The organism is Borrelia puertoricensis (assembly GCF_023035875.1).
Lineage (GTDB): Bacteria > Spirochaetota > Spirochaetia > Borreliales > Borreliaceae > Borrelia > Borrelia puertoricensis.
In genome coordinates this window covers 865069-922739 of sequence record NZ_CP075379.1, presented here as the reverse complement: position 1 = coordinate 922739, position 57671 = coordinate 865069, and the positions used below count along the sequence as shown (strand labels likewise).

Genomic DNA, 57671 nt, shown 5'->3' with positions numbered 1-57671 from the left:
CGTAGTTAATGATGCAACCTCACTAAACATTGAAAAAATAGCCTCGTTATTTAACACAAAAGTTTATAGAGTGGAAGTTGGTGAAGCTAACTTAACAGAAATGGCTGACCTTTTACGAAATAAAGGATTAATAGTAAAAATTTTGGGAGAAGGATCAAATGGGGGAAATATTACATACCCTTCAAAAGTAAGAGACCCACTAACAACTCTCTTTAGCATCATAAAATTGCTTAAAATCAAAAATCTTTACAAAATATGGTGTTCAATATCTAATAATTCATATAATGAACACTATACTCTTGAGGACATATTAAAGACAATCAATTTTTATAGCAATGTAGAAGTATCATCAGAAAAAGCCATGCTTAAAATAAAAGCAAAAAATCAAGAAATACTAAAAACCAACTATGAAAAATTATTAGAAAAAGAATTCAACAATAATACCGTATTACAAAAACTACCAATACATAATTATGAAATTATAAATTATGAGGGTATTAAACAAACTCTATCTAGAACAGGTGACTCATCAGGAGGGCTTAAAGTTTTATTTAAAAATAATAAACATGAAATAATTGCTAGTTTATGGTTCCGTGGCTCAAAAACGGAACCAATATTTAGAGTATTAAGTGAGGTCATATCTGAACATAATGATTTACTATATCCTCTCTTAGATTTTCATACAGATTTAATACACTCGGCTAACTCTTTAACCTAATTAACATACAGAAATTATGACACAAAATTCAAACAAATTGATTTCTTATGGTTAATTACGCGGTACAACTTACATACTTGGATTATTTTTTAAAATTTTCTCTACATTTCTTCTAACCCCATCCCACGTCTTTGATATACCCATCAAATTTTTAGCATTTTTTATAACTTCTACTGCAACTTTTCTAGTTTTACTTGTCCCTTCAAATATTATTTCATCAATATAACCCTTTTTAGCTTTAAAAAATTTTCTTCTCTCTCTAATTGGTATTAAAAATTGATTTAAAACCTCAAAAAGCCTCTCTTTAACTTCAACATCTCCAATTGTACCCTTCCTATACCTAGTTTTAAACTCATAAAGCTCATCAATATTACTATTAAAAAGATCATGATAAATAAAAACAGGATTACCATCAACTTCTCCTGGTATATCTGCTCTCACTCTTTTTGGATCTGTAAACATAGACATAACTTTCTTACGCAATAATTCCTCATCATCACTTAAAAATATCGCATTACCAAAACTTTTACTCATCTTAACCTTGCCATAAATTCCCACAAGAGCCTGAGAATCTGTAAAGACAGCTTCAGGGATTGGAAAAAAATCTCCATAAAGATAATTAAATTTCCTAGCAAGTTCTCTTGTAAGTTCAATATGAGCCTCATTATCACGTCCAACTGGAACTAAATTAGCCTTTGTCATCAAAATATCCGCACTCATAAGAACAGGATAACCCAAAAGTCCATAAGGAATCTCAGATAGTCCAGCAGCAATACTCATGTCCTTGATACTAGGAATCCTTTGCAAACGATTAACCATTACAATCATTGATAGTACTAAATTTAACTCTAAAAGCTCAGGTATAGCTGATTGCAAATAGATATTAACTTTTTCAGGATTAATCCCACACGCCAAATAATCCAAAACCATTTCTCTAACATTAACAGATATTTCATTAATGCTTTTTAAATCTGGTTTTGTAGTAAGAGTATGCAAATCCGCTATAATAATATAAGTCTCATATTCCTCCTGATACTTTAATCTATTAACAATAGACCCAACATAATGCCCTAAATGAAGAGAGCCTGTAGGTCTATCCCCTGTAAGCATAACTTTTCTCTGCAAACCTAACTCTCCTTATTATTATCAACACTTAAGATCTTTGAACCACTTAAAAACACAGAAAAAGGTTTTAAACACACTATATTATCTACTATTACTTTTATAATCACTGTAAAAGGATAGGCTATTAAAAGTCCCACAATACCCCAAAGCCATCCCCAAAAGAAAAGAAAACAAAGCAGTAAAAAAGGAGAAAGATCAAGCCTATGTCCTTGCATCTTAGGCTCAAGAATATTCCCAATCAACATTTGAACAAATGTATTATATATAAATATATAAAAAACCAAATTTAAATTAGGATAAAACTGTACTAAAGCAGCTATCACAATAAAAAAAACCGCCAAAATTGAACCTATACTTGGAATAAAATTAAAAACAAATGTAAGAACCCCCCATACACGAGGAAAATCTTGTCCAAACAACTTTAAACCTATAAACACTAAAAACCCTGTAAGACAACTAACAAAGAGCTTTATTCCCAGATACTTACTAATCTGATTATTTATTGTACTTAAAGCCTCAATAAATATACTCGAAACAGATTGTTTAAAAGCATTTTTAACCTTGATATCAAAAATGTGTATTTCTGATAGTAAAAAATATAACAATAAAAATAATACAACCAAACTACTTGCAAATCCAATAATCTCATTAGATATCCGAGTTAAAAAAGGATAAATATATTTAGAAAAATCTATATTGCTAATAATATCACTATCTAACTTATATTTTTCAAGAATATCTACCATAATAAAAATTAACTGCTTCTGATAATAAGGTAATTGATCAATTAATACAGTAACACTATAATAAACAAAACTAAAAACCAAATAAGAAAATGAAAAAAGAACAAAAAAAATTACAAAAACTATTAAAACTCTTGGGATCTTTAGTTTTTTAAGAAAAGTATAAATGGGATATACCAAAAACCCAAGAACCACCGCAATAGCTAAAGGTTTAAATATTGTTTGTGCTATTTTTAAAATAGCAATTAACATTACAATCAAAGCTACAACATAAAACACAGACTGTAATTTAACAAACTTTAATCTATCAGTTGATTTTAGCTCTAAAGACATCTCATTGCTCCTTCAATATATCTTAATTATTATGAAAAATATTTAAAAACAAAATCAATATTCACTCACGAATATTTGCCAAAATTTAAAATCAATTTATATATTTAAATGAATCTTTTCCATTATCCAATTATATAACTTAGTTCCCTTACTATAATTAGCTTCGGCTAAATCCCCTACTCTTTTCTCTTTAACTAGCCTCTTAGCATTCTCATCATTGCCATGATAAACCGTCAACGTATTTTTATAATGATTTAAGCTGTTATTCAAAATTTCAAAGGCTGGAATATCATTAAAACCATCTGCAATATAAAACATATTTTCAAAAGGAATCTCTCTTCTACCTTTAGGAATCCTCTTATTAATTTTATCATAAGATCCCTTATTTAGCTCGAAAATTACCCGGGTTTTTATTGTATGATCTACGAAATAACATACGCTACTTAAAACAACATTTTCTGAAAATTTATTATCTAAATTCTGATAAAAAGGCATAAGGTATGTGTCTATAAATTCACAAGCCCAAACCTTAGTAACATAAGGAGCAATACTACTTCCCAAAATCATCTGCCTAAAACCACTTGAAACAACATAAATATTTATCACAGTAGCTGACTTCTTTAAACTTCGATTTATTTCATCGATTTCTTTAAACAAAGAAAGAACTCCTTCAAAAAATCTCAATTTTGAGCCCAATTCAAATAATATTTTATTATTTAAACCTTTAAAAATACCTTCCCTGACATATGTTAAAAAATGTGACAAATATATCATTTCATTAGCAATGATATTACAATAATTTTTATTATAAGTAATAGATAAATTTTCAACTTCACTCCAAAATAAACTAGCATCAACATTATACTCATCAAAAAGTACCTGTTGCATATTACCATAAATTAAAGTGTCATCAAAATCAAATATCAAAGCTATAATCTTTTCTTTTCTACCCATAAACAAAAAATAAATTTAAATCAACATTAACTCGTATTATAATATATACTTATATATGGTAAGATAATACCATATATAAGTATATATTGAATAAAAATGATTATGATAGATATAAGTAGTATAAATCAAATAAAAGATATTACATCTAAAGTATTAGATATAAGTTTAATCAGCATTTTAGTTTATTATATCTATAAAAATGTCATTAATTCTTATTCTGTAAATTTACTCAAAGGAATGATCATCATTACATCTATTGGTATCAATCACAAAAAACTACTAAATAAAACATAGCAAATATATTGCCAATTTATTGTGTATAAGTTGAGATAATAAGATACGATACCTCCCAAGCTAATAAAAAAACAAATTTTTCTGTAGCATTGGGTTGCCAACCAGTCTACTTAGCAAATAAAAGGGATTGGGAATTATGCGGATCTATTAGCTTTTTTGAGTTTGTTGCAGAAAAATTTTTCATATTTTAGCTCGTATAAATACTTTAATGGGGGTATATAATAATCTTATTGTTTAATCTGATCTTGAACAAGAGTCAATTAAGAGATAAGATATTTTAAGAAAAGCCGAAAGAAATAATGATAGAGAAACTTGTCTACTGTTCTTAATTGTAGGTTATGTAAGAAATTATCTACTTAGAAATGATAAATGGACTACCCATTCTTCATTTTCAAGTTTCACATTAACTATTTAAAATCTTTGATCTAAGGTTTTGGATTACTCAAATCTACCTATTAGAGTCTTAGAATCTATAGCTAGAATACCAAATTCAGTTTCTCAGATACTCTACCTACAGTAAGCGCCTGCATTCTCTACTGTAGACTTAACATGCCAACAAAAATAGTTAGAGTCTCTTTGGTCTAAAATTTTAAGGTAAGGAATAGGGTTTCTCATTACCTCAACTAATACACTAATATTATCGCTCGATCAGTCCTTATCTCAAGTAAAACGTGTATACAGACTATTTTCATTTAAACCTAAGCACTGCTTACTTGCAAAATACGATAAGAATTATCAACAAACATAGTAAAATCATAATCATAAAGAAATAATATAAATATGTTCTTACATCTACTATCAGTAGACATCTTACCCAACCATATAATAGTATCTATTACATTCCCTAACTAGTTATCATCGTGCCTCCCACACCATTTATTCCTTCAATAACTTTATTCAATGATGTAATAATTGCCTCCCTATTTCCTTTAGATTTTACAAATCCAATACTTGCCTCTACTTTAGGCAACATAGACCCTGATGCAAAATGTCCTTCTCCTATATATCTCTCTAAATCAACAATATTTACCTTGTCAAGTAAAATTTCATCCTTTTTGCCAAAATTTAATGCTACCTGATCAACAGCAGTAACTATCAATAATTTATCTGCTCCAATATCTTGTCCTAACCTAGATGACGCAAAGTCCTTATCAATTACTCCACTTACTCCTTTAATAATTCCTATGTCATCTCTTATAACAGGAATACCACCTCCTCCACACGCAATCACTATAAATCCTTTATTCATTAATTCACTTATCTCTTCAATTTCTATAATCTCAATCGGCTTAGGCGATGCTACCACTCGCCTATAACCTCTTCCACTATCTTCTCTCAAAATATATCCCCTACTTGCAAGCTCTTCCGCTCTTATCTTATCATAAAATGGTCCAATAGGCTTGCTAGGCTTCTTAAAACACTCATCTTCTTTATCCACCAAGACTTGCGTAAGCACTACTACTACTCCCCGTCTAATTCCTCGCTTACACATCTCATTCCGCAGTGCCTGCTCAATATAATACCCTATCATCCCTTGACTCATACCAACACACACATCAAGCGGTGCCAATGGTGTCTCTTTACACATCTCATTCTCTAATAAAATCCTTCCTACTTGCGGGCCATTACCATGACTGATAATTACCTCATAACCATACTCTATTAAATCTACTATCTCACATACACTGCTCTCTATTCTTGCCAATTGATCACAAAATGTTCCTTCTCCACCCTCTAACGCATTCCCCCCAAGACTTATTACAATTCTTTTACTCATACATACTCCCTAATTTTTTACAAATATACATTTGCCATTATCACTAAAATACATATTACAAATTCAATCACAAATATTGGCATTACAAATTTAAACCAACTACCATAACTAATCTTTGCTATACCCAATACAGCCATTATAACTCCACTTGTTGGGGTTAATAAATTAACTAGACCTGATGCTGTTTGCATACCCAACACAACTGATGACCTTGGCATGTCTAAAAAATCAGCCAATGGCGCCATCATTGACATTGTTAAACTTGCATGTCCTGATGATGAAGGCACAATAAACCCTATACACATCTGTACAAGTTCGTTTAACACTATAAATAGACCTTTAGGTACCCCATATAAAAATTCTGATGCTGCATTTAATATAGTTCCCGTAATCATTCCCTCATCAGCTATTATCATCACTCCTCGAGCCATGCCTATAATAAGAGCTGCTGTCATCATATCTTTAGCTCCCTCTACAAACGTTTCCCACATCTTTAATTCGCTCATTTTACATATAAATGCTGATAAAATTGCTGTACCAAGATATAACATCGTCATCTCTTGCATCCACCAACCAAGCTCCAAAATACTATATATTAAAAATACAATCATCACCCCATATAATACCAATACTATCTTTCGTCTATTTGTAAATTCAGGCATGACATTTTCCTTATCACCCATCTTACTTTTAACAAATAGATTATAATGACCTTCCCTTTGTTCATACACAATAGACCTCTTAGGATCATTCTTTATCCTAATCGCATATAGCAACACATACACTATAGCTACAGACACAGAAACTATATACAAAATAATACGAAAATAAAAACCATCCTTTATTTCAATACCAGCTATTGCTGATGCTATACCTGTAGCAAATGGATTAATAGTAGATGCCATGGTTCCAACACCAGCTCCCAATCCAATAATTGCAACAGCTACAATATTATCATAGCCCAAAGCTATTACTAATGGAATCATAATAAGATAAAATGGAAGTGTCTCTTCATACATACCTGTTGTAGTCCCTCCTATGGAAAAAATAAACATCATAAATGGTATCAAAAGTTTATCCTTATTTCCCATTTTTTTAATTGCTGCAGCTATCCCTGCATCAACCGCACCGGTTCCTAAAATCACTCCATAAGCTCCACCAACAATCAAAACAAATACAATAACTTCAACAGCATGCTCCATGCCTTTAGCCATTGCTGTTAAAATAGTAAAAATACCATCCAAAAATCCCCGAGAAACTCTTTCTACTGTATGATAAGTCCCCGCCACAACAACTTCTTGTAATTTTCCATTAACTTCTCTTGTTTCCTCAGAAAATTTACCAGCAGGCACTATATAAGTTAATATAGTCATAAACACTATTAAAGAAAATACTATAGTAAAACTACTTGGCATTTTATTCTTCTTAACCATCTTATCTCTCCTAATAAATTTACATTTTCCTAATTTAAATTTATAACTAATTATCCCAAAGTTCCAACCATTACAGCCTTAATAGTATGCAATCTATTCTCAGCCTCATCAAACACAACAGATTGACCACTTTCAAAAACATCATGTGTAACCTCAATACCTTCAAGCCCATATTTATCAAATATTTCATTACCAATCACCGTATTTAAATCATGAAAAGCCGGTAAACAATGCATAAATATCGCATCTTCCTTTGCCAATTTCATAAGCTCACTATTAACTTGATATGGTCTTAACAATTTAATTCTTTCATTCCAATTAGTCTCACCCATAGACACCCAAACATCAGTATAAACAATATCAGCATCCTTCACTGCTTCCTCAAGAGAACTAGAAATAGTAATATTACCTCCACTCTCAGCAGCTATCAATCTTGTCTTGCTTACCAATTCTGGATCTGGAAAAAGTTCTCTTGGCGCAAATATTCTAAAATCCATTCCCATAATAGCACACCCTTCCATTAAAGAATTAGCAACATTATTTCTACCATCGCCACAAAAGACCATCTTCAAATTTTTCAAACATCCCTTATGTTCTTCGATAGTCATAAAATCAGCAAGTACTTGTGTTGGATGGGCAACATCTGTTAATCCATTATAAACCGGAACACTAGCATACTTAGCTAAATCCTCAACTGCTTTTTGAGAAAACCCTCTAAATTCAATAGCATCATACATTCTTCCTAATACTCTTGCGGTATCAGCTATTGACTCCTTTTTACCTATCTGACTACCGGTTGGCCCCAAATAAGTAACATGGGCTCCTTGATCATAAGCAGCAACCTCAAATGCACATCTTGTTCTTGTTGAGTCCTTCTCAAAAATTATAGCTATATTTTTTCCTTTAAGTTTTTGTTCTTCAAATCTTGCATACTTAGATTTCTTCAAACTATGAGACAAATCAAGTAAATATCTCAAATCTTTTTGAGTAAAATCTAAAAGTCTTAAAAAACTTCTCCTTCGTAAATCGTCTCGTAAATCATACATAAATATCTCCTCCTTTAAACTAAATATCTTCCCTTATTAAAGGCATAGACATACATCTAGGGCCTCCTCTTCCTCGTGAAAGCTCACTAGAAGGCATTTTATAAACTTTAATCCCAAATTCCTCAAGCAATTTATTAGTTACATGATTCCTAGAATAAACTATTACTTCTCCAGGTGCTATTGCTAAAGTGTTAGCACCATCATTCCACTGTTCCCTTGCTCCATGAATTAAATCCCCTCCAGCACACTTTATCATATTAACTTTACTTCCAAGATAGAAGCCTAAAATATCCTCCAATCTCGCCTTTTCACTCTTAACTTTAATACTGCCAGAACCCAAATCATAAGTCAAAGCATAAATGGTAAATTTCATATCCTCACTAGTAAAACTTGTAAAAGTAGTATGATCTATTTGAGTAAAAACCGTATCTAGATGCATATAAGCCCTACTTTGCGGGATTTGAAAAGCTAAAATAGTACTAAAAGATGTTTTTTGTTGAAAAAGTTTGCGGGCTACTTTTTCAACAGATTCAGATTCGGTTCTCTCAGAAATACCAATAGCCAAAACATCACGACTTAGAACTAACTCATCTCCACCTTCTAACGTAGTATCTTCATCTCTAGTATACCATATAGGAACATTGTCTCTATAAATAGGATGATATTTAAAAATATACTCTGCAAATATTGTTTCCCTACGTCTAGCCCTAGTTTGCATCCTATTTATTGTTACACCATGACCAATACTCGCAAAAGGATCTCTCGTAAAGAGTATATTAGGCATAGGATCAATAATTAAAGGATATTCACTGTTTACTAAAGAGTTTAGAGAATCAGATTTATAATTTTTAAGATCATCCCTTGTAACCCCAGCTATCATTTTTGAAATCATGTCATTAACAGACATATTATAAAAATAATTCTTCAAAGCTTGCGTCTTATTCTCAGTTCTGATCCCTGCTTCAAGAATAAATTGTGATATAAATTGCTCTTTGACACTATCACACTGAGAAATAGTTTCACTAATTAAATCCTCAATATAGACAACTTCAACTCCATTATTTCTTAAAATATCCGCAAAGGCATCGTGTTCTTGCCTTGCCACTTCAAGATAAGGAATATCATCAAACAATAACCTTTGCATTATTGAAGGAGTCAGATTTTCTAATTCTTCTCCTGGCCTATGTAGCAACACTTTCTTTAAACGACCTATTTCTGAGAATACATTTATTGGTTTTAAATACTGCATAACAAAAACCTCTATTTTTATAAAAAAGTTTAAAAATTTTTAATTTATTATACTTAATTAATATATTAAAACTTAAATGATAAAAAATCAACATAATTAAAACCTATAAAAAACAAACAAGTTTAATACCTAAATAAATATGATAAAATATTGATATGCAAAATCTTACATATATTATATATATATTCACTTTAATAAATCTCTACCTAATATGTTCGTGTTCTTTATTTAGCAAAAATGATCAAAAAAATTATGGTTCAAATACTATCCTGTTAACCCATAACTATCCACCTAATCATGCCCTCGTAACTAATATGACATATACTACATATCACATACCATCACATCTAATAAGTACATTATTAGAGCATACAAAATCTCCCAATTTATTAAAAACATTAGCAATAGATTTAAAAATAAGTCCCCAAAAAATAGAAGAAATACAAAACTATCTACTGGCCTATCAAAGACATCTAAATAATTCACAAGAATGGAAAAAATTTATTGAACAAAGCAATATAAATGGATATTTAATCATTAAAGTTGATACAAGCTTTAGAGAAAAATCTGACGAAATTAAACTAAACTCACTTAATAAAAAGTTTACAGAGCTAACAGAAGCACAAATGTATTTAGACAAGGAAATTTTAGCATCATTAGAACAAATATTTCACGAAAAAAATATGGGATATATACCCATTGAAAACACTAACTCTTTTTTCCCTCAAGACAGCATAACCAATTATGCTGTCAATAAAGATATAATAAATGGAATAGAATACATATCTCCTCACATAATAGCAAATCAACTATTAAAAATTAATGACAAACAATACTTCAAGAGATTCATGCTTCATTTACAAATTGAAAATAACAAAATAACAGAAATACTGCAAAAACAAACAATTGCTGATGAATACAACAATTCATATTATTCAACAAACTCACAACAAAAATTAAACTCAACAAATAATTATAACTTAATCCCTAATATCATAGATCCAGAAACAGGAATAGAAATAACACCGCAAAAACTAAGATCCATTTTATCAAATGGAGACATACTGCTAATAAAACCAAAAATAGATTGGACTGATTTTTTCTACTTTTGGCAACACACAGGAATATTTGACGCTGATAAGTATGACAATACAAAAAAAATTGTATTTAAAGGAGAAGACAGCTTCGATATAAAATCAGTAATCACAAGCAATCAAATCAAATTTGACACAGCATCTGTTCAAGGTTCAGGCTATGAAAAACTCACAACTTATATACAATCAAGGATACTAAAAATATTCTCACCCATAACAGATAAAAGAACTATCCAAAAAGCAATAAATTTTGCTAAAAACAGATATGTTGACAATAATTTTGGATATATGGTGCCCCTGTTATCTTCTAATATGTGGACTGACTCAATTAATCTTGAAGAGATCCACCATAAAACTTATTGCTCATTAGTAGTTGACAGAACATACAGAATAGCTGGTCTTGATGTCTCAAGAAATTATGAAGTATCTGGTATAGTAACTCCTGGGGAGATAAACGCAGCTGCTTACGATTTTTATATGTCATACACAATATCAGGAATATTTCCTAGTATGTTACCAAAAAGAGTTATCAAACCAACTCTTAGAGAAAAATTTATTGGATACAATAGAGAAATAAAAGATTTAATAGAAATAAAAAGTTCAAAAGAAAAAAGGTTTGGCAGATCTTGCAATATAATTAATTCTTGGTGCTTAGGGAGTTAATTCAACATGAAAAAATACTACGCATGCATATTAAACGACAAAAATGAAAAAATGATCTTTACATCTTGGGAAGAATGCAAAAACAAAATTATAGGACAAAAAAATAAAATAAAGAGCTTCAAAACAAAAGAAGAAGCAAAAAATTGGCTCTCAAGAGATGGAAAGAGCGATATCTACCCAGCAGGAATATACTTTGACTCTGGAACTGGAAGAGGCAAAGGAGTAGAAATTAGAGTTGTTAATGAAAAAAGAGTATCCATACTAAACAAAGTAATAGATCAAAGTCTAATTAATGATTATAATAATTACTACGTTAAAGATTTTGATGGAATTAGCAACAATTATGGCGAACTTTTAGGACTCTATATTGCACTCAAAATAGCATTACAAGAAAACACAAAGAACATATTTGGAGATAGCAAGCTAGTAATTGATTATTGGTCTAAAGGATTTTACAATAAAAACTTAAACAAAAATACCATCAAATTAATTCAAAATGTGACCAAATTAAGACATACTTTTGAAGAAAAAGGAGGAACAATACTATTAATATCAGGGGACAATAATATTGCGGATCTTGGCTTCCATAAAAAGTGAAATAATATTTATACAAAGCAAAACACATGCAAACACAAAATATTTTTAAAATATGCATAATCATACCGATCATAATCTCCTGTACTACAATAAGGTTAAAACAAGAATATAAACAAGTTTTAAGATAATAAAATCCAATGCCCAATATATCAGTGTAGAGACACTATTGAGGTATCAGACGAATATTTATATTGAGTGTACAAATACAAGTGAAGAAATCGTAAAAATAAACTGGCAACATACAAATTTAAACTCCAAAAACATTGTTACAACAAAAAATGATACTAAACTAATAAATAAACTCAAAATTTATAAAAATAAATACAAAGAACTATTAATTGGACCAAGAACTTCTCAATCATTTAAAATTTATTTATTAGGGAAACCTGAGCAAAACACTAAGATCTCAATCAATAACTCAAAAATACAAATCAATAACTCAAAAATACAAAAGCATATATTTAACAAAATCAAATATCCAGCTACTTTAAAATTGAGTATAACAAAAACTAACATTAATCCAAACCAAATCATTGATATTGTAATATCAAAAATCCCAAAAATGTAAAAAAGTTCAAACCTATAAAAATCATTATTTTAAATAGATAATCAGCTAATACTATTTATTTCTTAGATTTACGGTTAATTAAAAGTTCATACTTAGTACTTGCATTACTTTCCAACGATGATTTAACAGGTTCAAAGAAATTCCAAGAAATATAAATTGAAAAATTATTTCTCCAAATAGAAGAATACCTATCGCTATTATCCTTTAAAATATCTGGACTTAAACTATACTCTCCGACAAATTGCCAATCATAAAAATTAAATTTAAAGCTCGTACTAATTTTCTTGATTTTAAATAATGATTTCTTTCTATCCTGAATATTAAAGAAATTAAATGACTGAAACAGATCCGCAAACAAATTAACCGTTTCAAACTCAGCCTGTTCCATATATCCTCCAAAATATCTAAAAGTTTTAGTATTAATAGAACGAGTTGAAAGATTCAACTCAAAAAACTTGGTATACCTAAACTTAAAAGTAAACTCAAACCAAAATTCATTATCAACAAATTTTTGCAAATTCATTTTCCATCCAACATCTGTTCCCAGTCCAATTTTAAGTTTTTCATCAAAAAACTTAAAATCATATAAATCTTTTTTATACTGAAAACTTAAAGAATAGGGAATAAGATTAGTTGTAGACCCTACCTTTGCAAAATCGCCAATCAATTTATCATACTTATACTCAAAATCATTTTTCATAGCAAATTCAAATAGAAAATCATAAACATTAAACTTAAACGAAAGTTCAGATAACCCATTAATCAAAGGATCATAAGCAACAAGAAAGATAAGCTTTAAATAATCTAAATATCTTGGCTCTATCTTATAATATAAAGCAGGATGCATTTCTAAATTTTTATAAGGAGAAATGGGTTTTAAAGGTTTTAAATTAACAGAAGTATTTTTAAAAACAGACTTTTTCTCGTCTTTCTTAAATTTTTTATCATATTTAATTCCAATACCTACTTCTTGTAACAAATAAGGAAATTCCATAGCAAACTTGAGCTCAGAAGAAGCATATATACTTTCAAAAGTATTTTTCAGCACACCTGAAAGACTAGTAGTAAAAAATCTATAGTCATAAATCAAGCCAAAATTCAATTCTTGATGCAAAGTCTCAGGACTTTTTAAAAAAATGGTATTGTTCTTGCCATCCAACATCTTAGAATCTTTATCATATTTTTTATCAAATGAATAAAGAGTAATTTTGTTCTCAAACTTAATACTACTACGAGAAAAAGCAGGATACAGCATAAAAGGCAATAAATTTAAATTAACTTTATTAATAAGTGAATGTTCGCCCTTCTTATCTTTATCGACTAAATTATAATCTTTGTCTAAAGGATTATACTCAGTAGTACTAAGATACAAAACATCTTCAAAAGTAACAAGCCGATTATAAAAATCAGCATGAAATTTCAAATCTATTTTATTTTTAATCTCAAACAAATAGGTCTTCACATCATATTTAAACTCCTGGGGAGATTTAAATTTAGAATCATCAAAAAATATATTATTTTTAAAATAAGGATTCATTCCCAATCTTATATAAAAAGAATCTTGTTTACTCAGATTATCAGAAACAATTGGTTTGGGGGATAAATAAACATCTTTGGTTAAATCTTTTTTTTCCACAAGTTTCTTTGCATTACTTTTATCTTTGTCATCCTCAACATCATCTCCAACATTTTTGACCTTGGGTACCATAATTATTTCTTTACCCTTAGAATTAGAAAAAGAAGTCCAACCGTTATTATAAAGCTCTTTCTGAAAATTTAAATCGATATAAGGCAGATAAACTCTCTCTAAATAAAACCATTTCCTAGTTGGATCGTTAAAACTCTTAGGATTTTTACCAAAAATATTCTCATAACTTGCCAATTTAAAAGTAAATCCAAGATTATTTAATCTATAATCAATAAGGGTATTATCATAAAAAGTTCGATTATAAAAAGAAGATAAATTCCAATCGAATCCACTTATCATCTTTTCTGTCTCTGATGAATCTTTTAGAGGACTTAAAATGGAAAAAAATGTTGCGCTCTCTAATCTATCTTTAAAGTCAATCATCACATAAGGATCTGAATAATGCTCAAAAATCAATGAAAAAAGCGCATCACTGACTAAAAATTCAGACTTAGATTTAAGCAAATACCTAAAGGGAACCTCAAATCCAAATATGTCACCCTTATTTATATTATCAAAACTAAAAAGGGAGTAATTGATACTATTACCCGAAAAAGGACGATAGTCACCTGAGAAATTATGATCATATAGAGTTCTTGTCAAGCCTATACCAAAACTACCTTCAAAAGTTTTAAAAAGATCTAAAGTATCACCTAAATCAAAATCAATACCTGAATAAAACCCCAAATTAGAATAAATATCAAAAATCAATTTAACATGGTCTTGATTAACTTTAGAGACAATATCTTCTGCAAAGAAATAAGTTAAATAACCATTTCTAATATAAGATTTTTTATCTGAATTGTATACTGAATGAAAATCAAAATCTAAAAAAGAAACTTCATCAATATTAGCAGATTTTTTCCCCAGTAAATATACAGTATTAAAAAGAGTAAGACCTTTTCTTGAAGAATATCCTAAAGACGGATTAAAAAACAAACTATCACCTGGTTTAAAAAAAAATGGAATATAGAATATAGGTACTCTTCCTATATAAAACACAGCCTTTAAAACACCAAGATCCCCAGATGGCAAAATCCATATCTTAGAGGCCCGAATAGAATAATAAGGTTCTGGAACCTTACTAGTTGTAATAAAAGCCTCTTCTAATATGTTTGAATCATTATCCAATTTCCTTAAAACTTTGCCCCCAAATGAAACAATATGATCAATTAAATTTTTATTCATTTTCTTTTGAACAATTCCATTTTTGAGAAGAAAATTCTGAGAATCAAAATCAATAAATAATTCACCACCATAAAAATACAACTTCTCATCAGTACTTAAATCAAATTTATATTCAACATTTCCACTAGAAAAAAGCTTCTTGGAATTTTTATTAAAAATAATTTTATCACCCTTAATGTTATGCTTTTTATTATCTTTAATGTCTTCAATAATAAGATTTACTTTTCCTTTAAATATGATAGTTTCATCCCCAGTAATCTCATAAGTAAAATTTTCAAGATTATCTGTACTTTCAATGATTATTTTATATCTGCCTACATCTTTACTATCTTTTGAAAAAAGTTCAGGAGATATACCAAATTTTTCCAAAAGTAATGACTTTATCTTAGAAACATCCTTCTCCTCAATACCTTCTCTTAATGCCCATTTTTTCAAATCTTCATCACTAGAAAGTTCAAGTTCTTTCAAATTAGCTTTTTGCATTAAAGTTAGATTTTTCTTATCTTTTAAACTTTTCTTATCATTAACATCTTGAGCAAACAAGATAAAACAATTAAAAATACTTACCAAAAATAATATTACAAAAGATCTTTTAAAAACATTCCCGTATAGGAACTCTTGCATTTTGAAACCTCTTCAGGAGTTCCAGATACAACAATATTTCCTCCAGATACTCCACCCTCAGGACCTAAGTCTATTATATAATCTGCCTGTTTAATCACATCTAAATTATGTTCTATAAGGACTACAGTGTTTCCATTTTGAACAAGCAATTGCAATACCTCTAACAATTTCCTTATATCATCAAAATGCAAACCTGTTGTTGGTTCATCAATAATATAAAAAGTCTTTCCTGTACTCTTTTTGCCAAGCTCAAAAGCCAATTTAATCCGTTGAGCTTCTCCTCCTGAAAGGGTTGTTGATGCTTGACCTAATTTAATATATTCAAGCCCCACTTCTTTTAAAATCTCTAAATAATGATTAACCTTTGGAATATTTTCAAAAAAATTTTTAGCCTCAAGAACACTCATTTCTAAAACATCATAAATATTTTTTCCCTTATACCTAATCTCCAAAGTTTCCTCATTAAATTTTTTTCCCTTGCACAAATCACAAGGAACAAAAACATCAGGCAAAAAATGCATCTGAATATTTAAATATCCATCACCTTGACATTTTTCACAACGCCCACCCTTAACATTAAAAGAAAATCTACCAGCCTTAAACCCTCTTGCTCTAGACTCTGGAAGCTTTGCAAAAAGTTCCCTAATCTCTGTAAAAAACCCAACATAAGTTGCAGGATTTGATCTTGGTGTTTTACCTATTGGTTTTTGATTTACCTGAATAACTTTATCAATTTGCTCATACCCAATGACATCTTCAAAACCATCAAAACAACTTGTATTTGATTTTAACCTACTATCAAGAGCAGGATATAATATCTCATTAAGAAGGGTACTCTTTCCACTACCAGAAACCCCCGTTATTACAGTAAAAACTCCCAAAGGAATACGCACATTAATATTTTTTAAATTATTTTTACTAGCACTCAAAAGTACAATTTCAGCTTTTCCTACTTTACGTCTTATTTTTGGAACTTCTATTTTAAGTTGACCGCTTAAATACTTACCAGTCATACTATGGTCATTATTTAAAATATCAGATAAAGTTCCCTTAGCAACTATTTCTCCACCATAAATCCCAGCCCCAGGTCCAACATCAATAATATAATCAGCGGTACGCAAAGTCTGCTCATCATGCTCTACAACAATTACCGTATTACCAAGTTCTTTCAAATTAACAAGAGTACTTATTAATTTTTCATTATCCCTTTGATGCAATCCAATACTAGGCTCATCAAGTACATAAAGAACTCCAGCAAGAGCCGATCCTATTTGAGTAGCAAGTCTAATTCGTTGAGCTTCACCCCCTGAAAGAGTCCCAGACATCCTATCTAAATATAAATAAGAAAGTCCAACATCAATCAAAAATTTAAGCCTGCTTTTAATTTCTTTTAAAATCTCTCTAGAAATTTTAAGATTAAGCTCATCTAGCTCAATCTTATCAAAAAAAGAATAAGAATCTATAACAGAAAGATTACTAAGTTCTTGAATATCTTTGCCGCACAACTTAACAGACAACGCCCCAAGACTTAATCGCTTACCCTTGCAAGAATTGCAAGTTTTGCGAGACATCAAACCCTCATAAAATGATCTAGCACTCTCAGACTCAGTTGCAAGATAACGCCTCTTTAAAAGAGGAATAAGGCCCTCAAATTCCTTAGAATAATAAAAACCACCTTTGATTTCTTTACTCTCCATTTCTTTAGATTTATAGATAAAATCTATCTTTTCATTGGCACCATACAAAATCTTTTTAAGAATATCTTCAGAAATATCTTTTATAGGGGTATCTAAACTAAAACCATAATGCTTAGCAAGTCCCTTAAAAATTGATAAAGCCCAAGACGAACTGGGTTTAAAGGTAATAAATGCATCATCATTAAAAGAAAGCTTCATATTAGGACAAATCTTTTCAAAATCAAAATCAAGTGTAATTCCAAGACCCGAACATTCACTACAAGCCCCAAATGGACTATTAAACGAAAAAAGCCTTGGTTCTATGACAGGAAGAGAAAAACCACACAAAGGACAACTATTATGTTCTGTAAAGATTTTATCTATTTTTTCTAAATCATTTTCAATCTCAACACGTAAATACCCATTAGAAACCGATAAAGCAGTTTCAATAGATTCTGAAAGTCTAATTCTTACATTACTACTCAATTTTATCCTGTCTACTATAATTTCAACATTATGTTTCTTATTTTTATCTAAGTTCAAATTAACAGCATCTTCTATCAAATAATCTTGAGAATTTACTCTTACCCTACTAAACCCTTGATTTAATATCTTTTCAAGCTCTTTTTTATGAGCACCCTTTGCACCCATAACAACAGGCGCAAATAATATAACCTTAGACCCTTCAGCATAACTTAAAATAGTATTAATCATATTATCTAAAGATTGTTCCTCTATTAAACTTCCATCATTTGGACAATATGGCTTACCAATTTTAGCAAATAGCAATCTATAATAATCATAAATTTCAGTAATTGTACCAACAGTTGATCTTGGATTACTGCTTATTGTCCTCTGCTCAATTGAAATAGCAGGAGAGAGTCCACCTATATATTCAACATTGGGTTTTTTCATTACTCCCAAAAACTGCCTTGCATAAGATGACACAGACTCCATATATCTTCTCTGACCTTCTGCAAAAATTGTATCAAAAGCCAAAGAGGACTTACCAGAACCACTCTTCCCAGATATAACTACCAAACTATTCCTTGGAATATCAACATTAACATTTTTTAAATTATGCTCTCTTGCACCTTTGACAGTAATTTTTTCTCTCAAGATATAAACTCCTCGATTTCAAAATTTTCACCTCTTACTTAACAAGATCCCTTATTTTATCTCGCAAAAAGATAGCATCCTCAAATCTTTCATCACAAACTGCCTCTTCAAGTTTAAACTTAAGCTTAATGATAAGATCCTTTTTAGATAATTTGTCATCAGAAATAATTTTTTCAATGTCATAATCAACGGTTTCATTTTTTAATTCTTTTTCTAAAATATTTTGTACTTTTTTAATAATAGTTCTTGGAATAATATTATTTTTTTTATTGTATTCAATTTGAATATTTCGTCTTCTATTAGTTTCGTCAATAGCCTCTCTCATTGCACTACTTACGTGATCGTAGTACATTATAACACAACCATTTGAGTTTCTAGCAGCTCTACCAATCATTTGGATCAGAGAAGTAGTAGATCTTAAAAATCCTACTTTATCAGCATCCAGTATGATAACAAGAGAAACTTCGGGAATATCTAAACCTTCCCTTAATAAATTAATGCCCACAATAACATCAATTTCTGATTTTCTAAGAGATGTAATAATATCTACTCTCTCAATAGCATTAAACTCTGCATGCAAATATCTAGCCTTTATATCAAGACTCAATAAATAATCTGTTAAATCCTCAGCCATTTTTTTTGTTAAAGTTGTAATTAAAACCTTTTCATTTAAAGCCACTCTTTTTTGAATTTCATTATAAAGATCTTCCATCTGTCCATCTGAAACTCTAAGAATAATCTCTGGATCAATCAGACCCGTTGGACGGATTATTTGTTCAGCAATAACACTACTCTTTTCACACTCTTCAAGGCCAGGGGTTGCTGAAATAAAAACAACCTGATTAATCAAAGATTCAAATTCATGATATTTAAGAGGTCTATTTGCAAGTGCTGATGGAAGTCTAAATCCAAAATTTACAAGATTTAATTTTCTTGAATAATCTCCATTATACATTCCTCTAAACTGAGGTAAAGTAACATGAGATTCATCAATAAATAACAAATAATCTTTGGGAAAAAAATCAAAAAGACAATAGGGTCTATCCATCTCGCTATCACTAAAATATTTAGAATAATTTTCTATGCCCTGACAAGACCCAGTCTCTCTTAACATTTCAATATCATATTCTACTCTCTGCTTAAGTCTTTCAGCCTCAACAAACTTACCATTTTCTTTCAAAGAATGATATTGTATTTCTAAATCAACTTGTATTTTAGGAAGAGCATCCAATATGTTTTCATAAGGAATAACAAAATAAGACTTAGCAAAAAGAGTAAATTCATCAGTAGATCCCAAAATCTTTTTTGTAAGTGGACTAATCCTGTTTATCCTAACAATCTCATCAAAATCTAAATAAATTTTATATGCAAAATCACCATGCTCATTACTAGGCCATACTTCAATGACATCACCTTTAATAGAAAATTTATCATGTTCAAGATTCATAAGCGTTCTTTCATACTGAAGTTTAACAAAAATATCTGCTATCTCTTTAATAGAAATCTTTTGCCCTACAAAAAAAGCATGGGCAGCATTCTTAAAAAATTCTGGAGAACCTAATGCATAAATCGAAGAAACTGTAGCAACAACAATAACATCTCGCCTTCTAGAAAGAGATGTTACTGTCCTTATCCTCTTTATTTCAATATCTTCATTAATAGTCGCTTCCTTTTCTATATATAAATCTTTGGATGGAACATAAGATTCAGGCTGATAATAATCATAATAAGAAACAAAATACTCAACTGCATTATCTGGAAAAAAGTCCTTAAATTCCCTATAAAGCTGTGCAGCTAAAGTTTTATTATGACTAATTATCAAAGCAGGTCTCTCTAAATTCCTAATAATATTAGCAATTGTAAAAGTTTTACCGCTACCTGTAACACCCTTTAAAGTCTGATATTTATTATCAAGTAAAATAGATTCCTCAATTTCTCTAATTGCTTTTGATTGATCACCAGCAGGAAAATAATCAGACCTTAAACAAAATTGCATAAAGACCTCAAAGAAAAAAAATTGTAACTCAAAATATAATAACTAATTCTACACTTAATACTTTATTATTCTATAATTTAATCATAGATTCTCAAATAATAAAATAAAGGAAAACAGTATGAAAAATAATAAACTTAAAAAAAAAGTAGAAAAATACATTCAACTTGAAAAAAACAAATACTTTAAAAATGAAGCAATAAGATTACTTAATGAAAATAATGAGGGGGAACTGTACAATAGATTTTATAAAGAGCTAGAATTTGGCACCGCTGGAATGAGAGGCATCATTGGAGCTGGAACACACTATATCAACACCTATAATATTACAAAAGCAAGTCAAGGAATTGCCAATTATATCCTTGAAATCACACTAAGTCCTAAAGTTGTAATAAGTTATGATTCAAGATACTTCTCAAAAATTTTTGCATATGACGCTGCCAAGATCTTTGCATCAAATGGCCTTAAAGTTTATATATACAAAAATTTAAGATCAACACCCCAGTTATCATATACAGTTAGAAAATTAGATTGTGATCTTGGAATAATGATAACAGCAAGTCATAATACAAAAGAATACAATGGATATAAAGTATATTGGAAAGAGGGTGCTCAAATAATACCTCCTCATGACACACTAATAACATCAGAAATCAAAAAAGTATCTAATGTTAAAAATACACTCACAAAAAAAGAAGGTATAAATAAGCAAGCAATAATTGAACTTAATGATGAGATTGATATAACATACATAGAAAAAATAAATGAAGAATTTCCTGATTTCAATAAAAAAAGCAAAAACACAAATTTAAAAATAGCATATACTCCTTTGCACGGAACAGGAGGAACAATAATAAAAGAATTATTTAAAGGCAGTAAAGTAGAACTTTTAATTGAACCAAGTCAAATAATCCCTGACCCAGAATTTCCGACAGTCAATTATCCTAATCCTGAAGAACATACTACCATGTCTAAAGTAATAGAACTTGCAAAAAGAGAAAACTGTGATATTGCATTTGCAACCGACCCAGATGCTGATAGGATGGGTATAGCTTTTAATGAGGATAAAAAATGGAAAACTCTAAACGGCAATCAAATTGCATGCATTTTAATGAATTACTTATTATCTAGAGAAAAGAATCCTAAAAATGTATTTGTGATAGCTTCTTTCACTACAACACCAATGCTAAATAAGATAGCAAAAAAATATAACTCAACATTATATAGAACATATACAGGATTTAAATGGATAGGACACTTAATAGATGAGATAAAAACAAAAGAACCAAACAAAAAATTTATTTTTGGATGTGAAGAAAGTTATGGATACTTAATTGGCAGCGGAACTAGAGATAAAGACGCATTTTCAGCCATAAAAGGATTTTGTGACTTAATGTTAACATTAAAAAAGAATCAAACAACAATAGGAAAATATCTTCAAGAAATGTACAAAGAGCTTGGATATTATGAAGACTTTATAATTAATAAAAGTTTTCAAGGAAGTAATGGGGACTTTTTAAGAGAAGAATTAATGTCAAAATTTAGGAACAAAATTAAAAAAAACTTTGCAGGAATTAACATAATCAAAAAATTAGACTATAAAAAATTAACAGAAACCGATATGAATGGCAATGTATATAAAATAACAAAATACAAGTATACTACAAATGCAATAAAATTTTTATTAGAAAACGAAATAGAAATAACCATCAGACCATCTGGAACAGAGCCAAAAATTAAATTTTATGTATCCATATATTCAAGATACGAACAAAAAAACAATATTTTTGATATAATAAACAGTATAAAAATGGAGATAGAAAAGTATTAATATAGCAGAGAACCTAATCAACCTAGTCGAAGTAGCCGCTAGAGAAGTTGCTAGAAAAAATAAAAATAGAGAAGTTTCAATTTGGCATTTACTAATGTCTATATTAGTTTATCCAAAAAAATCTGAGATAAAAAAAATAGATACCAAAACTTTAAAAAATATCAAACAAGATACATTATGTGAAATAGAAAAGTTAGAAAAAGTTTTAATTGGTACTAATGAAATTATAATTCCAAAGATAAACAGAGAAATTTTCATTCTCATTGAACAAACAAAAAAAGAATTTAAGTCTAAAACTTCAATAGGCATAAAAGAGATTTTTTATCAAATCTTAAAAACGAAAAAACTTCTCAAGAAATACAAACTTAATAAATTAAGCTTCAACTTTAATGAAGAAAATATGATAGCAAGTATAGACAAAATAAGGTTAATTGAAACATATAAAGAATTCGAAGATGAAATAAGACTTACAAATGACTATTTTGAAATTGCTAAATACGTTAAAAACTTGACAAAACTTGCAAAAGAAAAAAAACTCAATCCTTTAATCGGTCGTGAAAAAGAAATTCAATCACTAATAAACATACTTGAGAGACGAAATAAAAATAGCACAATTTTAATAGGAGAACCTGGTGTTGGCAAAACAGCAATTGTTGAAGGCCTTGCCATCAAAATTGCAAATAAAGAAATAAAAAATCAACTACAAAACAAAGTAATACTACAAATTGACACTTCCGACTTAGTTTCAGGAACAAAATATAGAGGCGAATTCGAAGAAAGATTAAATAACATAATTAAATCCATTAAAAACAATAAAGACATAATAATATTTATTGATGAAATACACACTCTAATAGGAGCTGGAAACTCTGAAGGCTCTATTGACGCAGCAAATATCTTAAAACCCGTTTTATCTCGCTCTGCAATACAAATCATAGGTGCAACAACTTATGACGAATACAGAAAACATATTTCTAAAGATAAAGCATTTACTAGAAGATTTCAAACAATATCTATCAAAGAACCTGATGAAAAAGAAACTCTCAATATAATCAATAACATAATAAAAAACTTTGAAGATTATCACGGTGTCACTTATGAAAAAGAAGCCATAGAAAATGTTATCAAAATATCATCACAATATCTAATTAACAAAAGATTTCCCGATAAAGCAATTGATCTAATTGATATTGCCGGGGCTCAAAAAAAGCAAAAAAAAACAAATAAAAAAATAATCAATGTAGAAGATATTAAAAGCGCAACAGATGAACTATTAAATATTAAGATAAAATCTAACCTCAAAGAAGAAATCGATACGCTTAAAACAAAAGCAATACACATAAAAGAAAAAATAATTGGACAAGAATGTGCCATAAATGAAATAATTATAGAAATGGTCAAAACAAAACTAGAAATCAATAATAATACACAACCTTTAACATCAATATTGCTCATAGGTTCAAGCGGAAGCGGAAAAACAATGATAGCAAAAACAATATCAAGCATCATTATTGAAGATCAAAACTCAACACTAAAGCTAGACATGTCAGACTATAGAGAAGAAACTTCCATATCAAAATTAATAGGAACGAATCCAGGATATACAGGCTATGTTGACGGTGGCATTTTAACAAACAGATTAAAACATAATCCTAGAGCCTTCATTATACTTGAAAATATCGAACATGCTCATAATTCTGTGCTTACTCTCATAGAACAAATACTTGAGCACGGAGAGCTAATTAGTAGTAAAGAAGACAAAATATCCTTTAAAAATGCCATTATTGTTTTAAGTACATCTATTGGCACCAAAACACTACTTGGAAAGGGACGTATTGGATTTAATAAAACAGACAATAATATAAATATCAAAAACGAAATCAACAATGAGCTTAAAACAAGATTCAAATCATCACTACTAGACAAAATACAAAAAAAAATAATTCTTAATATTTTAAAAGAAGAAGACCTCAGCCTAATTTATAACAATTATTGCAAAGAACTCACTAAAAAATTTAGACTAAAAAATATTCAAATAGAGATTGATGACAATCTTAAAAATCATATAATCAACAAATATTACGATAAAAATTCTGGAGCAAGAAGCATTTTAAATGCAATAAAAGAACATATAGAAGAAAAAATTATCAATCAAATATTCAAAAATCCCAATACTAATCTAATAAAAATATATTTAGACCAAAATAATATAAAAATTAAACAAAAGGAAATCTTATGTTCAAGCAAGTAGAAAGCAAAGTAAATTTCCCTAAGATAGAAGAGAAAATATTAAAATTTTGGAATGATAATAAAATTTTCGAAAAATCAATACAACAAAGAGAAGGTTGTGAAGAATTTACATTTTATGATGGACCGCCATTTGCAACAGGACTTCCACATTTTGGACACTTCGTTCCAAATACAATTAAAGATATCATTCCAAGATATAAAACAATGAAAGGCAAACTGGTTAAGAGATATTTTGGATGGGATACTCATGGTTTACCCGTAGAATATGAAGTAGAAAAATCCTTAAAAATCTCTGGAAGATACGAAATAGAAAAATATGGAATTGATAAATTTAACGAAGAATGTAGGAAGATAGTTCTTAGATACACAAAAGAATGGCAAAAAACAATTTCAAGATTAGGCAGATGGATCGATTTTGAAAACAATTACAAAACAATGGATACAACATTCATGGAATCTGTATGGTGGGTATTCCAAACACTCTATAATAAAGGTTTAATTTATGAAAGCTACTATGTACTACCATATTCTCCAAAACTTGCAACTCCTCTCTCAAATTTTGAGGTTAATCTAGGTGAATATAAAGAAATTCATGACCCATCACTAACTATAAAATTTAAAATCAAAGATAAAAATGAATACTTACTCGCATGGACAACAACTCCTTGGACACTACCTACAAATCTTGGAATTGCTGTCGGCAAAGATATAGATTACTCTAAAATATTTGATAAGGAAAAAAATGAAACATTCATAATCGGCACAAAAAGGTTAAATCACTATTATAAAGATGAAAAAGCATATACAGTAATAGAACAATTTAAAGGTGAGTATATTAAAGGAATAGAATATGAACCCATATTTAACTATTTCCTAAACCAACGGGATAAAGGGGCTTTCAAGATTCATACAGCAGAATATGTCACAACTGATGATGGCACAGGAATAGTACATATCGCACCCTTTGGAGAAGAAGATTATAACATACTTAAAAATAATACAAAAACCGACATGATAACACCTATAGATGCCGAATGCAAATTTACAAACGAAATAAAAGATTTTGAAGGACTATTTGTTAAAAATGCAGATAATAAAATAATAGAAAAATTAAAATCAATGAATCTTTTATTCAAACGAGAAAACTTTTTACACAGATATCCATTTTGCTACAGAACAAATTCACCTTTAATTTACAGACCCATAAGCTCATGGTTTGTAAATATTGAAGCAATAAAAGAAAAACTAATAAAATCAAATGAGCAAATAAACTGGATGCCTTCACACTTAAAAAAAGGACGATTTGGCAAATGGCTAGAAAATGCACGAGATTGGGCAATAAGCAGAAACAGATTTTGGGGAAACCCAATACCAGTTTGGATATGTTCCAAGACAGGAAATAAAATATGTATAGGATCCAAAGAAGAACTTGAAAGATTTTCAGGACAAAAAGTGAATGACTTACATAAAGATAAAGTTGATAAAATTACTTGGCCCAGTGAATATGGTGGTGTATATGTTCGAACAAGTGAAGTTTTAGACTGCTGGTTTGAATCTGGTTCTATGCCCTACGCAAGTAAACATTATCCATTTAAAGATAAAGATACCTTCCATAATATTTTCCCTGCTGATTTCATTGCAGAAGGTCTAGACCAAACAAGAGGATGGTTTTATACATTAACAATCTTAGGAACTGCACTCTTTGAAAACACAGCGTTTAAAAATGTAATAGTTAATGGACTAGTATTATCTAGTGATGGAAAAAAAATGTCAAAATCACTTAGAAATTACACAGATCCAATGGAAGTAATAAACACATTTGGAGCTGATGCTTTAAGACTTTACCTAGTAATGAGTCCCGTGATAAGAGCTGATGATTTAAAGTACAGCGATGACGGAGTTAAGGATGTTTTAAAAAATATCATAATACCTATCTGGAATGCTTACTCATTTTTCATAACTTATGCAATAATTGACAAATTTGAACCTAATAATAACATAAATCTACACAAAACTAATATCCTTGATAAATGGATAATTAGCGAAATCGAAAGTCTAAAAAAAATATTAAATGAAGAAATAGATAAATATAATTTAACAAAATCAATAGAAGAACTTCTCGCATTTATCGACAAACTAAATAATTGGTATATCAGAAGATCAAGAAGAAGGTTCTGGAAATCCGAGAATGATAATGATAAAATCGATGCCTATGAAACGCTTTATTATGTAATAAAAAATTTAATGTTAATGCTTGCACCATTTATCCCGTTCCTAACAGAAGAAATTTATCAAAATCTAAAGACCAAAGATGAAAAAGAATCAATCCATCTAAACAAATACCCACAAGCAATTGAAAAACTTATTAATATAAATCTTGAAGAAAAAATGAACTTTATAAGAAAAGTTGTTTCAATCGCAAGAGCACTAAGAGCATCACATAACATCAAAATACGAAAACCTATAAGCACAATATATGTTGTGACCAAGGATCAAAAAGAACAACAAATACTAAATGAAATGAAAGAAATAATACTTGAAGAAATTAACGCAAAAGAAATACAAATCAAATCCAATGAAGAAGAACTTGTAATTTACAAAGCAAAAGCAAATTTTAGAGAACTTGGAAGTAAACTTGGAGTAAATATGAAAGCAGGATCATTAAAAATAATGAAATTAACAAACGAAGATATATTAAAAATAATAAATGGTAACAAACATATAATGAAAATCAACGAAAATACATATGATATTACGATAAAAGATATAATCTTAGAAAGACATGAAAGAGAAAATTTAAAAATAATAAATGAAAATTCTGTCACAATAGGATTAGATGCACTAATAACAGAAGAATTATATTTAGAAGGACTCTCAAGAGAACTTGTAAGAAAAGTACAAAATTTAAGAAAAGAAAATAATTTCAATGTTAGTGACAGAATAATACTATACATAGATAACAGTGATATATTGAAGAAAATAACAAATCAATTTGAAAGCTATATTAAAACGGAAACCTTAACACTCAAAATAGAAATTAATAAAGAAAAGGCATTAACAAAAGTAGAACTTGACGATGAAATATTCATAAAGATAGGTATCAAAATATGGTCAAACTAATTATCAAAATTTTCATGGCTATTCTTTTTATAGGATGTGAAACTTTAAATTATTGTCCACCTAAAAACAACATATCTTCAATTATGTTGTTAGACCCATCATCAGACATATACGCTTACATAAATCTATCTAAAAACAGATTCATCTACAACGAACTCAAATTCAAATATAAAATTGGACTTAACACTGTTGGTAACTTATACTTAAGTTACACAAAAGATCCAAGAACTTTCTCAGCACTAATAACAGGAAATTTCCCCAAAAATATCTTTTGGGGAACACAAAATAACTCAAATTTTGAATCCTATGGAAACATATTTATAAAACCAAAATGGAAGATAAAAAATTCAAATATATACATCACTCCCACCAAAAATAAAAAAGGAATTCTAATAAATCAAAAAGAAATAACTCATAAAAGTGAAAACATACTAACAACAAAATATATTGACATACTTGATCAAAATGAAATATTCTTTTGGATAAAAGATATAGCCAAACTAATGCCAAATAACATAAAGAAAATAAATCGTATTCCCTTCCATAAGGGAATATTCATTGCAAACAGTAAAAATGAACAGGATTATAATTTACAAGCTTACTTACATACTGATAATCCAACAATACTATCTATTTTATCAAAGAAACTAATACCAATCCTATTAGCAAGCACGACAAAAATAATAATCTCAAGTCCTATAAAAACTAGAATAAAAGATCAAAATACCGTAGAACTTAAATTTAATGTTAACAAGATAAGCATCAAAGAATTTATAACAAGTTTAATACTAAATAAAGAAAAAGAATCCCAAGTATCTAAATCAAATAGACCATACTATTAATAAAATAAATTTATAAGACCATCTTTTATATAAACTCAATTCACATAACCTACAAAAGCTACTGTCTATCAATTACATATAATCTCATACTTATATAGGCAAAATCTAAAATATTCACTTAATTTAACCTTAAACCAATACAAAACGATAAGCTTAAGATGAATTTAAATTACCAACAATCAACCTCCCATGATAAGCTTTCGCACCTAGAATAGTATCAATAGCATCAACATTATCCTTACTAACCTTGCCTGCAACAACAATCTCTAATTTTTCTCCAGTCATCAATATTAAATCCTGAAGTATCATAAGTGAATCTTCCGCTTTAAATCCCCCTCCTGAAGTCAATATTCTATGAACACCAATATCTAAAAGATTAGCCACAGAAGATCTAATATCACAAGTCTCATCAACTGCTTTATGAAAAATAACTTTTAGAGGGTAAGATAAACTTAGCAAATCTTTAGTTCTACCTATGTCAATTTCATGATTATCCTTTAAAATCCCAAAAGCTACACCTTCCACTCCAAGACTCTTGCAAAGCTCAATATCTTCCTTCATAGCTTGAAATTCTAAATTAGAATACACAAAGCTCCCACATCTTGGTCTAATCATTACAACAATAGGAATGTCTAACCTTTCCTTTAAAACTTTTATGGTACCATAAGAAGGCGTAGTTCCTCTACAAGTCGTATTTTCACAAAGCTCAATCCTATCAGCACCAAGCTTAACAGCATTTAAAGCCTCTAATATATTAAAAACACATGCTTCTCTTATCATTTAAACACTTAAATTACGTAATAATTTATTTTCAACAAAATAATGATATAATGCTCCAATTTTACCAGAATCATTATTAAATTTTGTTGTTTCAACTCTAACAAGTTTCTTGATATCATTATTATAAATATGAGCCAATTCTAAAGACCATAAATTTTCTAATTTATCATATATTCTACTTATTAAATCCGATCGTGAACTTATTCCGCCTCCAACTAAGATTTTTTCAGGATTTAAAATAAAAGTTAAATTAAAAATTCCAAATGATAAAGTTTCAAAAAAATGCTCGATTTCATTCCTAGCATGTATATTTCCACTATCGGCAAGCTCAAAAACAAATTCTCCAGAAACTTTTTCAAATTTCATTTCCAAGCGCTCAGCAACCCTCTTCCTTAAGGCCGCAACAGAAGCTATAGATTCCCATCTACAATTAAAAGGAATATTATTTACAAGCCCTCTGGTTATCATAAATCCAATCTCACCAGACATAAAAGAATATCCCCTCAAAAGTTTTCCATTCATAAATATTCCAGCACCAATGCCTGTTCCAAGAGTCAACGCAACAAAATCATCAGAATGCATAGCATTACCTTTAAATTTTTCTGCTAAAGCCACACAATTAGCATCATTTTCAATCTCAACATTTACCCCTGTTAAGGCTTCAAGACTTTCTTTTAAAGGATAATTAGTAAATCCTTTAATAGCATTCACTCTAATTACAATGCCCTTAGGATCAACAAACCCAGGCATACAAATTGCAACACCTTTAATATTTTCTTCTTTTTTATAAGAATTAATTACATCGACTAAAATACCAACCTGCTCATCAGGAGTAGTACCTGATTTAACTTCATGTTTATCAAGAAAATTACCGCCACTATCTACAAGAGAATATTTAGTATTAGTACCTCCAACATCAATTGAAACATAACATTCCATACAAATCTCCATATTTCAAAATACTCAAGTAATTATACAATAAAAAATTATAAACTCTCTATAGTAATTTTAGAACCTGTTGAAATTTTACTTATAACTATCTGGGTCTTAATCTCTTCCTTCAAATAAGAAACATGAGATATTATACCAATTTGACGCCCATCAACACGCTGCAAATCAGAAATCTTTGGAATAACCATTTTTAAAGTATCCTCATCAAGACTCCCAAATCCCTCATCAAGAAAAAATGCTTCTATTTTAAGATCACTATCTCTTATCATGTCTGAGAGAGCTAGAGAAAGTGATAAAGATACAAGAAATTTCTCACCACCAGATAGTGTTTTAACACTACGAGTCATATTTCCATCTTTTTTGCTTTTAACTAAGAAATTAAAATCTTTACTATTTGTATTAATTTCAAGCTCAAAATCAGGCAGAATAATATTTAAATACTTTTTATTTGATATACTTAAAATCTCATCAATCAAAAAACTCTGAACATAATACTTTAAACTAGGAGAAATAGTAACAACTTTTTTTAAAATTTCCAATTTATCATTACGCTCATTTACACTACTTAATTCACTCTTAATATTCTCTAAATTAATCTCATGTGCATTAAGTTCTGCTTTAAGAACCTGCAAGCTTGAAAAATTTGCCTCATACTTACTAATATCCTTAGAGAGAATCTCGATCTGAGATATAAAATTGGATTTCAACCTCATAAAATGCTCTAAACTATTCTTACTAGGGTTTAAAGAATCAAGTGAAAAAATAGGATCCTTAGTACAAAAAACACCTTCAATTGATCTTTTAAAATCAACAAAACTAGAAGTAAACTCAGCAAGTTCATCTTTAAGCTCCATTTTAAAACCTAATATGGTTTGTTTCATAATCTCAATTTGACTCTCAAGTTTAAGTTTTTCATTACTTATATTATCAAGACACAAACTCAATTTAACATGATCATTTTCTATGTCTCTTTTAAACCTTAAAACTTTTTCAAACTCTCTCTCAATTAAAGCAGGCTCAATTAGACTTATCTTTAAATTAACACTAGATAATAAATTTTTTATCTTACCTAAATTTTCTTTAATTTCTACTTCCTTTAAAGAAATTTTAGAATTTAAATCATTGAACATTAATTTTAAAGCTGTAACTTCCTTAAGTTTACTTTCAAAAATCAAAATCTTATCCTTATTAGAATAATCTATATACTTTCGAAATAAATTTTGACCAATTCTTTTTAAAATTTCTGCATTATTTTTCTTAAAATTTAAGACACAACCCTCCCATTTAATTTTATTTTCTCTATTATGCAAGATAGCAATTTTAAGAATATCTAACTCAGATTGCAAAATTTGAAGCTTTGAATTCAATTTTAAGAGCTCATTTAAACTATTGATTTTTAATTTTTCTTTTCCTTGATATACTTTATATGCATCTTCATGATGTTTAAGCTCATCTATATCTTTCTCAACAGACTGTCTATTGCTATTAAGATGTTCTAAAAAATTTCTATATAAATCAATTTTAATATTTATCTCAATAGGTTGTGATAAACCACTATCATTTGACTGTAACAATAAGTCTAATCCATTTTTATACCTCAATATTAATTCTTCATAAAAACCCTTCAATAACTTTAATGCCTTATAATAAACATACTTATCAAAATCAAATGATATTTTTTCTGAATTAATACTTTTAATTTCGACGTTTTTTCTCTTTTGTTCTACTGATAATTTTTTTCTTTGAGCTTCCAATTGCCTCTCTTTTACAAGCAATCTATCATAAGCCTCTTCATCAAAATTCATCTCACATAAAATAACATTCTCATAATATAATTCCTTTACATAATCAAAATTAAAATTGTCTAAATTCAAATATTTAAATTCCTCTAAGTTCCTTTGAATACTTAAAAGCTCTAACGAAAACCGATCTTTATCATTTAATAGTTCGCTTTGCCTTTGAACAAAAATTTTTAAATCCAAAAAATCATTAGAATTATAAAACTTAAGCTTTTCATCTAATTCTAATTTAATCTTTTTCTGCAAAAAATACTCATGATTTAACTTCTTTCCGAACACAACTTTCGAAGATAATTCCAATCCTAAATTATCTATCCTATGTTGAATATCTAAATAATTTTGATTGAACTTTATTATTTTTTCACAAATAACTATCAACTTATAAATATTGTCAAGATTTTCTCTTACAACTCCTACATCAATTAAATTCAAAGATTCAGTCAATTCATTTATTTTTTTTTTATTAATGCTCAGTCTATTTCTCTCTTCCGTATCTAAAAATACTAATCTTTCTTTATTGAATTTTGTAAGTTCTAATTCTTTCTTTAAAAAAATTTCTATATCATCATACTTTTTTAAATTAAAAATATTGTCAATTATTGCTATTTTATTTTTTGGCTTTGAAGTTAAAAACTCCTGAAAATTACCTTGAGGCAAAATAACAGTTTGACAAAACTGTTCAAAATCTAACCTACAAAGACTCTTTATATAAGATAAAACATCATCTTTATTATCAATCAAATTCCCATCACTAAAACAAGTAAGTACCATATTTTTTGGTGTTTCCTTTTGTCTTGTATTAAGTTCAATAAATGACTCATAAATTTTTCCAGAAACAGTGAAAGTAAGTTTAACATAAGCACTATCAAAACCTTTCGAAATTGAATCTGAAATATTTTTATCAAGTCTATAAACTCGTGCATAAAGAGCAAGGGTAATACAATCCAAAATTGTACTTTTTCCAGCTCCAGTATTTCCAGAAATTAAAAAAATTCCCGACTTTTTTAAAACAGAAACATCGAAATTGATCTCATATTCACCTTTATAAGAAGCAATATTTTTAAATACTAACTTATTTATCCTCATATTTGCCTGCTCTTCCTTTAAGTAATACTTCTTCAAAAAGAGCAATAAGTTCTTCTTCCCTAAATTTATTTCCTCTCCTAAAACCATTCTTAATATCTTTTTTTAATTTTTCCTGGAAAAAATACTTCTCATCCCTACTTAGTACTTCATCTCTACTAAGCAACATTCGCCCTTCTTTTAAGGACTCTTCTTCTGAATCTACACAATGATAATAAATATCAAATATATTGATTAAACTTGTCTTTGCAAAATCATAAATCTGCTCTTCAAATTCCGCATCCACTTTTTCATGAAGCTCGATTTTTAAGTAACACAAACAAGAAATTTCATTCTTAATCTTATGTAAATCCTTCATAACCTCATCAAAAGAACCTTGTAAAAGATACAATTTACCAAATACAGGAAGTAAAACCTTACTTTGCTCAACCAATTTACTTTCACTAAAAAACAAGACATTCACATATTTTTTAATATCCTCATCAAATGAATACTGAATTGGTGAACCTGAATAAACTACATTATCTTTTAACTTTTTAAAATTATGAATATGTCCAAGCGCAACATAAGAAAAATTATTGCCAAAAACACTCACAGGTAAAATAGTATTATTTCCAATACTACCAACTACACTACTATTAGAAAAAAAAGAATGTGCAATCAATATTCTAGGAATATGAAGATGCTGCCCATTAAGGGACCCAATAATATTTGATATTTGCTCTTTATAAGCCTTTTCAAGGTTTTTAAGAAAGATATCGTTATGTAGTTCTATATTTTTACAATCTTGATCCACAATAAGTCTTTCATTTATATAAGGCATGCAAACAATAATAAACTTAATATCACCACGGTCTTCTAAGAAGACCACTTGACTAGAAAGTTCATTTCCAGTAACTAAAAAAAAATTAAATCTTGAGAGTATCTTTTTATTAATATTAAAATAATCTCTTTTATCATGATTTCCAGTAATAACTACACACCATTTACAAGAAGTAAAAGATAATTCGTAAAAAAAATCATTTATTAATTTTTGTTCTTCAAGTCCAGGCCTCTTTGAATCATAAATATCACCAGCAATAAGTAAAAGATCAATTTTTTCATTTTTAATAAATCCTAATAAAAAACTTAAAAACTTCTGTTGCTCACCAATCCTAGAAAAATATCCAATTTTTTTACCAATATGCCAATCAGACGTATGTAAAACTCTATAAGTACTCATAAATACCGCATTATTTTTACTGAAAAATTACAACAATTTATACATTATGTTATATTATATATATATAAGGGTTTTATGCAACAAAGAAAATTAATAATAGTAGAATCACCAACAAAAGCAATAACAATCAAGAAATATCTTGACAACTCATTCTTAGTAGAAGCCTGCATAGGACATATAAGAGATTTGCCAAACAGTGCTAAAGAAATACCTGAAGAGTACAAAAAATTTGAATGGGCAACTCTCTCTATAGATCATCAAAATGACTTTAAACCGCTCTACATTATCCCAAACAACAAAAAAACAGTAATTGAAAAACTCAAAAACCTCATAAAAGAGAAAGATGAAATCTATCTTGCCACTGACCAAGATAGAGAAGGTGAAACAATAGCATTCCATTTAAAAGAAGTATTACAAATTAAAAATTATAAAAGAATGGTATTTCATGAAATTACAAAAAGTGCAATAATCGATTCACTAAATAACACAAGAGAAATTAACATGAATCTCGTTAATGCCGGAGAGACAAGAAGAATACTAGATAGACTTTATGGATATACTATCTCTCCTCTACTTTGGAAAAAAATTGCTTACGGACTCTCAGCCGGAAGAGTACAATCCGTTGGCCTTCAATTAATCATAGAAAAAGAAATGACAAGAATAAATTTTAAAAAAGCCAATTATTATTCTGTTACACTTGAATGCAAACACAACAAAAATGATATACAGATTAAAACAATACTTGAAAAGATTAAGAACAAAAATGTAGCTGAGAGCAAAGACTTTGTAAACGACACAGGGGCTTTACACGATCCTGACAAAACAATTGTAATAGATAAAACATTAATGAATATGCTCACAAAGGAGTTAAATAACATAAAAGAGATCGAGGTGATTTCAATTGAAACAAAAGAAATAAAACAAACTCCTCCTAAACCATTCATTACATCTTCTCTTCAACAAGAAGTAAACAGACGATTAAAAATAGGAACCAAACAAATTATGAATTACGCACAAAAACTGTATGAGAACGGCTATATAACTTACATAAGAACAGATTCTTATAACATTGCCAAGACCGCAAGAGAAAAAATAAAAACTATTATAAAACAAAAATATGGTGAAGAATATATAGAAACAAATGATAGATTATATGCCAAAGCTAAAATGGCTCAAGATGCACATGAAGCTATAAGACCTTCTGAACTCTTTACTTCTCCTGAAAAAATACAAATAGAAAGCGAAACTGCTAGAGAAATATATAAAATAATATGGGATAGAACTATTGAATCCGTAATGAAAGATGCAAGAAAAAAAATTATTAAAATAACATTGAAGTATGAAAATTTAACCTTTAAAACAAGTTTCACAACAATCATCTTTGATGGATTTCTAAAAAACAGTAAAGAGCCTTATGAAAACAGTATCATAGATTTTTCTCTTATAAAAGAAGGTGATAAATTTGTCATCTTAGACGTAAAATCAGAAGAGCATGAAACAAAACCTCCACTTAGATATACAGAAGCATCACTTGTGCAAAAACTTGAAAAGGAAGGTATAGGACGTCCTTCAACTTATTCTACTATTATCTCAACACTCTTTGAAAGAGAATATATATTTAAACAGAATAACACACTAATTCCAACAATAAAAGGAGCTGCTGTCATCAATCTCTTAAAAAAATATTTCCCAGTACTAATTGAACTAAAATTTACATCCCACATGGAAGAAAACCTAGATAAAATCGCAATAGGAACACTAGACAAAATAAAATACCTAAATAAATTTTATAATGGAGAAGAAGGTCTTAAGAATACAATAAATAAAATAGAACCCATTATTAGCCCTGAAGAATTTAGAATAGTCTATGAATACACTAATAACAAAAAATTTAGTTATAAAGTCAATCTTGGCAAGTTTGGTCCTTATTTAATTTTTAATGGAAATAATTATGCGATCAATATAACAACACCATTGGAAAACTTATACAAAGAAGATGAAATAAAAAAAATAATATCAGAAAAAGAAATACAACCTAATATATTAGGAATTGATCCTGAAACAGGACTTAATGTAATATATAAAAACTCAAAATATGGAGGAATTGTCCAACTTGGAGAGGATATTTATGCTCCACAAGAATTCACAAAAACAGGTAAACCCAAAAAACCTAAAATAATAAAAGCTAAAAAAATGTCAACAAAAAACATAGAACATGAAAATATAACCCTAGAACTTGCTCTCAAATTACTCTCACTTCCAAAAATAATTGGCGAATATCCAAAAACTCATGAAAAAATAATTGCTACAAAAGGGGTTTTTGGAGATTATATTAAAACTGAAAACAACAGCATAATATGCCCATTAAAAAAAGACACAAAAGCATACGAAATAACACTAGAAGAATCAATTAAACTGCTAGATGCAAAACTAGAAAAAAACGGAATTATTGTAAAAATAATACCACTAGCAAAAAATAAAGTTGGAAATAAAATTTATGTTTACAAACAAAATGATAGATTTTATGCTAAAATTAAGAGGAAAAAGGTCGATTTGCCTACTGATATTGACCTTAATCAAATAGATGCAACTTATATTTTTGGACTAATGTAGGATATGAATGACTTTGAACTTCCAATTTACAAGTATAAAGATAAATTAATTAAAAATCTAAAAACAAACAACGTTTTAATAATAGAGAGTCCAACAGGAAGTGGAAAAACAACACAAATACCAAGGATAATATATGAATCAGGACTAATTAAACTTGGTAAAATTGGTGTAACACAACCAAGAAGAATAGCCACAATATCAATAGCAGAATATATTGCAAAACACATTGGAGTTAAACTTGGAGAAGAGGTGGGATATAAAATAAGATTTCAAGAAGTCACAAGCTCTAAAACAAAGATAAAATTAATGACAGATGGGGTTTTATTACAAGAACTCAAAAAAGACACCCTACTTTATGAATATGACGTAATAATAATAGATGAGGCTCATGAGAGAAGTTTAAACATAGACTTCATACTAGGGCTTATTAAAGATATATTAAACAAAAGAGATGATTTTAAAGTCATAATCTCATCTGCCACAATAAATACACAAGTATTTTCAAAATACTTTAACAACGCTCCAATACTTAGCATAGAAACAATTACTTATCCTGTACAAATAATCTATAATCCACCACCACTCAATACATCAAAATCAATGATATTAAAAATAAAAGAAATAATTAGTGGTATAATCAAAGAAAAAAAAGAAGGTGATATCCTTATATTCCTATCTGGAGAGAAAGAAATAAAAGAAACGATAAAAGAAATTTATGAACTGAATTCCAAACAAGACTTAATAATATTACCTTTATATGGTCGGATGGCAAAAGAAGCACAAGAACAAATATTTATGCCTACACCAAAGAATAAAAGAAAAATTATAGTATCAACAAACATTGCAGAAACTTCAATTACAATTGAAAATATCAAGATAGTAATTGATAGCGGAAAAGTCAAAACAAATAAATTTCAGATGAAAACACACACTTACTCACTGCAAGAAGTAGCAATTTCAAAATCATCTGCAACACAAAGAGCAGGAAGAGCAGGAAGACTTGCAAAGGGAACATGCTACAGATTATATAAAAGAGATGAATATCAATTAAGAGATGAATATCAAAAGGAAGAAATATACAGAACAGATCTCTCTGAAGTAATCTTAAGAATGGCGGATATTGGAATTAGAAATTTTACAAAATTTGACTTCATTTCAAAACCATCAATTAAATCTATTCAAACAGCAAGTGACATATTAAAATCCTTAGATGCAATAAATGAAAAAAATGAACTTACGGAAATTGGGAAATATATGATCATATTTCCTCTAATACCAATACATTCAAGAGCTTTAGTGGAAGCAATGATAAACTATCAACAAGCAATATACCCAACCACAATTGGACTATCATTTTTATCCACAAGTGGAATTTTCTTACTACCTCAAAACGAAGAAATAGAAGCCAGACAAGCCCATCTAAAATACAAAAATCCACTGGGTGACTTAATAGGATTTATTAACATATTTGAAGATTATAAAAAAGCCATTAATAAAGAAACCTTTGCTAAAGACAACTATTTAGACTTACAAGGTCTTGAAGAAATTACTAACGTACAAAGACAACTTGAAAATATTGTAAGTAGCTTTAACATACCAATAGCACACAAACATGAAATTGATTACGAAGGGTATTTAAAATCCATAATGAGAGGCATGAAAGATTATATTTGCTTTAAAACTTCAAAAAATAAATATAAAACAATCAAAGCCCAAAATATAGTAACCCATCCGGGATCACTTATTAACACAGATTCTGTAAAATATTTCGTAGCAGGAGAAATAATAGAGACAAGTAAAAGATATGCCAGATCAATTGGGGTACTTAAAAAAGAATGGATCAATGATATTCAATTTGAAGAAAATGAACAAACAAATACTCAACAAGAAAATAAAAAAATAAATCACACCCACAAAAACATAGCAAAAAAAGGTAAAAAACATTTATTAGAAAATGAAATAATTATTGGGGGAAAGAAATTTAATACTCACAATGAAAATAAAAATCAATTAATAATTAGCTTAAAGGAAGTTCAAGAATTAATCTCAAAAAGATTAAAAAACTCAGAAGAAAAAGCAATAAGAAATGTCCTTGCAAAATTAACACATGAAAATTTAATAATATTCAAAAATAAGCAATTAATAGAAATAATGCGTATAGTAAATGGTATGGAATTAGACTGGTCGCTCATTAAAACATATGAAAACGCAAATATCAACATTAATGAAATTGATAAGATGCAAAATATTTTAGCATGCACTATGCATTTCATTAAACATCCCAATAAAAAATCGGTTCTCTTCTTATCACTTAGAAGTGACTACTCTGACAATTTTTGGCTCAAACCCCAAAAAAGCTTTATCATAGCAATCGAGGAATCAATGGATAGCATAAAAAACCTGATCGACAACCAAGACAATATTAAGAAACTTGATCCTATTAAAAAAATAATAAATAAAGTTTATAAAAAACTAAACTTCTTTTTTTAAAAATTCATAAATCACATTTAAGATTGTAAAAATAAACATTAACAAATAAAAAAATAAATTAAATTTATTTAATCTAGAATCATATTTAAAGTTAATATACACTGTAACTAATAAAAAATATATAAATTAATGGAGGGTAAATATGAATAATTTAATTAAAAATATACAAAATCTAGGAAAAGCTGTACAAACTCCTGCAGCCGTTTTACCAATTGCTGGTCTTTTACTTGGCTTTGGATACCTCATAATAGAAACTACAGAACCTTCTAACATGCTTAGACAAATTGGCAAATTAATGGAACAATCAGGCAGTGCCATTTTTGGGAATTTACCCATACTATTTGCAATCGGAACTGGAATGGGACTATCTAAAAATAATAAAGCAGCCGCAGCACTTGGAGGGGCCGTAGGATACCTAATTTTAAATGCAGGACTATCTACATTTACAATAATGATTAACGGCAAATCAGAACCTGTTAACATGTCCGTTTTGGGAGGTATTATTACAGGCACAAGTTCAGCCATGCTTAGCGATAGAATAATAAACTATAAAATACCACAATTTTTAGGTTTTTTTTCAGGGCAAAGACTAGTGCCAATAGCGAATGGAATATTGTCTGCAATACTTGCTATAATATTTGCTTTCATATGGGCACCTCTACAAATAACTATTAATCAAATTGGAAACTGGATGATAGAAGCTGGTAATTTAGGAATATTTGTATTCGGCTTCTTAAATAGACTTCTCATAATAACAGGCCTACATCAGCTTTTAAACACTTTAGTATATTTTGTATTCGGAGAATATACCACAAATGACGGCAATATCATCCAAGGAGAAATCACAAGATATTTAAATGGGGATCCAAACGCTGGCGCATTTACATCAGGGATGTATCCAGTGATGCTGTTTGGACTACCAGGTGCAGCTCTTGCAATATACTTAACATCAAAAAAAGAAAGAAGAAAAGAAGTAGGTGGTATTTTACTCTCTGCATCACTCACCTCATTTTTAACAGGAATTACAGAACCAATAGAATACACATTTATGTTAATAGCACCTTTACTTTATCTAATACATGCGATCTTAACTGGAATATCATTAGTAATTACTAATATACTTGAAATACGCATAGCATTTTCACTCTCAGCAGGAATAATAGATTACTTCTTAATGTTTCCAAAATCAACAAATGCTTTACTAATATTACCAATAGGACTTGTAATTGGAACTGTATACTTCACTATTTTCATAACACTAATCAAAACATTTCAAATTAAAACACCTGGTCGTGAAGACAATACTAAACAGCAAACAATTTCTAATAATGATTCCAAGCTATCTCAAAACAAAAATTTTGAAAAAATTATTCAAGCTCTTGGGGGAATTGACAATATAACAGATATTGATTCATGTTTTACACGATTAAGAGTAGACGTCAAGTCTCCCTTATTAGTAAATAAAGATTTAATGAATCAGCTTGGAGCTACTGGAACAATCATTACGTTAGGAAATCAAGTGCAAGTAATATTCGGCGCAAAATCCGAACAAATTTCAAATTATATAAAATCTAAAACTTAAATCACAAAGAATAAGAAGAAATAAATAAAATTTTTCTTCTTATTTTCACTAAAAAAGTGTATAATATCTTAAATAAAATTACATGAACCTAACACAATCTAAAATATTGCTGATCCTGTTATTAATAATTCCTTTTATTCTAACATATGGTACAGATAAAGAAAACTTGGAAAAATTAAATAAATTATACATGCTATACGACTTAAATAACAATTTACCAAAAGAACTCGAAACAATAAATGCAATCAAAAATCTAAATTCAGAGTACCATTATCTACTCATGGTCAAATATTTACTTAAAATAAAGAAATATGAAGAAGCTAATAATTTTTTAAAAAAAATACAAGAGCCTAAAGATAAAAACATAAAAAACGAAATTTTGTTACTAAAACTTAGAATCAATGAAGAAAACATAAGCGAGGACGAAATCAATGACATCTTACATAAACATAAAGAGTTAGACATAAAAATAATTTATCAATTATATAACATTTCAAGAATAAAAAATAACAAAACTTCTTTAAAGATAAAAAACATAATTTTAAACAACTATCCTAAAAGCATTTATTCTTATAAAATAAAGAGAAATGAATAAAAAATTTTTAAGCGTAATAATATTAATTTTGGCAGTAAGCGTCTTATCAGCACAAAAATCATTCAATCCAGAAGATGTGGAAATGAGATATGAAATCATTAAAGGTTCTTTTAAAGAAAGTAATTACGTCATTATCAAGATTAAAAACAAAAATTTAAAGTTCATAATATCAAAACCTATTTATGATACAAAAAATAATAATTACTACTTTAATGGACAAACAACAAGTCAATTTTTACTTTCTAACAAGGTAGATATTGCTATTAACACTAGCCCATATGAGATTAAAGACAATATATTTTACCCTAACGGTTTATACATATATGATAAAAAAATAATCTTCAATGCAAAAAAAGATCAAGGAATAATTATAATCAAAAACAATCAAATAATATTAAATCCCAAGCAAGATGAAATCAAAAATTCTGACTATGGTTTTAGCGGCTTCTTTCCTTTAATCAAAAATGGAAAATACAAAAAAATTTTTAAAGAAAATAAACATCCAAGAACAATAATAGGTAGTGATAAAGGAAACAAACACCTATATCTAATAACGGTAGAAGGAAGAGGCGCTAATAATAGCAAAGGAATCTCGTTAAATGAAGCAATAGATCTATCATTAAGTTATGGTATTAACAACTCTATTAATCTAGATGGAGGTGGTTCAAGCACACTTGTAACAAAATCCAAAAACTCTGCTTATAAACTTAATGCCACATCTAACCTTTTTGGACAAGAGAGAATAGTCCCTTTTCACTTAGGAATAAAACTGCCTAACTGAGAAATTGCCAACCAATATTAATTCCAAGAGTAACTTCAGTTGTGAGAGAAGAAAAATTCTTTACAGAAAGAGAAGTAGGTGAAATTGAAAGCATAAATAAAGGTCTAATATAAAGTCCTTTAACTTCAGGAACGAAAAAATCCGTAGCAAATCCTAAAGACAAAAACACCAAATTTTGTCTCTTAGTACTTAAATCAAGTGTATATTTAATCCCAAGAATGGGGAATAATGTTCTAACATATTCCTTAAAAACAATAGGATAAATTCCATAAAGCCCAAAAGCAAAATATCTACTATGATGACTAGATAAAAAAGCATCTTTATAAGAGATATCCAAAATAACATAATTAGCATCAAAGAATAAACTTAGATTTATTCCATTATCCACTCTACTATAATTTTTTATAGATTTACTTATATCACTTTTGCTAGTATAATTAGTAAATTGATAAGCAAATCCCCCTCCAAAAGATAATGGATATGCGAATATTAAAGCACTTGAAGGAAAAAATAAAAATAATAAAAAAATATATTTTTTCATTGATAATCCTTACACTTTCTAAAGAAACATTATATTATTATATATAAATGTATATCAAGTAACATATATAATAAAATTATGAAAATGAAATTACTATCTTTAATCTCTATAATATTTTTAACATGCAGCAAAAAATCAGAAATTTCTTTAATAAAAAAATTTAACTTACCCAAAAGCAGTATTTTAGGATTTTCAAGAAAAGTAGGAATCATAACAAAAAATTATGCTATTTTAAACAATGTAACTAAAACGGACAATACTAACTATAATTATCTAACAATAATTAGAAAAGACGAAATAGTAAAAATTGAAAAAATAATGCAAAATACAGAAAAATACGGAATTAAAGGCAAATGGATACTAGCAACCTACAAAGGAAAAAAAGGATACATCTTTAGTAAAGACATAAATATAATAGATAATATTATTATTGAATAAACTAAATTAAGTAAACTAATAATATAAAAATGTTAGCTAGTAAAAAACCAACTAACATTTTTATTACTTGTTCTTCTTTTTATGTCTATTCTTTCTTCTCTTTTTTTTTCGCTTATGAGTAGATATTCTTTGTAATTTTCTTTTTCTTCCGCAAGGCACTCTTCATATCTCCTTATTAAACAAAAATTAAATCCAAAATGTCTCTTAAATCATCATCTGGATGAAACCACAAAACATTAGGAATTTTATCAAAAAAAGTCATCTGCCTTTTTACATATAAAAATGAATTTTTAACTATTAAATCTATTATATCATTTAACATAAAATAAGGTCTACTCTTCCACAACAAAAATTCACGATACCCTATTCCTTTAAAAGCCGGTGTTGTCTCATCGTATCCTTTCCCTAATAAACTCTTAATCTCTTCAAGTAATCCATAATCAATCATATCCTCTACCCTAGATATTATTCTAGACCTCATCTCGTCCATAGGCCTTTTCAGGCCAATAGCTAAAATATCCTCAATTATCTGACCTTTTTTTAAAAATTGACTAATTGGAATACCTGTTTGATAATAAACTTCAAGCGATCTTTTAATTCTATAAATATCATTTTCACTGATTGATTCATATCTTTCAAAGTCTACTCTCTTAAGTTCCTCTAAGAGATAATCCTTCCCCCTTGTAATAAAAAGACTATTTACATAAAATCTTATTTCAGAAGAAACAGGCGGTGTACTGGGCAATCCATATTGTAAATGCTTAAAATAAAAAGCCGACCCACCTACAAATACAGGAAGCTTATTTTGATCTCTTAAATTCTTTATTATCTTGCTTGATTCTTTATAAAAAATTCCAAGATTATATTCTTTAATCGGTTCCAAAAAATCCACTAAATGATGTTTTATATGAGACCTCAATTCAACACTAGGCTTACAAGACGCAATATCAAACTCTTTATAAACTTGAATAGAATCGACATTAATTACTTCAGCTATACCTTTTGGGAAATTGAATAAAATATCACTTTTACCTACAGCCGTAGGACCAAAAATAAAAACTATTTTATTTTTCTTCAATTGAATACGTAAATCGACCTGTTACAATATCATTAAAAGCCTGACTCACTACTCTCTCATCAGAAATAGCATGTTCTGCTAAAGAAATTTGATCAATAATCTGATCTGTACGAACTATCACTGCCATAACAAGTTCATAATAATTGCCATCAAAATCTTGTATCTCTTTTAAAGGTATTTTCATTTCTCTAAAATCTCCTTAATTTATTTACTTAATATATAAGACCTCTATTCTCTATCTCATCCTTTATCAATTCAAAAACTTTATTTGCAGATTTATCAGTTGTATCAACTATAAAATCAGCTATATCTAAATAATTATCAATATCTATATTATATACAGATAAATATCTCTTTGAATCATTAGAATCTCTATTGAAAGTGCTCCTCAAAATATCAGAATACATACCGCCTTCTCTGTTTATTATTCTCTCTGTCCGAATTTCTATCTTAGCATAAAGATATATCTTTAAATCGGCATTTTTTGCAAGCCAAATTGCAAGACGAGATGCAAGAACTGTATTATCCTCTTTTGAAAGCTCCAATAATTTATTATCAAGATATTCATCCCAATAATGATCATTTCTACCAATGATTTCTTTCTCATAAAACGTATCGAAGGACATATTCTTCTCTCTAGCAATATCATGAAAAGTATAATTAATAAGCTTTAGACCATAATGCTTTGCAAGCATTCCACTAATAGTTGTATTACCACAACCACTCTTGCTAGAAACAGCTATTCTCATTCAATATTCCTTAGATGTTCTTTTATTTTTTCTAAATTTAATTTCATATTTAAAACTAAATTTCTAATATCAAGATCAATGGCTTTGTTGCTCATTGTTGTAACCTCTCTATGCATTTCCTGAACAATAAACTCCAAAATTTTGCCACATACTTCATTTTCAAGATTTTGATAAAAATTATCTATATGTGAATATAATCTTACTACTTCCTCATTAATATCTAATCGAATTGACATTTTAGCAGCCTCTTCTGCAATATTAATATCACTAAAATCATCCATTAATTTTAATAAATTTTCCTTAAGACTTAAGAAAAGTTTATTATTTATACTACTCTGAGATCCCTTTAACAATTCTAAATCATTCCGTATTAACATAAGAATTGAAATTATATCTTGTTTAGTATTTTCACCCTCAAAAGTTCTACTTTTATCATAATTTAATAAAGTCTCTTCCAAAACTTCCTTAAAAGCATGATAAACCATTTCTTGATTAACATCACCCCCATCAACAATTAAAGCCCCTCTTAGAGATAAAAAATCACTAAGACTCAATTCATCCTTAATGTTTAAATTACTATGCAATAAGCTATCTCTAAGGTGAGAAATAGCTTCAATATAATGAGGATTTAAACTAAAATTAACATTGGGAATCATTTCTTTATACCCTACATTTAAGAAAACATTGCCCCTTTTAACATAATTTGAAATTAAATTCCTTATCTCAAGCTCATAAGCATATAAAACTTCAGGTAATTTAAATTTAAATTCTAAAAACCTACCATTATAAGATTTTAAGTTAACACTAAACATATAATTTGAAACAACTCTTTCTAAGTGAAAAAATCCAGTCATACTTTTCATTCATAATACCTTTACAAAAAATCATGCAAAATAAAATTATTACCAGCTCCCATTGTAACAAATAAATCATTTCTCTTTAACAAACCCTTTATAAAATCAACAGAATCGACTACTTCCTTAAAAAAATAAACATTTTGATTTAAATCTTTAAGAGCAAGAAACAGTTCTTTAGAAAGTTTATTAGGATCAAAATCTTCTCTAACTGAAAGATATATATTATGCAAAATCAAAACATCAACTTTACTTAAAACTTTAACGAACTCACCAAAAAGAACTTTTGTCCTTGTAAATGTATGTGGCATAAAATCTAAAATAATACGCCTACCCTTATAAAAAGTCTTCAATCCCAAAAGAGTACTTTCAATTTCTTTTGGATGATGAGCATAATCATCAAGATATATAACTCCATCTTTTTCCATGATAAATTCCATCCTTCTTTTTATGCCCATGTACTCTTTAGCTATCATCTTTATCCGATCATCAAAACTCCAAACCAATTTTTTATGTTCCTCGAAAAATAACTTTAACGCCAAAAGTGATAATGCAAAATTTAAAACATTATGCATCAAAGGAGACCTTAGTCTAATATCAATACCTCCCAAAAAATCAAACTTCAAAAACTCGTCTATCACCTCAAAATGTTCAATCTTAAAATCAGCTAAAGAATTAAATCCAACACTAAACACTTTAATATCTTTTCTTAAAATTCTATTTTTAATTTCAAGAAAATTAACTTCATCAGCATTTATTATTAATATTCCATTTTTCTTTAAATTATTAATATACTGCAAGAAAACATTCTCAACTGCTTCATAATTTTCAAAAAAATCAACATGCTCATAATCGATATTAGTTAAAACAATCACATCCGGTGAAAAGTGTAAAAAATGATTCCTATACTCACAAGTTTCTGCAATAAATATATTGCTTTGACCAACAAGACTAGATTTATCTCCAAAATCTTTAACACTAGCACCTAATATTACATTAGGCTGTAATCCCAGACCATTAAACAATAGACCCAAGAATGCTGCTGTAGTAGTTTTGCCATGAGAACCTGCAACTCCAATACTATAATACTTTTTAGAAATCTTTCCAATAACCTCAGGATAAGATAGAATAGGAATGCCAAGTTCACGCGCTTCTAACAAAACAGATAAATTATCCTTATCATAAGCCGGTGAATATATTAAAATATCATATGATTTATTATGAACCTTGAGTGAAAACTCATAAATATTTTCATAATAAGATATATTATTGCTAATTAATATATCTTCTGTATGAAATTTTAAAGGAACATCGACACCTTCTACAAAATACCCCTTAGCATTAAAAAAACAAGCAAGTGAACAAAGTCCAGAGCCCTTAATGCCTACAAAAAAAATATTACTCAAATTATCCAAGTCAACATTCATCATGCTTTTCCAAATCACCTTCTTGATCATAAAATTTATGTATAATAACATCAATACCAGATATATTAATTACCGTATATTTTAGTACGTTTTCAATAATATAATTTCTAAGCATCTCCGCATCATTAAGTAAATTATTTTCAAGTGGAATATCTAAAAAAAGCTTAAAAGAATAACTGCCCTGATTTTTTTTAATCTTCAAATTATAGACAATATAATTTTCATTATATTCAGAAACACAATGTTCAATAATTTGTCTTACAGCATTTTTAGAAACAGATAAAATGCCACCCTCTTCATGAAAATGAGGCTTTACAATAGAACGAATATAGTTTCTTTTTTTTGATAAAAATCCTTTTCTTTTAAAAAAAACTCGTATTGAATCTAATAATAAATTAGGCTTAATAGACGTTATCTCAAAAGCAGCTGCTGGAACAACATGTTCGCCCATTTGTCTTGAAATTTTTGCCTTTTCTATTTCTCTTTTAGTAGAAATATCTGTTATATAAATAATTTTAGAAGAACTGGGTAAGAAAAGTCTAGAGGTTATTTTATCTATCATTCGAATACTTGTTCCCAATATTAATATTTTATTGAAATTCTCTCTGCGAAGTGCTTCAACAATTTCGTTTCTATGAACATCATCTTCAAAAATAGAACGTCTTATTGCATCAAACATATTATTCTCAAATTTAGCAGAACTCCCAGCAATAATTTTCATATTTTTTATTAAAACACCATCATCAATTATCAAAGGAATAGAATATTTATCTGCTATCAAATGGGATCTAAAACTTTTTCCAGTACCAGCAACACCCACTAAAGAATAAACCTTAATTTTTACAAACTTATGTTTAATAGCAATTGAAATGTCCTTAACTGTACCTAAAATATTTTTAAATGTGCACTTATCAAATAAATCCCTTAAAATCATATACACCAAAAATATTACTTATCTGTTTTAAAAAATCTGAACTAGGTTCAACAAAAAATTCATTTCTTAAAAATAATGACTGGTTAAATTTTATCAAAAAAGAATGTAAAAAGTAATTGGTTTTTACAAATTGAGAATCATATTTTTTATCATTAATCAAGGCATGTCTATTAAATGCACATTGTGCTCTTATTTGATGTGTAAATCCCGTCTTAATTGACACCTCTGCAAGTGTTGAGGACTTAGACACTAAAATTGGTTTAATATCAGTTATAGCATTACATTTATCTATATCATTGATAACAAAAGTTTTTCTTGCAATCTTATCTCGGTATAAGAAATTTTTATAAGTCAAAGGTTTTGTAATCACACCATTAAGTAAAGCAAGATACTTTTTAATAACAATACCACTACTAAATGCCTGACTTAAAATTCTTGCAGAATTTATATTTTTTGCAAAAATAATAAGTCCTGAGGTATTTCTATCTAATCTATGCACAGCTGAGGGTTTAAAACTAAGAGAGCCAAGACTTTCATCTAAAAGATAAGCAGCAATCAAAGTATCAAGTGAATATTTATCCCCATGAACCAAAATTCCCTTTCTCTTATTAATTACAAGCAAATCCGTGTCCTCATATACTATTCTTTTCTTTATATCTCTTAATATAGCAGCATCATCTTTGACTATTACCCTGTTTAAACTCAAACCCTGAAGTAAAGGTTTATACAAATAAATTTCATCATCCTTAAAAATTCTATGCGAAAAAGAAACCTTTAAATTATTTAAAAGAATATCTCCATTTCTAATATGCCTGATTATTTTAGATTTAGGAAATTTTAAAAATTTTATCAACACTGCATCAAGTCTCTTACCATCGTCATTATTTAGAACATTAATAACACTATATTTACCAACATCCCTAGCATTTAAAGATAACATACAACTAAATTTTACTACATTTTTGACAAACAAAATTAGTTATCAAAAATGAACATACAGAGATAAAGAGCGAAGGAACAATAGGATGAAAATAATAACTACCTACTTTACCATAAAAAACTATGATCAAATAACTTAAAAGTCCCAAAAACTGAGAAATAAAAGCCGATATTTTACTTACAAAATTAAAATAAAGTCCAAAAACAATAATGGAAAAAAATGAAACTTCCAAAGCTCCAATTGCGAAAATATTTAAAAAAAGCAAAAAGTCAGGTGGTTTTAAAGATAAAAAAACTATTATTAACATAAAACAAACATTAGAAATAATAATAATTTTATTAATTCCAATCTTATCACTAATATTTTTACTTAATAACAATATTGTCTTTACAAAAATAGAAGACAGCAAAAGAAAACCTGAATCTATCGTAGACATTATCGCTGATAAGAGTCCTACAAAAAATAATATAAATATTTTAGGATTTAAAACCTTTAATGCTACATTTAAGACAACTTTATCATTTGGTTCTAATTCAGGAAAAATAATAAGAGAAAAAAAACCTATTACATGCATAATAACAACTAAAAATCCTATTACAAAAGTAACAATAGGAAGAGAAAATCTAATAGCTTTCACATCTTTAAATGCTATAAAATTATTAACAAATTGTGGTAGCCCAAATACCCCAATTCCTATTAGTATCCAAAAAGAAATTATATATTCAATTTTCAAATCCAAATTTGACGGTAAAAATAGATCATCGTTAAGATTCAACCGAGCCATCTTAAAAAGATTACTAATTCCACCTCCCAAATCAACCAACCTTAAAAATAATAGTACAGACGCTATGATCATCAAAATACCTTGTATTAAATCCATATATGCTATCATCTTAAACCCTCCCAAGCAAACATATAAAAAAACAAATAGAGAGAAAAAAATAAGAGCATCAGTATAATTAATTTGAAAAAAAACCTCTAAAAGTTTAGCACCTCCCATAAGCTGAGCTGAGATTAAAAACAAAGAGAAAAAAATTATTATCAAACCACTAATAAAAACTAAAGATCGACTAAGATATCTATATCCAATATAATCAACAATATTTACTGCATTAACTTTTTTAGCTTCCAAATTCAATTTCTCACCAATCATGACAAATGAAATTAAACTTGTAGGAATTTGAATAACTGCTAAAAATATAAAAGACAATCCATATCTATAAACAGCCGAAGGCCCTGAAATAAAACTACTAGCACTAACATAAGTAGAAGCAACAACTAATGACATTACAAAAAAATTCAGACCTTTATTTGCAAGAAAATAATTATGTAAAAATGACACTCCTCCCCTTTTTTTTCCTAAAAAGATGCCAAAAGCACAATATGAAATTAAAAAGATAAGAAATAAAAAAAATGCTTTAGTCATTCTTAAAAATAATCATAAAAAAACACACTAATAACAAACTGAAAATAGGAAACAAGATACATGATAAAAAAAACCAAAGAGGAATATTAAATATATCAATAGGAAAGTAAGATAAATAAGCTGATAAAAGCCACCAAATAAATAGAAATAAATATATAATACTTGCAAAAAACACTTTATTTATCAATTAAAAATCCCCTTGAAAATATTAAATATAATTATATTATAATATATAAAATAAACATGAAGAAACATAAAAATATATTAATCGGGGTATGCGGGGGAATAGCAGCCTATAAATCAACCTATATTATCTCAAGTCTAGTAAAGATGGGATATAATGTCAAAGTTATAATGACAAAAAACGCGACTAAATTTATTACTCCTTTAACACTAGAGACAGTCTCTAAAAACAGAGTGATTCAAAGCTTGTGGAATACAAGCCATGAAGAAGTAGAACACATAAATTTGGCAAGATGGGCAAATTTAATATTAATTATGCCAGCAACATACAACATCATTTCTAAAATTGCAGCAGGAATTGCTGATGATACTTTAACTACAGTTATATCTGCAAGTACTGTTCCAACTTATTTTGCAATAGCAATGAACAACATCATGTATCAAAACCCTATTCTAGAAGAAAACATTAAAAAACTAAAAAAATATAATTATAAATTTATTGAACCTGATGAAGGATCCTTGGCATGTTCCTTAAATGCTATTGGACGACTTAAAAATGAAAATGATATTTTAAAAATAATATTAAACGCATTAGAGCCAAAATTACCATTAAAAAACAAAAAAATATTAATAACCGCATCCAGAACTGAAGAAAAATTAGATCCAATTCGTTACTTCTCAAATAAATCAACAGGACAAATGGGCTTCAGTTTAGGCACTGAAGCACGAAATCTTGGAGCCCAAGTAACAATAATTACAGGTCCCAGCAATGAAAAAACACCTTATGGAATAAACGTTATTAAAATAAAAACAGCATCAGAAATGTACAAAGAAGCAATAAACATATACCAAGAATTCGACGTTATAATTGGCGCTGCTGCTGTTGCAGACTTTAGACCTGAGAAAATTTATAAGACTAAAATCAAAAAAGATACTATTGAAGACCTTCATATTAAATTCATCAAAAACCCGGACATAATAAAACATATAGGTAAAAACAAAAATAAAAACCAAATTGTTATTGGATTTTGTGCTCAAAAAGATGAAATTTTAATAGAAAAAGCCAAAGAAAAACTAAAAACAAAAAACTTAGACTATATTATTGCAAACGACTTAAAATATTTTGGATCAAGCCTAAACAAAACTTATATAATAGACAAAAACAGCGTTAAAAAACTTCCTGAAATATCAAAAAAAGAAACGGCAACAGAAATTTTAAAAATTTTATATCAATAATTCGTTAAAAGTTTCCTTAAATACTCCGAACGAGTTGTTCTCTTGATCTCTTTAAGCTTACCTGAGAGTAATGCCGATTTATTATAAACAGCACCCTTAATTGCGAGATTCATTAAATCAATATTTTTACTCTCAATGATCTTAGAATAAAAATTATCAAAATTACCCTTCCTAGCTGCAAGACACATGGCAATACTTGTAAGTAACTTCGAAGGTTTATTAATATTTTCCTTGTCCAAGAGATTTAAAGCGATTAAATGTGCAGAATTTACATCTTTATCTAAAAGGTAACTAAACATAGTAAGTTTAAAGTTATTCTCAACACTAAAATCAAACATTATATTTCGTATCTCTTCATAACTAGACCCCATATCTACTAAAGCTTTACCTGATGCTTCCCTGACTTTGAAAGAAGGATCGTTTTTGATCTTATAAATTAATACTTCTTTTGAAGCAATATCGCCATGACTCTTAATAGCCTCAACGGCACTAATCCTAATGTTAACATCAGAATCTCTTAAAAAATCATGTAAAATATCTTTTGATTTCAAAGATACGTCCCTTGAGAGTGCCTCCACAATAGCAATTTTAATATTATAATTGTTATTATTATTTTGAAGATACAAATCGGCTCTCTCTGTTATTTTCTCAGGCAAAAGATATGATAAAGCCTTAATAGCTGAAGCCTTAATTGCTGAATTTTCATAACTATCAACAGAAATTTCATAAAATCTATCTGCACAATCAACAGCATCAGATTTTCCAAGAGCAATGAGTATTGCCGATTTAACTCCATCATTACCAGAATATTTATCATAAACATTCATCATATCTTTTGAATATTCAGGAGAAGAAAGCTCACCAAGATAATAAGCAGCAGTAGCAACAATATTCCCTTCCTTATTTTCAAGGATATCAATAAGGGTTTTTTTTAAAGAATTTTTACTTCCAAATTCCTTAAGATACAAAATTGCTAAATTGATCAAATTGTTAGGATATCTATTACTCTCATAATTATCAAGAATATAATTAGCAGTATCAACACTTCCTGCATATTTAAGTGATAAAAACAAATCAAGAATTGCTAATTTAAGATCAATATTAAAAGTTTTCTGCAATCTCTTTTTAAGCAAAACATTATATTCACCATCACCTGATTTTTTAAGACTACTAATAATTTCAATAACTTGGGCATCAAGTCCATAAGAAATAACATCATTTACCCGCTTCACATCTAAATTCACATTTTCAAGAACAGGATTTTGAGTATCATCTCTCTTTAAATCATTTTCTATAATATCCTTACCGATCTTATGATCCTGGGACACTAAAGATTTAATTGACAATATTGTCCCTTTAATAGCAAAAACATCAAGTACAATATAAAAGAAAAAAACAAGCTCTAAATACCTCATAAAATTTCCCTACTAATAAACTTAAAAACCTTATTAACACCAAGCAAATAATAACACAGTATTAAAATAACAATACTAATTACGCCTGAAACACTTAACAAGTAAAAATTATTGAAACTAAATCCTATATCCCATTTAAAATTCTTAAAAAGAGTATAAAATAAATATAAGGGAATAAGGGAAATAAATGCCTTAATAAGAGCTAATAAAGATCTAACAAATTCAAGCTTCATCCCTCCCTTAAGTCCAATGAAATAAAAAATAACTACACACAAAGCAAAAGAAATTGATTGTGCAATAGGCAAAATGTCTACCACTTTATAAAAGTTAATACCAAAAATTGAGATTGTAATATCAATAGCAGCAAAAAGAAGATTAAAATAAAGCGGAATTTTTGAGTTACGTATAGAAAAATAATATTTCTGAAACAATCCAAAAATTGAAGAAAATGGTAATCCAATTAAAAAATATTGTAGTACGTTAACGGTTCTTTGAGTATCATATACGGAAAATCTACCCCCTGTAAGTAATAAATTTAGAATAGGACCAGCCCAAATATACATTAAAAATGACATTGGAATCAAAATAAAAATCAAAATATCAATTCCATGATTCAAAATCAAATTTAATCCTTTATTATTGCCTAAAGAAGCATATTCTGCCATCTTAGGAAAAATAACTGTAGAAATAGAGACATAAAAAATTCCAACAGGAAGCTGATAATAAACAATTGCATTACTTAAAACAGAAACACTCCCAATATCCAGGACTGATGCCAAAGCAAATGAAATTTGCTGAGTAGCAATTGCCACTAAAGCTGATATAATCATATGCGCCCATCTTTTTAAAAATCTTAAAAATGAAGAATCATTAAAGTTAAACATTGGTCTATATGTAAGACCAATATAAATACAATTTATCATCTGAACTAAAAATTGCAAAATCCCACCAACAATTACTCCAATAACAGCACTATAGATTCCATACTGCTTATAAAATAAATATATGCTTAATATAATGCTAAAAGAGAGCATAACGGGCGAAAAAGATGAGATAAAAAAAAATTTATAAGAATTTAAAACCGATGAAAATATCGATGATAAGCTTATAAATAACACATAAAGTATTAAGTAGTTAAACATATAACTAGCCAATTCCAAATGACTACCTCTATAAGAAGATATAAAATACATAATTTGTCGAGAAAAAAGAATCATAACGCAAATAATAAGACTAATACTTATAATATTAAAAGTGATAACTCGTCTTAAAAAATCAATAGCATGTTTACTAGATTTTTTCCTCTCATGAGTAAATTCCGGCATAAAAGCTGAAGTCATTGCACCTTCTGAAATAATCTTCCTTAAATTATTCGGAATATTAAAAACATAATTAAAAATATCTGACTCAAGACTTGCCCCAAAATAGTAAGAAAATACCTTAATTTTAATAAAACCCATTATACGTGAAAAAAAAATCGAAATCATAACAATAACTGTTGAGAGAATATCTTTATTCATTAAAATTACCTTCATCATATTTGCTTAAATAAAGTTTTCTAAATTTTGTAAAATCACCATTCATAATTGCATTTCGAGCCTTTTTAATAAGTCTAAGCATATAATGAATGTTATGCTCACTGGCCAACATCACTCCAAGAGTTTCTTCTGATTTGATTAAATGTCTTAAATACCCTCTTGAATACCTTGTACATAAAGTGCAAGAACAATCTCGCTCAACAGGACAAGTATCACAACTAAACTCAGCCCGCTTAATACGCAATATTCCATTATCAGTTAAAAGTGAACCATGCCTAGCAATTCTTGTAGGATTAACACAATCAAAAATATCAATACCATAATATATTGCATCTAATATATAGTGAGGAGTACCAATTCCCATTACATACTTTGGCTTAACCTTAGGTATTAATGAAGAATTATATTCAAGAATTTCTAAGTATTTATCTCTTGGTTCCCCAACAGAAATTCCACCAATTGCGATACCAGGACTATCTAATTCTAAAATCGCCTCGGTACTTCTTTTTCTCAAATCTTTAAAAAAATTACCCTGAGTTATTAAAAATAAAAGACCATCATACCCTTCTTTTCTATTCTCATAAACACGCAATGTACGACGAGCCCAAGAAGTTGTAATATTTGTATACAAACTCGCCTCACTGTAACCAATCCCATAAGAACTACAAATATCAAGCGCCATAATAATATCACTCTCAAAAATTTCTTGCATTTTAAATACACTCTCAGGTGTAAAATAGTGCCTAGAACCATCAATATGCGATTTAAAATCTACTCCCTCAGTCTCAATCTTTCTAAAATTAGCTAAAGAAAATACTTGAAATCCTCCAGAATCTGTCAAAAAATTTTTATCCCAGGCTGTAAAATTATGTAAACTTCCATATTTTTTTATCACATCAATGCCAGGTCTTAAATAAAGATGATAAGTATTTGCAAGCATGAGATTACATCCCAATTTTTCAAGTACATCATGCTTTAAAGCTTTCATTGCACCCAAAGTACCAACTGGCATGAAACACGGAGTTTCAACCTTCCCATGAGGAAGTTCAAGCACACCAAGTCTCGCATTAGAATTTTTGTCATTTTTAATAATACTAAACATAAAATTTAAAAAACCTACTACTTACACACAAGATTATAAATGATAAAATTAATAATAATAAACAAAATAGTGGGTAACGAACTTGCAACTGCTATAGGCAAATACCCAAGATCTGCTAAAAAACTAAAAACCATAATTGACATAACATACACAACTGCAAATGCAATACTATTTAATAAACTCCATATAAAAATATTTTTTTTCAAAGAAAAACTTACAAAACTCACAGTAAAACTAAGAAGTATTAACCTAAATGAAAAAAATATTCTGCTTAACAAATCAAATAAAGCTTCAGAAGAATCTAGCTTTTCTCTCCTAAGAGATCTAATCCAGCTAATAAGCTTTGAAAAATTCAACGTTTTTGACGAAAGCATAACTATTTTAATATATTCAGGCTCTAAATTAATAATCCCCCTACCATCAAGAACTTCATGAAATTTTTCTAACACATCTCGTTCGACCTTAGAAAATTCTCTAACACCATAAAGCCGCCATCTGGAATCAATCCACTCAGCTTTACTTATATCATACCTTTTCTTAAAATTATCATTTTGATCTTTTAAAATAATCATCAAGTTAGCAATAGTATCACTCTCGATATCATAATGCTTAATATTGTAAATTTCTCTTGCAAAATCCCTAATGATTATATTTTTATCATTTGCACCTTGATTACCAACACTATTCTTAAGAAAAGCATCCCTTTTAGCAATAGTATCTATAACTAAATAATTATCAAAAAAAAAGAGCATTACTGAGATAAAAACACTAAGCATAATTATTGATCTTAACATTCTAGAAATAGAAATACCACAACTAAAAAGTCCTATTATTTCGTTTCTCATAGAAAGATTACCAATAAGATTAGAAACGGCAAAAAGAAAAGACAGAGCCAAACCATCTGAAAAACACTTTGGCAAATAAAGATAATAAATATAAACAATATCACTAATACTAAGATTATGATCAAGATAATTAAAAAGATTAACA

42 protein-coding genes and 1 pseudogene (2 of these 43 only partly in view) are annotated in these 57671 nt (G+C 28.5%); 15 read left to right on the top strand and 28 right to left on the bottom strand.

Annotation, left to right across the window (positions count from 1 at the left end; all coding sequences use genetic code 11):
• On the top strand, positions 1 to 718 hold the final stretch of the coding sequence (locus bpuSUM_RS04325; RefSeq protein ID WP_247065086.1) for a phosphoglucomutase. It extends 1070 nt beyond the left edge of the window; the window shows 718 of its 1788 coding nt (coding positions 1071-1788); its start codon lies off the left edge, out of view; it ends in the stop codon at positions 716 to 718.
• A gap of 69 nt (positions 719 to 787) precedes the next feature.
• On the opposite strand, the gene trpS is transcribed toward bpuSUM_RS04325, so the two are convergent.
• From trpS to bpuSUM_RS04310, 3 genes are all read right to left on the bottom strand, one after another.
• Positions 788 to 1843, bottom strand: coding sequence for a tryptophan--tRNA ligase (gene trpS, locus bpuSUM_RS04320; protein WP_247065088.1), 1056 nt, complete (start codon positions 1841 to 1843; stop codon positions 788 to 790).
• Positions 1844 to 1845: 2 nt separating this feature from the next.
• Positions 1846 to 2919, bottom strand: a complete 1074-nt coding sequence (locus tag bpuSUM_RS04315; RefSeq protein ID WP_247066169.1) for an AI-2E family transporter — start codon at positions 2917 to 2919, stop codon at positions 1846 to 1848.
• A gap of 96 nt (positions 2920 to 3015) precedes the next feature.
• On the bottom strand, positions 3016 to 3873 hold the full coding sequence (locus tag bpuSUM_RS04310) for a hypothetical protein (RefSeq protein ID WP_247065091.1): 858 nt from the start codon (positions 3871 to 3873) through the stop codon (positions 3016 to 3018).
• A gap of 102 nt (positions 3874 to 3975) precedes the next feature.
• On the opposite strand from bpuSUM_RS04310, the pseudogene bpuSUM_RS04305 reads away from it, so the two are divergent.
• A pseudogene (locus bpuSUM_RS04305) lies at positions 3976 to 4137 on the top strand (diadenylate cyclase CdaA); the annotation flags it as partial.
• An 874-nt stretch (positions 4138 to 5011) separates the two neighbouring features.
• On the opposite strand, the gene arcC reads toward bpuSUM_RS04305, so the two are convergent.
• From arcC to arcA, 4 genes are read right to left on the bottom strand one after another with little or no spacing between them, the layout of a single operon-like run.
• Positions 5012 to 5944 carry a carbamate kinase gene (arcC, locus tag bpuSUM_RS04300; protein ID WP_247066167.1) on the bottom strand — a complete coding sequence of 311 codons (933 nt, stop codon included), beginning with the start codon at positions 5942 to 5944 and terminating at the stop codon, positions 5012 to 5014.
• Between the two features lie 17 nt (positions 5945 to 5961).
• A complete protein-coding gene (locus tag bpuSUM_RS04295; RefSeq protein ID WP_247066165.1) occupies positions 5962 to 7377 on the bottom strand; it encodes a YfcC family protein in 1416 nt (471 codons plus the stop codon).
• Between the two features lie 50 nt (positions 7378 to 7427).
• Positions 7428 to 8423 carry an ornithine carbamoyltransferase gene (argF, locus tag bpuSUM_RS04290; protein WP_247066163.1) on the bottom strand — a complete coding sequence of 332 codons (996 nt, stop codon included), beginning with the start codon at positions 8421 to 8423 and terminating at the stop codon, positions 7428 to 7430.
• A 19-nt stretch (positions 8424 to 8442) separates the two neighbouring features.
• The gene (gene arcA / locus bpuSUM_RS04285) at positions 8443 to 9672 is read right to left on the bottom strand and encodes an arginine deiminase (protein WP_247066161.1); all 1230 of its coding nucleotides are present in this window, start codon (positions 9670 to 9672) and stop codon (positions 8443 to 8445) included.
• Between the two features lie 155 nt (positions 9673 to 9827).
• Between arcA and bpuSUM_RS04280 the strand changes: the two genes are divergently transcribed.
• Together bpuSUM_RS04280 and bpuSUM_RS04275 are read left to right on the top strand one after the other, a co-directional pair.
• The gene (locus tag bpuSUM_RS04280) at positions 9828 to 11429 is read left to right on the top strand and encodes a hypothetical protein (protein WP_247066159.1); all 1602 of its coding nucleotides are present in this window, start codon (positions 9828 to 9830) and stop codon (positions 11427 to 11429) included.
• Between the two features lie 6 nt (positions 11430 to 11435).
• Positions 11436 to 12026 carry a ribonuclease H family protein gene (locus bpuSUM_RS04275; RefSeq protein WP_247066157.1) on the top strand — a complete coding sequence of 197 codons (591 nt, stop codon included), beginning with the start codon at positions 11436 to 11438 and terminating at the stop codon, positions 12024 to 12026.
• A 623-nt stretch (positions 12027 to 12649) separates the two neighbouring features.
• Here the strand turns inward: bpuSUM_RS04275 and bpuSUM_RS04270 are convergent.
• From bpuSUM_RS04270 to uvrB, 3 genes are read right to left on the bottom strand one after another with little or no spacing between them, the layout of a single operon-like run.
• Positions 12650 to 16093: an LPS-assembly protein LptD gene (locus tag bpuSUM_RS04270; RefSeq protein WP_247066155.1), complete on the bottom strand. Its 3444-nt coding sequence runs from the start codon at positions 16091 to 16093 to the stop codon at positions 12650 to 12652.
• Positions 16048 to 18888, bottom strand: coding sequence for an excinuclease ABC subunit UvrA (uvrA, locus tag bpuSUM_RS04265; RefSeq protein WP_247066152.1), 2841 nt, complete (start codon positions 18886 to 18888; stop codon positions 16048 to 16050). Before uvrA ends, bpuSUM_RS04270 begins: the two co-directional genes overlap by 46 nt.
• 34 nt (positions 18889 to 18922) lie before the next feature.
• Positions 18923 to 20884, bottom strand: coding sequence for an excinuclease ABC subunit UvrB (uvrB, locus tag bpuSUM_RS04260; RefSeq protein WP_247066150.1), 1962 nt, complete (start codon positions 20882 to 20884; stop codon positions 18923 to 18925).
• Between the two features lie 118 nt (positions 20885 to 21002).
• Between uvrB and bpuSUM_RS04255 the strand changes: the two genes are divergently transcribed.
• From bpuSUM_RS04255 to bpuSUM_RS04240, 4 genes are all read left to right on the top strand, one after another.
• A complete protein-coding gene (locus bpuSUM_RS04255) occupies positions 21003 to 22712 on the top strand; it encodes a phospho-sugar mutase (RefSeq protein ID WP_247066148.1) in 1710 nt (569 codons plus the stop codon).
• 94 nt (positions 22713 to 22806) lie between these two features.
• A complete protein-coding gene (locus tag bpuSUM_RS04250) occupies positions 22807 to 24963 on the top strand; it encodes an AAA family ATPase (RefSeq protein ID WP_247066146.1) in 2157 nt (718 codons plus the stop codon).
• On the top strand, positions 24948 to 28082 hold the full coding sequence (gene ileS / locus bpuSUM_RS04245) for an isoleucine--tRNA ligase (RefSeq protein ID WP_247066144.1): 3135 nt from the start codon (positions 24948 to 24950) through the stop codon (positions 28080 to 28082). The genes bpuSUM_RS04250 and ileS overlap by 16 nt, the downstream gene beginning before the upstream one ends.
• Positions 28070 to 28924, top strand: coding sequence for a hypothetical protein (locus bpuSUM_RS04240; RefSeq protein WP_247066142.1), 855 nt, complete (start codon positions 28070 to 28072; stop codon positions 28922 to 28924). The genes ileS and bpuSUM_RS04240 overlap by 13 nt, the downstream gene beginning before the upstream one ends.
• 153 nt (positions 28925 to 29077) lie before the next feature.
• On the opposite strand, the gene bpuSUM_RS04235 is transcribed toward bpuSUM_RS04240, so the two are convergent.
• Genes bpuSUM_RS04235 through sbcD form a run of 4 tightly spaced genes read right to left on the bottom strand, consistent with a single transcriptional unit; the run spans position 29078 to position 34759 of the window.
• The gene (locus bpuSUM_RS04235; protein ID WP_247066140.1) at positions 29078 to 29704 is read right to left on the bottom strand and encodes a copper homeostasis protein CutC; all 627 of its coding nucleotides are present in this window, start codon (positions 29702 to 29704) and stop codon (positions 29078 to 29080) included.
• The gene (locus tag bpuSUM_RS04230; RefSeq protein ID WP_247066138.1) at positions 29705 to 30643 is read right to left on the bottom strand and encodes an ROK family protein; all 939 of its coding nucleotides are present in this window, start codon (positions 30641 to 30643) and stop codon (positions 29705 to 29707) included.
• A 47-nt stretch (positions 30644 to 30690) separates the two neighbouring features.
• Entirely contained in the window at positions 30691 to 33540 is a 2850-nt protein-coding gene (locus bpuSUM_RS04225) for an AAA family ATPase (protein WP_247066136.1), read from the bottom strand.
• Complete coding sequence (sbcD, locus tag bpuSUM_RS04220) at positions 33527 to 34759, bottom strand: exonuclease subunit SbcD (RefSeq protein ID WP_247066134.1); 1233 nt, start codon at positions 34757 to 34759, stop codon at positions 33527 to 33529. Before sbcD ends, bpuSUM_RS04225 begins: the two co-directional genes overlap by 14 nt.
• A gap of 75 nt (positions 34760 to 34834) precedes the next feature.
• Here sbcD and topA point away from each other — a divergent pair, with 75 nt between their 5' ends.
• From topA to bpuSUM_RS04195, 5 genes are all read left to right on the top strand, one after another.
• A complete protein-coding gene (gene topA / locus bpuSUM_RS04215) occupies positions 34835 to 37372 on the top strand; it encodes a type I DNA topoisomerase (RefSeq protein ID WP_247066133.1) in 2538 nt (845 codons plus the stop codon).
• A gap of 3 nt (positions 37373 to 37375) precedes the next feature.
• Positions 37376 to 39862: an ATP-dependent RNA helicase gene (locus bpuSUM_RS04210; RefSeq protein WP_247066131.1), complete on the top strand. Its 2487-nt coding sequence runs from the start codon at positions 37376 to 37378 to the stop codon at positions 39860 to 39862.
• A gap of 142 nt (positions 39863 to 40004) precedes the next feature.
• A complete protein-coding gene (locus tag bpuSUM_RS04205) occupies positions 40005 to 41444 on the top strand; it encodes a PTS transporter subunit EIIC (protein ID WP_247066129.1) in 1440 nt (479 codons plus the stop codon).
• Positions 41445 to 41526: 82 nt separating this feature from the next.
• Positions 41527 to 42039, top strand: coding sequence for a hypothetical protein (locus bpuSUM_RS04200; protein WP_247066126.1), 513 nt, complete (start codon positions 41527 to 41529; stop codon positions 42037 to 42039).
• Between the two features lie 133 nt (positions 42040 to 42172).
• Positions 42173 to 42820: a phosphodiester glycosidase family protein gene (locus bpuSUM_RS04195; protein ID WP_430644655.1), complete on the top strand. Its 648-nt coding sequence runs from the start codon at positions 42173 to 42175 to the stop codon at positions 42818 to 42820.
• Here bpuSUM_RS04195 and bpuSUM_RS04190 read toward each other — a convergent pair.
• Positions 42813 to 43361, bottom strand: coding sequence for a TDE1717 family outer membrane beta-barrel protein (locus bpuSUM_RS04190; RefSeq protein ID WP_247066122.1), 549 nt, complete (start codon positions 43359 to 43361; stop codon positions 42813 to 42815). The genes bpuSUM_RS04195 and bpuSUM_RS04190 overlap by 8 nt on opposite strands.
• Before the next feature lie 78 nt (positions 43362 to 43439).
• Here bpuSUM_RS04190 and bpuSUM_RS04185 point away from each other — a divergent pair, with 78 nt between their 5' ends.
• Positions 43440 to 43799, top strand: a complete 360-nt coding sequence (locus bpuSUM_RS04185; protein WP_247066121.1) for a hypothetical protein — start codon at positions 43440 to 43442, stop codon at positions 43797 to 43799.
• A gap of 175 nt (positions 43800 to 43974) precedes the next feature.
• Here bpuSUM_RS04185 and miaA read toward each other — a convergent pair whose 3' ends face one another.
• The 9 genes from miaA to bpuSUM_RS04140 are packed head-to-tail and all read right to left on the bottom strand — an operon-like array spanning position 43975 to position 51382.
• Positions 43975 to 44877: a tRNA (adenosine(37)-N6)-dimethylallyltransferase MiaA gene (miaA, locus tag bpuSUM_RS04180; RefSeq protein ID WP_247066120.1), complete on the bottom strand. Its 903-nt coding sequence runs from the start codon at positions 44875 to 44877 to the stop codon at positions 43975 to 43977.
• The gene (locus bpuSUM_RS04175; RefSeq protein WP_247066118.1) at positions 44864 to 45061 is read right to left on the bottom strand and encodes a DNA-directed RNA polymerase subunit omega; all 198 of its coding nucleotides are present in this window, start codon (positions 45059 to 45061) and stop codon (positions 44864 to 44866) included. Before bpuSUM_RS04175 ends, miaA begins: the two co-directional genes overlap by 14 nt.
• A gap of 28 nt (positions 45062 to 45089) precedes the next feature.
• Entirely contained in the window at positions 45090 to 45626 is a 537-nt protein-coding gene (cmk, locus tag bpuSUM_RS04170) for a (d)CMP kinase (RefSeq protein ID WP_247066116.1), read from the bottom strand.
• Positions 45623 to 46489 (bottom strand): YicC/YloC family endoribonuclease, encoded by an 867-nt coding sequence (locus bpuSUM_RS04165; RefSeq protein ID WP_247066114.1) that lies wholly within the window; start codon positions 46487 to 46489, stop codon positions 45623 to 45625. The genes cmk and bpuSUM_RS04165 overlap by 4 nt, the downstream gene beginning before the upstream one ends.
• An 11-nt stretch (positions 46490 to 46500) precedes the next feature.
• Positions 46501 to 47907, bottom strand: a complete 1407-nt coding sequence (gene murC, locus bpuSUM_RS04160) for a UDP-N-acetylmuramate--L-alanine ligase (RefSeq protein ID WP_247066347.1) — start codon at positions 47905 to 47907, stop codon at positions 46501 to 46503.
• Entirely contained in the window at positions 47897 to 48841 is a 945-nt protein-coding gene (locus tag bpuSUM_RS04155) for a hypothetical protein (RefSeq protein WP_247066112.1), read from the bottom strand. Before bpuSUM_RS04155 ends, murC begins: the two co-directional genes overlap by 11 nt.
• Positions 48819 to 49781, bottom strand: a complete 963-nt coding sequence (locus tag bpuSUM_RS04150; RefSeq protein ID WP_247066110.1) for an RluA family pseudouridine synthase — start codon at positions 49779 to 49781, stop codon at positions 48819 to 48821. Before bpuSUM_RS04150 ends, bpuSUM_RS04155 begins: the two co-directional genes overlap by 23 nt.
• A 4-nt stretch (positions 49782 to 49785) precedes the next feature.
• Positions 49786 to 51207, bottom strand: coding sequence for a sodium/pantothenate symporter (panF, locus tag bpuSUM_RS04145; RefSeq protein ID WP_247066108.1), 1422 nt, complete (start codon positions 51205 to 51207; stop codon positions 49786 to 49788).
• Complete coding sequence (locus tag bpuSUM_RS04140) at positions 51200 to 51382, bottom strand: DUF997 family protein (protein ID WP_247066345.1); 183 nt, start codon at positions 51380 to 51382, stop codon at positions 51200 to 51202. Before bpuSUM_RS04140 ends, panF begins: the two co-directional genes overlap by 8 nt.
• Before the next feature lie 68 nt (positions 51383 to 51450).
• On the opposite strand from bpuSUM_RS04140, the gene coaBC reads away from it, so the two are divergent.
• Positions 51451 to 52626 carry a bifunctional phosphopantothenoylcysteine decarboxylase/phosphopantothenate--cysteine ligase CoaBC gene (gene coaBC, locus bpuSUM_RS04135; RefSeq protein ID WP_247066343.1) on the top strand — a complete coding sequence of 392 codons (1176 nt, stop codon included), beginning with the start codon at positions 51451 to 51453 and terminating at the stop codon, positions 52624 to 52626.
• On the opposite strand, the gene bpuSUM_RS04130 is transcribed toward coaBC, so the two are convergent.
• The 4 genes in view from bpuSUM_RS04130 to bpuSUM_RS04115 are tightly spaced (at most 17 nt apart) and all read right to left on the bottom strand, a layout consistent with a single transcriptional unit that may run on beyond the window.
• Entirely contained in the window at positions 52620 to 54041 is a 1422-nt protein-coding gene (locus bpuSUM_RS04130; RefSeq protein ID WP_247066106.1) for a HEAT repeat domain-containing protein, read from the bottom strand. The two genes, coaBC and bpuSUM_RS04130, sit on opposite strands and share 7 nt — an antisense overlap.
• Complete coding sequence (gene murJ, locus bpuSUM_RS04125) at positions 54038 to 55561, bottom strand: murein biosynthesis integral membrane protein MurJ (protein ID WP_247066104.1); 1524 nt, start codon at positions 55559 to 55561, stop codon at positions 54038 to 54040. The genes bpuSUM_RS04130 and murJ overlap by 4 nt, the downstream gene beginning before the upstream one ends.
• Positions 55554 to 56681: a tRNA guanosine(34) transglycosylase Tgt gene (gene tgt, locus bpuSUM_RS04120; RefSeq protein ID WP_247066102.1), complete on the bottom strand. Its 1128-nt coding sequence runs from the start codon at positions 56679 to 56681 to the stop codon at positions 55554 to 55556. Before tgt ends, murJ begins: the two co-directional genes overlap by 8 nt.
• A 17-nt stretch (positions 56682 to 56698) precedes the next feature.
• Positions 56699 to 57671, bottom strand: the 3' portion of a protein-coding gene (locus bpuSUM_RS04115; protein WP_247066100.1) for an LptF/LptG family permease. The gene runs 95 nt beyond the window's last position; the window shows 973 of its 1068 coding nt (coding positions 96-1068); the start codon falls outside the window, past its right edge — the gene reads right to left on this strand; the stop codon is at positions 56699 to 56701.

What these genes read in the sequence shown, in the direction of transcription:
- murC (WP_247066347.1), bottom strand. Translation starts at nt 47,907, where the DNA reads ATGAATGTTGACTTGGATAATTTGAGTAATATTTTTTTTGTAGGCATT.
- coaBC (WP_247066343.1), top strand. Translation starts at nt 51,451, where the DNA reads ATGAAGAAACATAAAAATATATTAATCGGGGTATGCGGGGGAATAGCA.
- bpuSUM_RS04255 (WP_247066148.1), top strand. Translation starts at nt 21,003, where the DNA reads ATGAAAAATAATAAACTTAAAAAAAAAGTAGAAAAATACATTCAACTT.
- panF (WP_247066108.1), bottom strand. Translation starts at nt 51,207, where the DNA reads ATGACTAAAGCATTTTTTTTATTTCTTATCTTTTTAATTTCATATTGT.
- bpuSUM_RS04150 (WP_247066110.1), bottom strand. Translation starts at nt 49,781, where the DNA reads ATGTTATCTTTAAATGCTAGGGATGTTGGTAAATATAGTGTTATTAAT.
- bpuSUM_RS04155 (WP_247066112.1), bottom strand. Translation starts at nt 48,841, where the DNA reads ATGATTTTAAGGGATTTATTTGATAAGTGCACATTTAAAAATATTTTA.
- bpuSUM_RS04130 (WP_247066106.1), bottom strand. Translation starts at nt 54,041, where the DNA reads ATGAGGTATTTAGAGCTTGTTTTTTTCTTTTATATTGTACTTGATGTT.
- uvrB (WP_247066150.1), bottom strand. Translation starts at nt 20,884, where the DNA reads ATGCAATTTTGTTTAAGGTCTGATTATTTTCCTGCTGGTGATCAATCA.
- tgt (WP_247066102.1), bottom strand. Translation starts at nt 56,681, where the DNA reads ATGTTTAGTATTATTAAAAATGACAAAAATTCTAATGCGAGACTTGGT.
- bpuSUM_RS04240 (WP_247066142.1), top strand. Translation starts at nt 28,070, where the DNA reads ATGGTCAAACTAATTATCAAAATTTTCATGGCTATTCTTTTTATAGGA.
- bpuSUM_RS04270 (WP_247066155.1), bottom strand. Translation starts at nt 16,093, where the DNA reads ATGCAAGAGTTCCTATACGGGAATGTTTTTAAAAGATCTTTTGTAATA.
- bpuSUM_RS04280 (WP_247066159.1), top strand. Translation starts at nt 9,828, where the DNA reads ATGCAAAATCTTACATATATTATATATATATTCACTTTAATAAATCTC.
- bpuSUM_RS04230 (WP_247066138.1), bottom strand. Translation starts at nt 30,643, where the DNA reads ATGGAATGTTATGTTTCAATTGATGTTGGAGGTACTAATACTAAATAT.
- bpuSUM_RS04165 (WP_247066114.1), bottom strand. Translation starts at nt 46,489, where the DNA reads ATGAAAAGTATGACTGGATTTTTTCACTTAGAAAGAGTTGTTTCAAAT.
- bpuSUM_RS04185 (WP_247066121.1), top strand. Translation starts at nt 43,440, where the DNA reads ATGAAAATGAAATTACTATCTTTAATCTCTATAATATTTTTAACATGC.
- bpuSUM_RS04310 (WP_247065091.1), bottom strand. Translation starts at nt 3,873, where the DNA reads ATGGGTAGAAAAGAAAAGATTATAGCTTTGATATTTGATTTTGATGAC.
- bpuSUM_RS04175 (WP_247066118.1), bottom strand. Translation starts at nt 45,061, where the DNA reads ATGAAAATACCTTTAAAAGAGATACAAGATTTTGATGGCAATTATTAT.
- arcA (WP_247066161.1), bottom strand. Translation starts at nt 9,672, where the DNA reads ATGCAGTATTTAAAACCAATAAATGTATTCTCAGAAATAGGTCGTTTA.
- argF (WP_247066163.1), bottom strand. Translation starts at nt 8,423, where the DNA reads ATGTATGATTTACGAGACGATTTACGAAGGAGAAGTTTTTTAAGACTT.
- bpuSUM_RS04295 (WP_247066165.1), bottom strand. Translation starts at nt 7,377, where the DNA reads ATGGTTAAGAAGAATAAAATGCCAAGTAGTTTTACTATAGTATTTTCT.
- ileS (WP_247066144.1), top strand. Translation starts at nt 24,948, where the DNA reads ATGTTCAAGCAAGTAGAAAGCAAAGTAAATTTCCCTAAGATAGAAGAG.
- bpuSUM_RS04190 (WP_247066122.1), bottom strand. Translation starts at nt 43,361, where the DNA reads ATGAAAAAATATATTTTTTTATTATTTTTATTTTTTCCTTCAAGTGCT.
- bpuSUM_RS04250 (WP_247066146.1), top strand. Translation starts at nt 22,807, where the DNA reads ATGTCTATATTAGTTTATCCAAAAAAATCTGAGATAAAAAAAATAGAT.
- bpuSUM_RS04235 (WP_247066140.1), bottom strand. Translation starts at nt 29,704, where the DNA reads ATGATAAGAGAAGCATGTGTTTTTAATATATTAGAGGCTTTAAATGCT.
- bpuSUM_RS04225 (WP_247066136.1), bottom strand. Translation starts at nt 33,540, where the DNA reads ATGAGGATAAATAAGTTAGTATTTAAAAATATTGCTTCTTATAAAGGT.
- sbcD (WP_247066134.1), bottom strand. Translation starts at nt 34,759, where the DNA reads ATGAGTACTTATAGAGTTTTACATACGTCTGATTGGCATATTGGTAAA.
- cmk (WP_247066116.1), bottom strand. Translation starts at nt 45,626, where the DNA reads ATGAGAATAGCTGTTTCTAGCAAGAGTGGTTGTGGTAATACAACTATT.
- bpuSUM_RS04200 (WP_247066126.1), top strand. Translation starts at nt 41,527, where the DNA reads ATGAACCTAACACAATCTAAAATATTGCTGATCCTGTTATTAATAATT.
- arcC (WP_247066167.1), bottom strand. Translation starts at nt 5,944, where the DNA reads ATGAGTAAAAGAATTGTAATAAGTCTTGGGGGGAATGCGTTAGAGGGT.
- murJ (WP_247066104.1), bottom strand. Translation starts at nt 55,561, where the DNA reads ATGAATAAAGATATTCTCTCAACAGTTATTGTTATGATTTCGATTTTT.
- bpuSUM_RS04315 (WP_247066169.1), bottom strand. Translation starts at nt 2,919, where the DNA reads ATGTCTTTAGAGCTAAAATCAACTGATAGATTAAAGTTTGTTAAATTA.
- topA (WP_247066133.1), top strand. Translation starts at nt 34,835, where the DNA reads ATGCAACAAAGAAAATTAATAATAGTAGAATCACCAACAAAAGCAATA.
- bpuSUM_RS04205 (WP_247066129.1), top strand. Translation starts at nt 40,005, where the DNA reads ATGAATAATTTAATTAAAAATATACAAAATCTAGGAAAAGCTGTACAA.
- bpuSUM_RS04210 (WP_247066131.1), top strand. Translation starts at nt 37,376, where the DNA reads ATGAATGACTTTGAACTTCCAATTTACAAGTATAAAGATAAATTAATT.
- bpuSUM_RS04275 (WP_247066157.1), top strand. Translation starts at nt 11,436, where the DNA reads ATGAAAAAATACTACGCATGCATATTAAACGACAAAAATGAAAAAATG.